General features: G+C 44.0%; 47 protein-coding genes and 3 tRNA genes. 28 read left to right on the forward strand and 22 right to left on the reverse strand.

Annotation, left to right across the window (positions count from 1 at the left end):
• Positions 1–162: DUF4281 domain-containing protein (locus IGQ44_04090; protein HIK37155.1), on the reverse strand; the 162-nt coding region annotated here is incomplete at its 3' end.
• A gap of 108 nt (positions 163–270) precedes the next feature.
• Positions 271–537, reverse strand: a complete 267-nt coding sequence (locus IGQ44_04095) for a hypothetical protein (protein ID HIK37156.1) — start codon at positions 535–537, stop codon at positions 271–273.
• A 1,274-nt stretch (positions 538–1,811) separates the two neighbouring features.
• Here IGQ44_04095 and IGQ44_04100 point away from each other — a divergent pair.
• Positions 1,812–2,081: a hypothetical protein gene (locus IGQ44_04100; protein HIK37157.1), complete on the forward strand. Its 270-nt coding sequence runs from the start codon at positions 1,812–1,814 to the stop codon at positions 2,079–2,081.
• A 1,156-nt stretch (positions 2,082–3,237) separates the two neighbouring features.
• Here IGQ44_04100 and IGQ44_04105 read toward each other — a convergent pair.
• The 5 genes from IGQ44_04105 to IGQ44_04125 form a co-directional block, all read right to left on the reverse strand.
• The gene (locus IGQ44_04105; GenBank protein HIK37158.1) at positions 3,238–3,405 is read right to left on the reverse strand and encodes a hypothetical protein; all 168 of its coding nucleotides are present in this window, start codon (positions 3,403–3,405) and stop codon (positions 3,238–3,240) included.
• Positions 3,393–3,572 (reverse strand): hypothetical protein, encoded by a 180-nt coding sequence (locus IGQ44_04110; GenBank protein HIK37159.1) that lies wholly within the window; start codon positions 3,570–3,572, stop codon positions 3,393–3,395. Before IGQ44_04110 ends, IGQ44_04105 begins: the two co-directional genes overlap by 13 nt.
• Before the next feature lie 19 nt (positions 3,573–3,591).
• On the reverse strand, positions 3,592–3,819 hold the full coding sequence (locus tag IGQ44_04115) for a hypothetical protein (GenBank protein ID HIK37160.1): 228 nt from the start codon (positions 3,817–3,819) through the stop codon (positions 3,592–3,594).
• Positions 3,820–4,282: 463 nt separating this feature from the next.
• A complete protein-coding gene (locus tag IGQ44_04120) occupies positions 4,283–4,657 on the reverse strand; it encodes a PAS domain-containing protein (protein ID HIK37161.1) in 375 nt (124 codons plus the stop codon).
• Between the two features lie 146 nt (positions 4,658–4,803).
• Positions 4,804–5,049: a hypothetical protein gene (locus IGQ44_04125; GenBank protein ID HIK37162.1), complete on the reverse strand. Its 246-nt coding sequence runs from the start codon at positions 5,047–5,049 to the stop codon at positions 4,804–4,806.
• Positions 5,050–5,390: 341 nt separating this feature from the next.
• On the opposite strand from IGQ44_04125, the gene IGQ44_04130 reads away from it, so the two are divergent.
• Positions 5,391–5,543 carry a hypothetical protein gene (locus tag IGQ44_04130; GenBank protein HIK37163.1) on the forward strand — a complete coding sequence of 51 codons (153 nt, stop codon included), beginning with the start codon at positions 5,391–5,393 and terminating at the stop codon, positions 5,541–5,543.
• Positions 5,544–5,661: 118 nt separating this feature from the next.
• On the opposite strand, the gene IGQ44_04135 is transcribed toward IGQ44_04130, so the two are convergent.
• The gene (locus IGQ44_04135; protein ID HIK37164.1) at positions 5,662–5,799 is read right to left on the reverse strand and encodes a hypothetical protein; all 138 of its coding nucleotides are present in this window, start codon (positions 5,797–5,799) and stop codon (positions 5,662–5,664) included.
• Between the two features lie 146 nt (positions 5,800–5,945).
• Here IGQ44_04135 and IGQ44_04140 point away from each other — a divergent pair, with 146 nt between their 5' ends.
• Positions 5,946–6,146, forward strand: coding sequence for a hypothetical protein (locus IGQ44_04140; GenBank protein HIK37165.1), 201 nt, complete (start codon positions 5,946–5,948; stop codon positions 6,144–6,146).
• Positions 6,147–6,750: 604 nt separating this feature from the next.
• On the opposite strand, the gene IGQ44_04145 is transcribed toward IGQ44_04140, so the two are convergent.
• On the reverse strand, positions 6,751–9,039 hold the full coding sequence (locus IGQ44_04145; GenBank protein ID HIK37166.1) for a bifunctional (p)ppGpp synthetase/guanosine-3',5'-bis(diphosphate) 3'-pyrophosphohydrolase: 2,289 nt from the start codon (positions 9,037–9,039) through the stop codon (positions 6,751–6,753).
• Positions 9,040–9,343: 304 nt separating this feature from the next.
• On the opposite strand from IGQ44_04145, the gene IGQ44_04150 reads away from it, so the two are divergent.
• Positions 9,344–9,670, forward strand: coding sequence for an FCD domain-containing protein (locus IGQ44_04150; protein HIK37167.1), 327 nt, complete (start codon positions 9,344–9,346; stop codon positions 9,668–9,670).
• A gap of 193 nt (positions 9,671–9,863) precedes the next feature.
• Here the strand turns inward: IGQ44_04150 and cax are convergent, their stop codons facing one another.
• A complete protein-coding gene (cax, locus tag IGQ44_04155; protein ID HIK37168.1) occupies positions 9,864–10,940 on the reverse strand; it encodes a calcium/proton exchanger in 1,077 nt (358 codons plus the stop codon).
• Between the two features lie 280 nt (positions 10,941–11,220).
• Here cax and IGQ44_04160 point away from each other — a divergent pair, with 280 nt between their 5' ends.
• Together IGQ44_04160 and argJ are read left to right on the forward strand one after the other, a co-directional pair.
• On the forward strand, positions 11,221–12,396 hold the full coding sequence (locus IGQ44_04160) for a hypothetical protein (GenBank protein ID HIK37169.1): 1,176 nt from the start codon (positions 11,221–11,223) through the stop codon (positions 12,394–12,396).
• Positions 12,397–12,438: 42 nt separating this feature from the next.
• A complete protein-coding gene (gene argJ / locus IGQ44_04165) occupies positions 12,439–13,680 on the forward strand; it encodes a bifunctional ornithine acetyltransferase/N-acetylglutamate synthase (GenBank protein ID HIK37170.1) in 1,242 nt (413 codons plus the stop codon).
• Between the two features lie 10 nt (positions 13,681–13,690).
• On the opposite strand, the gene IGQ44_04170 is transcribed toward argJ, so the two are convergent.
• Both IGQ44_04170 and IGQ44_04175 read right to left on the reverse strand, forming a co-directional pair.
• Complete coding sequence (locus IGQ44_04170; GenBank protein ID HIK37171.1) at positions 13,691–14,623, reverse strand: ribonuclease Z; 933 nt, start codon at positions 14,621–14,623, stop codon at positions 13,691–13,693.
• Between the two features lie 53 nt (positions 14,624–14,676).
• Positions 14,677–16,434, reverse strand: coding sequence for a Na+:solute symporter (locus tag IGQ44_04175; GenBank protein HIK37172.1), 1,758 nt, complete (start codon positions 16,432–16,434; stop codon positions 14,677–14,679).
• Positions 16,435–16,779: 345 nt separating this feature from the next.
• On the opposite strand from IGQ44_04175, the gene IGQ44_04180 reads away from it, so the two are divergent.
• Complete coding sequence (locus IGQ44_04180) at positions 16,780–18,390, forward strand: methionine--tRNA ligase (GenBank protein ID HIK37173.1); 1,611 nt, start codon at positions 16,780–16,782, stop codon at positions 18,388–18,390.
• A 102-nt stretch (positions 18,391–18,492) separates the two neighbouring features.
• Positions 18,493–19,104, forward strand: a complete 612-nt coding sequence (locus IGQ44_04185) for an NYN domain-containing protein (protein HIK37174.1) — start codon at positions 18,493–18,495, stop codon at positions 19,102–19,104.
• 1 nt (position 19,105) lies between these two features.
• Here the strand turns inward: IGQ44_04185 and IGQ44_04190 are convergent, their stop codons facing one another.
• Both IGQ44_04190 and ntcA read right to left on the reverse strand, forming a co-directional pair.
• Positions 19,106–20,602: a DUF3084 domain-containing protein gene (locus IGQ44_04190; protein HIK37175.1), complete on the reverse strand. Its 1,497-nt coding sequence runs from the start codon at positions 20,600–20,602 to the stop codon at positions 19,106–19,108.
• A 79-nt stretch (positions 20,603–20,681) separates the two neighbouring features.
• Entirely contained in the window at positions 20,682–21,359 is a 678-nt protein-coding gene (gene ntcA / locus IGQ44_04195; GenBank protein ID HIK37176.1) for a global nitrogen regulator NtcA, read from the reverse strand.
• Between the two features lie 123 nt (positions 21,360–21,482).
• Between ntcA and fabI the strand changes: the two genes are divergently transcribed.
• The 3 genes from fabI to IGQ44_04210 all read left to right on the forward strand — a co-directional run bounded on the left by fabI (position 21,483) and on the right by IGQ44_04210 (position 25,949).
• Positions 21,483–22,274 carry an enoyl-ACP reductase FabI gene (gene fabI / locus IGQ44_04200; protein HIK37177.1) on the forward strand — a complete coding sequence of 264 codons (792 nt, stop codon included), beginning with the start codon at positions 21,483–21,485 and terminating at the stop codon, positions 22,272–22,274.
• A 196-nt stretch (positions 22,275–22,470) separates the two neighbouring features.
• On the forward strand, positions 22,471–24,819 hold the full coding sequence (pcrA, locus tag IGQ44_04205; protein HIK37178.1) for a DNA helicase PcrA: 2,349 nt from the start codon (positions 22,471–22,473) through the stop codon (positions 24,817–24,819).
• Positions 24,820–24,944: 125 nt separating this feature from the next.
• Positions 24,945–25,949 carry a hypothetical protein gene (locus IGQ44_04210; GenBank protein HIK37179.1) on the forward strand — a complete coding sequence of 335 codons (1,005 nt, stop codon included), beginning with the start codon at positions 24,945–24,947 and terminating at the stop codon, positions 25,947–25,949.
• A gap of 4 nt (positions 25,950–25,953) precedes the next feature.
• On the opposite strand, the gene IGQ44_04215 is transcribed toward IGQ44_04210, so the two are convergent.
• Positions 25,954–27,471 (reverse strand): FAD-binding oxidoreductase, encoded by a 1,518-nt coding sequence (locus IGQ44_04215; GenBank protein HIK37180.1) that lies wholly within the window; start codon positions 27,469–27,471, stop codon positions 25,954–25,956.
• Positions 27,472–27,552: 81 nt separating this feature from the next.
• Between IGQ44_04215 and IGQ44_04220 the strand changes: the two genes are divergently transcribed.
• The gene (locus IGQ44_04220) at positions 27,553–28,659 is read left to right on the forward strand and encodes a pentapeptide repeat-containing protein (protein HIK37181.1); all 1,107 of its coding nucleotides are present in this window, start codon (positions 27,553–27,555) and stop codon (positions 28,657–28,659) included.
• A gap of 41 nt (positions 28,660–28,700) precedes the next feature.
• Positions 28,701–29,927: an MFS transporter gene (locus IGQ44_04225; GenBank protein HIK37182.1), complete on the forward strand. Its 1,227-nt coding sequence runs from the start codon at positions 28,701–28,703 to the stop codon at positions 29,925–29,927.
• On the opposite strand, the gene IGQ44_04230 is transcribed toward IGQ44_04225, so the two are convergent.
• Positions 29,883–31,226 (reverse strand): cytochrome c biogenesis protein, encoded by a 1,344-nt coding sequence (locus IGQ44_04230; protein ID HIK37183.1) that lies wholly within the window; start codon positions 31,224–31,226, stop codon positions 29,883–29,885. The two genes, IGQ44_04225 and IGQ44_04230, sit on opposite strands and share 45 nt — an antisense overlap.
• 194 nt (positions 31,227–31,420) lie before the next feature.
• Here IGQ44_04230 and hslO point away from each other — a divergent pair, with 194 nt between their 5' ends.
• The gene (gene hslO, locus IGQ44_04235) at positions 31,421–32,320 is read left to right on the forward strand and encodes an Hsp33 family molecular chaperone HslO (GenBank protein ID HIK37184.1); all 900 of its coding nucleotides are present in this window, start codon (positions 31,421–31,423) and stop codon (positions 32,318–32,320) included.
• Between the two features lie 3 nt (positions 32,321–32,323).
• On the opposite strand, the gene coaD is transcribed toward hslO, so the two are convergent.
• A complete protein-coding gene (gene coaD, locus IGQ44_04240) occupies positions 32,324–32,809 on the reverse strand; it encodes a pantetheine-phosphate adenylyltransferase (protein ID HIK37185.1) in 486 nt (161 codons plus the stop codon).
• A gap of 66 nt (positions 32,810–32,875) precedes the next feature.
• Positions 32,876–33,877: a LysR family transcriptional regulator gene (locus tag IGQ44_04245; protein ID HIK37186.1), complete on the reverse strand. Its 1,002-nt coding sequence runs from the start codon at positions 33,875–33,877 to the stop codon at positions 32,876–32,878.
• Positions 33,878–34,049: 172 nt separating this feature from the next.
• Between IGQ44_04245 and IGQ44_04250 the strand changes: the two genes are divergently transcribed.
• Both IGQ44_04250 and IGQ44_04255 read left to right on the forward strand, forming a co-directional pair.
• Positions 34,050–34,823: a hypothetical protein gene (locus IGQ44_04250; protein HIK37187.1), complete on the forward strand. Its 774-nt coding sequence runs from the start codon at positions 34,050–34,052 to the stop codon at positions 34,821–34,823.
• Between the two features lie 100 nt (positions 34,824–34,923).
• Positions 34,924–35,262, forward strand: a complete 339-nt coding sequence (locus IGQ44_04255) for a thioredoxin family protein (protein ID HIK37188.1) — start codon at positions 34,924–34,926, stop codon at positions 35,260–35,262.
• A 912-nt stretch (positions 35,263–36,174) separates the two neighbouring features.
• On the opposite strand, the gene IGQ44_04260 is transcribed toward IGQ44_04255, so the two are convergent.
• Positions 36,175–36,246, reverse strand: a tRNA-Gly gene (locus IGQ44_04260).
• A 189-nt stretch (positions 36,247–36,435) separates the two neighbouring features.
• Here IGQ44_04260 and IGQ44_04265 point away from each other — a divergent pair.
• The 7 genes from IGQ44_04265 to IGQ44_04295 all read left to right on the forward strand — a co-directional run bounded on the left by IGQ44_04265 (position 36,436) and on the right by IGQ44_04295 (position 45,068).
• Positions 36,436–37,917, forward strand: a complete 1,482-nt coding sequence (locus IGQ44_04265; protein HIK37189.1) for an AAA family ATPase — start codon at positions 36,436–36,438, stop codon at positions 37,915–37,917.
• Positions 37,918–38,134: 217 nt separating this feature from the next.
• Positions 38,135–38,992 (forward strand): hypothetical protein, encoded by an 858-nt coding sequence (locus IGQ44_04270; GenBank protein ID HIK37190.1) that lies wholly within the window; start codon positions 38,135–38,137, stop codon positions 38,990–38,992.
• A 16-nt stretch (positions 38,993–39,008) separates the two neighbouring features.
• Positions 39,009–39,545: a hypothetical protein gene (locus tag IGQ44_04275; protein ID HIK37191.1), complete on the forward strand. Its 537-nt coding sequence runs from the start codon at positions 39,009–39,011 to the stop codon at positions 39,543–39,545.
• Positions 39,478–40,536, forward strand: a complete 1,059-nt coding sequence (locus IGQ44_04280) for a hypothetical protein (protein ID HIK37192.1) — start codon at positions 39,478–39,480, stop codon at positions 40,534–40,536. Before IGQ44_04275 ends, IGQ44_04280 begins: the two co-directional genes overlap by 68 nt.
• 12 nt (positions 40,537–40,548) lie before the next feature.
• Positions 40,549–43,311 carry a hypothetical protein gene (locus IGQ44_04285; protein ID HIK37193.1) on the forward strand — a complete coding sequence of 921 codons (2,763 nt, stop codon included), beginning with the start codon at positions 40,549–40,551 and terminating at the stop codon, positions 43,309–43,311.
• Positions 43,312–43,361: 50 nt separating this feature from the next.
• On the forward strand, positions 43,362–44,231 hold the full coding sequence (lipA, locus tag IGQ44_04290) for a lipoyl synthase (protein ID HIK37194.1): 870 nt from the start codon (positions 43,362–43,364) through the stop codon (positions 44,229–44,231).
• Positions 44,232–44,360: 129 nt separating this feature from the next.
• Entirely contained in the window at positions 44,361–45,068 is a 708-nt protein-coding gene (locus IGQ44_04295; GenBank protein HIK37195.1) for a DUF928 domain-containing protein, read from the forward strand.
• On the opposite strand, the gene IGQ44_04300 is transcribed toward IGQ44_04295, so the two are convergent.
• Positions 45,023–46,171, reverse strand: a complete 1,149-nt coding sequence (locus tag IGQ44_04300) for an FAD-binding oxidoreductase (GenBank protein HIK37196.1) — start codon at positions 46,169–46,171, stop codon at positions 45,023–45,025. The two genes, IGQ44_04295 and IGQ44_04300, sit on opposite strands and share 46 nt — an antisense overlap.
• Before the next feature lie 100 nt (positions 46,172–46,271).
• Here IGQ44_04300 and IGQ44_04305 point away from each other — a divergent pair.
• Positions 46,272–46,359: transfer RNA gene (locus IGQ44_04305), tRNA-Ser, on the forward strand.
• A gap of 398 nt (positions 46,360–46,757) precedes the next feature.
• On the opposite strand, the gene IGQ44_04310 is transcribed toward IGQ44_04305, so the two are convergent.
• A tRNA-Val gene (locus IGQ44_04310) sits at positions 46,758–46,829 on the reverse strand.
• A 44-nt stretch (positions 46,830–46,873) separates the two neighbouring features.
• On the opposite strand from IGQ44_04310, the gene IGQ44_04315 reads away from it, so the two are divergent.
• Positions 46,874–47,419 (forward strand): metal-binding protein, encoded by a 546-nt coding sequence (locus IGQ44_04315; GenBank protein ID HIK37197.1) that lies wholly within the window; start codon positions 46,874–46,876, stop codon positions 47,417–47,419.
• A gap of 12 nt (positions 47,420–47,431) precedes the next feature.
• Here IGQ44_04315 and IGQ44_04320 read toward each other — a convergent pair whose 3' ends face one another.
• Positions 47,432–48,157, reverse strand: coding sequence for a sulfite exporter TauE/SafE family protein (locus IGQ44_04320; protein HIK37198.1), 726 nt, complete (start codon positions 48,155–48,157; stop codon positions 47,432–47,434).
• A gap of 66 nt (positions 48,158–48,223) precedes the next feature.
• On the opposite strand from IGQ44_04320, the gene IGQ44_04325 reads away from it, so the two are divergent.
• The 3 genes from IGQ44_04325 to IGQ44_04335 all read left to right on the forward strand — a co-directional run bounded on the left by IGQ44_04325 (position 48,224) and on the right by IGQ44_04335 (position 51,551).
• Positions 48,224–49,363 carry an S-layer homology domain-containing protein gene (locus IGQ44_04325; GenBank protein ID HIK37199.1) on the forward strand — a complete coding sequence of 380 codons (1,140 nt, stop codon included), beginning with the start codon at positions 48,224–48,226 and terminating at the stop codon, positions 49,361–49,363.
• A gap of 70 nt (positions 49,364–49,433) precedes the next feature.
• The gene (locus IGQ44_04330; GenBank protein ID HIK37200.1) at positions 49,434–50,603 is read left to right on the forward strand and encodes a 1-deoxy-D-xylulose-5-phosphate reductoisomerase; all 1,170 of its coding nucleotides are present in this window, start codon (positions 49,434–49,436) and stop codon (positions 50,601–50,603) included.
• 54 nt (positions 50,604–50,657) lie between these two features.
• Positions 50,658–51,551 carry a hypothetical protein gene (locus tag IGQ44_04335; GenBank protein HIK37201.1) on the forward strand — a complete coding sequence of 298 codons (894 nt, stop codon included), beginning with the start codon at positions 50,658–50,660 and terminating at the stop codon, positions 51,549–51,551.
• The last annotated feature ends 65 nt before the right edge of the window (positions 51,552–51,616 follow it).

A 51,616-nucleotide genomic window follows, 5' to 3' on the forward strand; every position in this document is an offset into this window, starting at 1 on the left:
ACTAATGGCAAACAGGTAAATGTAAAGCAAAATGAGAGGGATGAATGGCAGATAGGATTTCATGATTCTCTGAGTCAACCCCCACTGAGGCAAAAAAATCATAATCATCCAGAGGGGAATTACATATAAATTAGCCAAACTAAATAAAAGATTTAACTCCATTATTCACCTCATAGAATTGGCAATCAATTTGGGCGTCTTCGGCTGTCTTGTTTGATGGCAACAGACTGTGGTGGGAGTAGCAATACAATCAAAATACCCGTCGGCTGGTTAATGGTTAAAAAGTTGGCTGACTACAGCCAGTGAGTGGTGGCGGATGACTGTATGTAGTTGTTTAGGGAATATTTCTTGGCAGACACCACTTGTGATGAATGGAGGTGGAAAAGACATCTCCGGTTGTTTTATTTGGTAGCAGGCGGTGGGAAGGCCAATAAAATGAATTGTTAGACGACTAACGGGGAAATAGAAACTGGTTGGCGGCAGACTACTAGGCTGGTTAGTAGAGTTAAAGTGAGTGGTGGCGGCTATTATTCCCAAGGGTAAATAGATGCATATAGTTAGTCTTGGGGTTTTAGCTTGTTATATCACAAATCCGTCTCCGATACCATTAGCAAAAATAGGTTGTGATGGAGAGGCAAACAAATGAATGGCTAGAAAAAAGATGTATCTTTCAGTTAAATGTTAGTTTGGTTTACCCTAGTTGACTAGACACACATTTTGATTTGATGGGAGTGCCAAAAAAAATAAATAAATTACTACAAAGCAGGGAGGAAACAGGAATAGATATTGTCAGCTAGTGGTAGATTGTTATTGGCAGACAGAGATAATGGTAACGGGTGGGTAGGGGTAAGAAATAGCTAAACTTAGCTTCAGCTAGCCTGTCACAATAAGGGGAAAGGGATTGTGAGAAATGTGACGAGTTAACCACAACACACAAGCCAACACACAACAGGGGGGTAAAAACAGCAGGGTGATGGCATACTAACTTTCATGGTAATTGGCAGACATTGGCTGTGGAGAAATACATACCGGCTGGCTTGTTAACAGAAACCACTGGTGGCAGCTACACAGGTGTATGATTTTGTTGAATTGGGGTGGAATATTATTAATGTGGTTATTTGTGGGAATACTCTTGATAGACTGGGGTTGTGGCGGGGGTGTGAGGGAGTAAAGGCTGTATGGAATTGGCTTTAACAATATACCAGCGTAGATGTCAACAGGCAGACAACTGGGGGGTATATGTTTTAGTTGTTGGTAGAATGCCAGTTTTAGGCTTTGCTAAAGACAAGTTTTTAGGCAGACGCTATTGAGGCAAGTGAATTATTACACTACCAGCCGAAAAATATGATATGGGATGGTGGTAGACTGTCAGTAGATGATTGATAGACAGACACCAATGGTGGCTATGCCCACAAAAAGACAAGTGGGGGAAAATAGATACTGTTAGCCTTTGGCATAAATGGATGGCGGTGGGAATAATATCGGTAGGTAGGTAGCAGTGACGATGGAAGTTTTAGATTGGGGTGTTAATGGATTGTGAGGGGGATATCAACAACGGGCAAACCACTGGGGGGAAAATGTATATTGTTAAAGGAGGTGTCTAGTAAAAAAAAAGCTTTGGTGAAGATGCCAGTGAAATGGGAAACTAAAATACAATTGGGGAGAATGCATACTTACTAGCCTATGACATACTCTTGTTAGTATACAGAAGGGATTTAGAGAGCAAACAGATGAAATAAAATCAATTAAACTGGAAGAATGGGCATTAGGCATGGGAAGCTATTGGCAGACTTTTGTTGTTGTAATGGCTTGTGGCGGATTTTAGTGGTGGGTTACAAGAAGAGACATTGTTGACAGTGAATGGTGGTGGTGGCAGCCTTAGTGGAGAAAGGTGTTTTTGTTTTACTGATAGACAGGCGGAGGTAATGGCATTGTTAAAGGAAGTTAAGACAAGTAACGGGGGAATAGATATTTTCGTGATGGCAATAGGTAGTCATTGGGGTGTATTGTCAGCCACTGCTTGGCATGCAGGCATAGGTGGGAATGGATATGTCAGTAGTCTAGGGAAAGTAGATAGATAATAAGTAGACATGGCTGTTTTCAGCCACTGCCAAAGACTGTGGTGGGTGTAATAGTAATCCTAAGGGAATATATTTTGTTAGCTACCCGTTGACAGGCATTGTTTGTGGATAGCAATAGTAGTATTGAATAATAAATAGACGAGTTGAGGGGAAGTTGTGGTGGTGTTATTTAAGAGTCAGTGATATAACCTACAGTGGCGGGGGGTTGTGTTGAGGATACCAAGGGGTTGATGAGGGAGTGAAAAAAAAGACGCATTGTAGCTGTGTCGGATTGAAGAGATGGTTTTGTTGTGACATTTTGACAGGGGTAGTGGGGGGGAAAAAGGGTAAGCAGATGGATATGAAAAAGGGGGATTATCTTGGGAATACTGGTTTTGAAGATGCTTTAGAGAAACATAAGTTTAAACGGCAAATAGCCTTTTGATAGAGAGGTGTTTGAGAGGATAGCTAAGTGGTATTGGCATGGATAAGGGGTGTGGATGGGGAAGGGGAATTAAATGACTTCCTCCTTATGTCTTTTCGTATAAATCTGTGTTACATAATTTTATACAATAACGATTTCACTTTGGGGATTGGGTTTTTGATGTATTTACGACAAGAAAGGGAATTTATTTAGAAAAATTTATGTAGTATGCTGTACCTTAAAGATGGGAAAGGATTTGGAAATATAGTCATTAATGCTGGCATTCAAACATATTTCTCTGTCTTTTTTTCCCATGGCGTTGGCAGTGATGGCAATGATATATGGCTGGTGGAAAAGATTTTTACGAATATAAAGTGGCTTCTAAAATATCCATCAGTGGCATTTGTATGTCCATTAGGACTAATTGATACTGTTTTGTTTCCACGGCGGCAATAACTTCTAAACCGTATTATCACATATCTGCATTCAATCCCAGTTTTTGCAGAGTGGGTAAGGCTACCCTACTCATTGACATTGACTTTGTTGTCTTCTGCTGGGAGAATAAGACACTTAAGGATATTGGGTTTTAATAAGGAAGTCATCACTACTTTGGAAAAACAAGAGGTTAAAATAAAAAGTTAAACCCCCTCATTGATTTCACAAGACGTTTACTAGTAACTAAACCTAAACCTGTGCTTCCATATCTGCCAGAAGTAAAGGCATCCACCTGGTAGGAGGGTTGAAAAAGACGCTTCATTCTATTTCTGTTTCTACCACTGTTTCTACCACCTGCTTGCCATCTAGGGGTTGCATCCCCCTGAAAGTGACGAGGAAGTTGAGGATTATATTGATAGCCAAGCCGTATCTGTCTTTCTTGTGTCTGGAGGGTAAAAAACGGATGACGTCTTCTACTGTTTCCAATAAAGAGATTTTGCCTCTAATTTTAGTTTCCCTGATTCGACTTTGGAGTAGTCGAGGATGTCATTGATAATAACCAGTAGATTCTTGCCATACTGACAAATGGTTTTCACATAATCCTCTTGTTGGAAAGTGAGGAGTGTTTCCACTAATAGGTGTACTGGTTTCATGACTCATGATGGCAAGAAATTAACTTTTTGCCCTATTTGCTAATTGCATTTCTTTTTTTTTTGCTTTTTTTTTGCCTCTTCCAACTCCTGGTTTTGCAAGGCTAGTTGTTGTAGTTTTCTTTCCTCTTTGGATGGCAAATTTGTTCAGGCAATAGAAATTCCCAACTGTAATGCCACCGCTTTTAGTGATTCTATCTCTTCTCCTGTATAATTGTGGGTGTGTTGACAATAAATCAACGCGATACAACCATTAGCTATTCCCCGGTAAAAAGTACCACATATCAACAGGGATTTAAAATGCAAAAAATTAAGCCAATTCCGATTAGACAGCGACTGCAAGAAGGGATTGAATACCAGACTGTTTTCTATACAACAAGTCTTGCCCTACATATTCGGAAACACAAACTATTCTCTCTGGCATTCTATAACCCTTTTCTTTGGCACAGGCAAAGATGGGAGTTTTATGTACTGCTAGGATTTTTCCATATTCCCGGCAGCATTGGTGAATATTTCTTCTGGATTAACACTCTGAAGAGTTTTGTCTGTTATTTTCCTTAACAAAATACTTTTATTAAGTTGTTTTTGTAATTATTGGTCGGTGCGGATGTGCTAGTCTATATTAGTGCCAGAACCAATATAAACCATAAAATTGCCCGCAGCATCGTAGCGGGGAATATCCACTTCCAAAAGCCAATAGTGTCTGCCGAGGGTTATTGGAAACTTTTATGGCATGACTGCAGGTATAAATCCACATCACTGGGGTGGATGCGGTTTATCCAGCCGCCATTGGTTTCTTCTGTGGGGGTTTTGCCTATAAAATCCAACCGGGCTTTGTTAAGATAGATGCGGTTACTGTCTTTGTTAGCCAACCATATTAAAACCGGTGCGTTGTCTGCCATTGTCTGGAAACGTTTTCCACTCCCCTCTTTTAGTCTCTTGATAATGTCATTGGCAATGGCAAGGAATAACTGTTTCCCCCTTAAAACCAGTATTGACTGCCATCTCGACGACGATAGCTGGTTTGAAATGGGATAGTTTCCCTCCCCCTGAGAGAGGTTGTAACAGTTGACGAAAACTAGTCTCATGGAATTGGGGTTTTATACTAGGGAAGGTCATTGTCAAAAAGGTATCTAAATCATAACCCAAACGCTAGCGCACTATGATTAGTATACTGAAACTTCCAACCCTCGATGGATTTTTTCTTCCATCGCCACTTTCTTACTCATATCCCTCAAAATGCTGGGAATGGAAATGGAGAGGGAGGTGGGAAATTCACTGCCATTTTTACGACGTCTGTTGTCTGCCACGCGTCGACTTTGCCTTGATTTGCTTTTTCAAATTCTTCCACATGGCGACTATGTGCCTCAATATAACGTTCGGGGATTAATATGTCTAGGGATTTGCCAATTATTTCTTCTGCTTTGCAGCCAAATATCTTTTCGGAGCCCTTTAAAGAGTATAATTTCTTGTGCCTCATTGATGGAGATAATAACACCACTGGCCACTTCTAGAATTCCCGTCAAGTTTGTCTGAGTATGTTGTAGTCGGGCCTAAGTTCTTTTTGAATTCAATTAATTCTCCCCTATAACGCCAATTGGCGCTTTGTAATTTCTCGGTGCCTTGGGCTACTTTTTCTTCCAGTTTTTTTGATATTCCCGTAATTGTTATAACAAAAATAAAATGGTAGCCTGTTGAATGCCAATGGCTAATTGCACACATAGTTGTAATTCAATTTCTTCTTCCAGCCATTTGCGAGGTTTTTGACAATCATGGATAGTCAGCAATCTCCACAACCATCTGAAAACCGATGGGGAAATCTTGAAAACAATAGGAGATAGATTTGTCTACCACAACGTCTTGGACAATTTGTGGTTGCCGGCGGGAAGGGGTTTGCGGGTATTCATTTCCGATAGACAGACAATACTCACGGATGGCTTCTACGGCTATGTAGTGGTTAGCGATATCTTATAGACAGTAGACGATAACCCTATCGGCGGATAACAGCAGCAAGAATTCATCCACCGTGGTTTGAAGGATAGTATTTAAGTTTAGAGAATAACGAGTTTTTAGGACAAGGAAAGCGATTAGTTTACCTGGTGGCGGATTTGAGATTTTGTTTTTGTTGTGCCAACAGTTGTCGTAATAAAAAGGTTTTCTCGGTTTGTAAGACTTCCACCCATTTTTGCAACACTTGAATCATCCCCTTTCTGTAAATCTCCTGCTTCATCTGCCACCACCCACTGGAGGGCGGAATCCATTTTCGGACATAATGAGATTGGCATTCCAGAGGGTTTCTTTCAGGGTGGTTGTCATCACCTCTGCAGCAGTTGTTTGACTGAAATTGTATTGTAAACTATATCTCTTATAATGCCTATGGGGTTGGAAGTTTTTCTGTCCGTTTCTTCGCCCATTACGACACAACTGAAGCGATTTTTACCCAAAAGAAGTGACAATTTCTCTCAGCCTCTGATGGGGATAGCAGTGGACTACGTTTCGTCCCAGTTGAAGACTGCTTCTAGTAGTGAGGTGGTGATTCCCAACACTTCCTGCTTCTCATGGACAATGGGGAGATGACGGATTTGGTATTTCTTAAGAACATCATTTCCTCGGCGGGTAATTTAATTAATTCTTTCGTAATTACCCGGGCAACGGTTATTTTTTCTAGGGTTAACATTTTGGTGGAAAATCTAACTATGTCCCTTTCTGTTGCCAGGCCCACTAGCTGGTTTTAATTCATTACGAGGGCAAAACTTATTTCCTTTCCCCCCGTTTTTTGCTATCAAAATTCCATTGTTATTGGTCTGGATTTATAAGAGGAAAACCTGATTTTAAACTATTACTAAAACCTATGATAAAACGTTGCAAATTCTGTTATAATAACCATCATTTTGAGGCATATTTCTGATTTTAATATAGCCCTATTGCCTGATTTTTAAACCTCATTCAAACTGCCACAGTTGTGTAATTTTTTCTGTCTATTGTCGGCTAGATCCAGTTTTTTTCGACTTTCTTGGTAGTGAATGGAAAGATTAAGAAAAAAGATTATCGCCACGAGGCGTCAAATAATTCTCCCCCAGTGGTTATAACTCGGGGGTGTTTGTATGTGGTGAGAGGAAATCAAGATAGAGGGGCTTATTGAGTTTTAAATTGTACAACAATACCGTGCCCCTATTGGTAGTTATAATGCTTGATTTTCTCCTTTATTTACTTGAGTTACACGGCGCACATTCAATACATCAGAGATATTTTTGATTCTGGTAATAGCTTCTGTAAACTGTCTATAGTCTGTAACATCAATGGTGAGGGAGATAATGGCGGGTTTGCCGGCATGGGTTTTAACGGAGGCGTGGCTGACATTGATGTTTAAATCACTTAGCCTCCCTAGTATATCTCTGAGGATGCCCACCCTGTCAATGGTTTCAATTACTATGTCTACGGGGTAAGTTAGACTACGACGGGGGGTGTCGTTTTTATAACAATTCCAAGAAACGGGGATAAGTCTTTCAGGTGGTATGTTTTGAAGATTAGGACAATCCCGATGATGAATAGAAATACCGCGGGTATTGGTAACGACACCAATAATATTTTCTCCGGGTAGAGGTTTACAACAGCCAGCAATGTGATATAACAACCCTTCGATGCCAGAGATAGGGTATTTGCCATTATCTTCCTGGCGGTATTCCCTATTAGCAGTGCCAGTGAAGGAGGTGTCGGCAAGTAGTTGGGATTTATCCGACTGGGATTGTTTATTTTCTTCCCTGAGACGATTGATAACCTGAGTACAAGTTATCTCACCATAGCCCAAGGCTGCCAACAAGTCGTCTACCTTTTGAAAATTGAATTTTTGGGCTACCCGCTGCATTATATCAGATTTTAAAAGAGACTCTAGCCCCGCATTGCCCAATTCTCTTTCTAATAATTCCCGTCCTCGGTTAATATTTTCTTCCCGATGGTATTTTTTGAACCACTGACGTATACGGTTTCTGGCGGTGGGGGTGACAACAAAGTTTAGCCAATCGAGACTTGGATGACTGTTATTAGAGGTGATGATTTCTACTATATCCCCATTTTGCAACGGCTGATCCAGGGGTGACCATTTGCCATTGACCCTGGCACCCTTCATGTGGTTTCCTATTTCACTGTGGATATGATAGGCGAAATCTACTGGTGTTGCCCCTCTGGCCAAAGCAATTACATCCCCGTTGGGAGTGAAAACATAAACATCGTCGTCGAAGAGATTTTCTTTCAGGTTGTCCACGTATTCTTGTGCATCTTTTAAGTCTTTTTGCCAGTCCAATAGTTGTCGCAGCCAGGTAAATTTTTGATCTATTTGTGACCAGCGATTGGAATTAGAATTTCCTGCCTCTTTGTATTTCCAGTGGGCAGCAATTCCATATTCTGCTATGTAGTGCATTTCCAGGGTCCTAATTTGGATTTCTAGGGGACGTCCATTGGTGTTAAATACAGTGGTGTGGAGAGACTGGTATAAATTAGGTTTGGGCAAGCCGATGTAGTCTTTGAACCTACCAGGGATAGGACGAAAAGCGTCATGGACAACGGCTAGGGCGCGATAACACTCCTCTTTAGTATTAACAATAATTCTTACGGCGGCAATGTCATAAATCTGGTCAAATTCCTTATTCTGACGTACCATTTTCTGGTAGATGCTATAGAGGTGTTTTGGCCTTCCCTTTATTTCGATAGGGTTAATTCCAATTTGCTTCAAACGTTCGGCAATAATTCTGATCACCTGTTCGATTCTTGCTTCTCTCTCCGCTCTTTTTTCTGCTACTAAATGTTTGATGGTATTATAGGCTTCTGGCTCAAGATATTTGAAGGCTAAATCCTCTAGTTCCCACTTAAATTGCCATATACCTAAACGATTGGCTAAGGGGGCAAAAATATCTCTAGTTTCCTGGGCAATTTGACGTTGTTTTTCTGGAGGTAAAAAATCAAGAGTGCGCATGTTATGTAATCTGTCGGCCAACTTGACAAGAATGACTCTTATGTCTTGAGCCATAGCCATAAACATGCGGCGGAAATTTTCGGCCTGTCTCTCGGTTTTACTAGAAAAATTAAACTTAGATAATTTAGTTACCCCCTCTACTAAACGACGGACATTTTTGCCGAACATTTCCTCTATTTCTTCTAGGGTAGTGGGGGTATCTTCTACCACGTCATGCAACAAGCCTGCGGCAATCATTTCACTATCTCCCCCCAAATCTCTTAGTAATTCCGCAACGGCAATGGGGTGCGCAATGTATGGCTCACCGGATTTTCGGAATTGTCCCTCGTGGAGGGAATAGGCAAATTGGAAGGCACGACAAATGAGATTATTATCCTGGTTGTTTTGGTCTCCCAGCAGACACTCATTCAACCAGTCCGGGATTTTTACATTGTATTTAACGGCTGGGGTTGCCGTGTTGTCTTTTGTTGTTTGTTGGGTTGTTAGAGTGGTGGGACTCATAACTTTTCCTCTTTAGTTACTCAATTTTTTAGGTATAATTATTCGGTGACAGTAGGACTTTAAATCCCTTTGAAAATGGTGGCCAATAAGCCTAGTCCACCCGATTAACCCCCCTCGGTTTTGGGTGGTTTTGTTGGCAACTGTCGTCTTTTTTCGTCTTTTTTTTTGGAAACGCCAACATCCCCGATTACCTTCTTTTTTTTCCCGATAATCGGGTGGTTGTTTTCCTGTTAGTATTTTCCTACTTTAAGGGCTCATGCCCGAGTTAGATTAGTTTATTCAATTGTAGCTCAGTTTTGTATAAATGTTGCCTAAGTCACAGAGAGAAACAGTAGAGGAATGGCTGAAGTTGGCCCAACAGTTCCAGACAACCCTGAATGGCCGCCAGGAGAGAACAATGGTAATGAAGCAGTGGGAGGAACTAAAACAACAGTTCCATAGCCGAATTCTTCCCCTGACGGAAAATCCGCGTTTACTGGCCTGGGTAAGGGAAACTCATCGCCTTCTAAGAATCCTGGACACTCAGCTTCTCTTCTGGACCTCTGCCCGGGGGGAAGAGAGCCAACGACGTCATATGGCTATTTTTCAACAACTCCTCCAACAGCTTTTGACACTCACTCCCCCTCTGTAACTTTTTGTACTACTAAGCTCTCGGGCTACAAAAAGGAATTAAAGTGAAAAAATGGGAAAAATTTTCTGGGAAAAACTATTGACAAATCGAAAAAAAAAGGGTATTTTTTCTAATAGTAGCAAGGACAGTGGGGTATTCTGACCAAAATTGGCCAGTAGGTATAAATACACCCCCACTTTGGGGTTTGGGTAACTTAATAGGGGTGGAAGTAGAAGGCAAGGGCGATGATAGTATAAGTGGCTAATAGGAGTATCCCCTCCAGCCAGTTGCAATTGCCGTCGGCACTGATGGAATTGGCGATGAGGACAGCAACGGCCACCGCCACCAGTTCAAAGGGGTTGAAGTTCAAGTCCATGGGTTGTCCTATCAGCCAGCCGACGATTACTAGTACTGGCGCCACAAATAGGGCGATTTGCAGACTGGAGCCAACGGCTACGGAGACAGATAGGTCCATTTTGTCTTTGATGGCGACAGTAATGGCGGTAGCATGTTCAGCAGCGTTGCCGATAATGGGCAAAAAGATTACTCCTGTGAATAGGGGCGACAGTCCTAGACTTTCTGTGGCTGCTTCTAAGGAGTCTACCAGAAGTTCCGATTCTACTGCCACCCCGACTGTTACCAGGAAGAGGATAAGTGTCCAAAGTGCTAGACTTGGTTTTTTTTCTAACCCCTCCTCTTTCACTTCTATGTCCGCCTCCGCTACCTGGTATAGGTAGGAGTGGGTTTTCATGGAAAACAGTAGGCTTAACAGATAAACGGAAATTAGTACTATTGCCACCGCCACTGATAGGGCTTGCATGGTGGTGGGGGGGATGCCGTCGGAGGTGAAGGCTACGGCGGTGGGGAGGAGAATGGCAATTACTGCCAGAGTCATGGTGGAAGCGTTTAGACGTGCCACACTGGGTTGGAAATTTTGTTCCTTGTAACGGATTCCTCCCAAAAACATGGCAAATCCCATTACTAAAAGCAAATTTCCTATTATTGACCCAGTCAGTGTGGCTTTTACTACCTGTATCAATCCGCTTTTAAGGGCTACAATGGCCAATATCAGTTCTGTGGCATTGCCGAAGGTGGCGTTTAACAAACCGCCTATATTTGGCCCTGTTACCAGGGCTATATTTTCTGTTGCTTCCCCCATGTATGCTGCCAGGGGTATAATTGCCAGAGCTGCACTAAGAAAAACTATGGTTTCATTCCAGTGGAAATACTCGGCTGCGAGGGAGACGGGAATAAAGGCCAACAACAGGGCAAAAATTTGATTCTTATTCATACCTTTTACCTTTTCTGTCACCGGCATTGTAGCAGTTTTATGCCAATCTTACAATATCTCTTCTTGGCCAATATTGTTAACTCTATTTTCTGGTTATGCCAAGGCCTTTTTTTTTTACATTTTCCGGTGCAACTCTGAGAAGGTTTAGGATTTTTTTTCGAACCTATACAATTTCCAGTTATCCGCTGATGTAAGCCCTGCCTGGGGTTTTACTATAGGAAAATGGGAGGATTTGTTGCAGCATTTTTAGGGTATAATAATCGGGATAGTAGAGATAGGTATGCTAATGAAAATACTACTAATAAGTAACGGCCATGGCGAAGATTTAAACGCTAGTTTAATAGGGGAAAAGTTGCGCGTTTTAGACTCCAGAATCGAGATAGACGCGTTTCCCATTGTAGGAATTGGAGAGAGCTACATTAGGAGGAATATACCCATAGTTTCTCCCGTCAAAAAAATGCCTTCTGGTGGCTTTATTTATCTCAATCCTATTAATCTTTTCAAAGACTTGTCCGCCGGACTTATTCTCCTTACCCTAAAACAGTTAAATGCCCTATACGGAATTAGGGATAACTATGACTTTGTGGTATCAGTAGGGGATACTGTTTCTCTACTGTTTGCCTATATGAGTGGCAGAGGATTCGTGTCGTTTTTAGTATCATATTCCAGTCACTACGAGGGGAAATTGAGACTATCTCCTTTGGATAGATTCATCCTCAATTCTTGCCGTTGTTTCCAAGTATTTACCAGGGATAAGTTTACTGCAGAGGATTTGACTAGACAGGGCCTAAAAAAGGTTTTATACGAGGGTTATCCCATTCTGGATACAATCAGCCAAAAAACTAACCTAAAACACCCCTCTAAAAAGATGGTAGCCCTGCTGCCGGGTAGTCGTTTACCTGAGGCTTTAGATAATCTTGCTATCCAACTGAGGGTGTGTGAAATTTTAGTAGAAAGATATGGGGCAGCCTGGCAGTTTTGTGGAGCAATAGTGCCCAGCATAACTGATGGTTTGCTTTCTGAGTTAGCAGAGAGGATAAAATGGGAATACACTCCGGGTAAGTTAAGAAAAAAAGGGGTAGAAGTGGGAGTTTATTATGAGCTATTTGGGGATATAATTAGCCAGTGTGATGTGGCGATTGGCATGGCTGGAACTGCAGTGGAACAAGCAGTAGGAATGGGGAAGCCTGTGGTACAAATTCCCGGTAATGGTCCTCAGTTTACCTATCGTTTTGCCGAGGCTCAACAGCGTTTGTTGGGACTAAATGTATTGACGATAAAACCTTACTTAAGTTTAGAAAAAAGGTGTGAAGAAGCAGCGGAAAAGATAAGCTCTATAGTTAATGATGAGGTATTTTTGAAGAAATGTGCGGAAAATGGCAAGGAGAGAATTGGGGAAGCGGGAGGTTCAACAAGAATAGCAAAAAGAATTTTAGCTTTGCTCAATAACAGTTGAATACTATAATAATTTATCCATTTAGCAAGAGGGAGAACAAATATGTTCGAATGGAGGGTAATTGAAGGAGGGATAACAGCCCCAAAGGGGTTTAAATCATCAGGGATAGCAGCAGGTTTGAAAGCCTCGGGGTTGCCAGATTTGGCCCTAATTTGGTCAGAAACTGAGGCTATTGCCGCGGGGGTTTTTACCACCTCTGCCGTAAGGGCAGCCTGTGTAGATTATTGTCGCCAAAAATTACAAAAAAAGGCCACCGCTAGGGCAATTTTATGTAACTCTGGACAGGCAAATGCGGCAACGGGAAAACAGGGATGGGAAGACGCCCTAACATGTGCCTCGGCTTTGGCTCAAACTCTTAGAATTGATGCTGACAGCATCCTGTTAGCCTCTACAGGGGTGATTGGCGAGAGAATCAAAATGGATGCCCTCCTACGGGCTATACCACGTCTGGTGGCGGAGTTATCAGAAAATGGCAGTGAGGCGACGGCAAGGGCGATTATGACTACTGATTTAGTACCTAAGTCTATTGCCCTGGAAACCACCATCGACAACCGCCCAGTGCGTATCGGCGGCATTGCCAAGGGCTCGGGGATGATTCACCCCAATATGGCCACCATGTTAGCATTTATCACCTGTGATGGGCTAGTGTCTACTCAACTGTGGCAGAAAATGCTAAAACACGCAGTGGAGCTTAGTTTCAATCAAATTACAGTGGACGGGGACACTAGCACCAATGATACCGTAATTGCCTTGGCCAATGGACAGTCTCGCACCCCCACCATCACCCAATTGGACGAAAATGGCCTCAAATTACAGGCTTTGCTGACCGAAGTATGTCAGTATTTAGCAAAAGCTATAGCAAGAGACGGAGAGGGGGCAACCTGTCTTATTGAGGTGGAGGTGAGTGGCGCGCCAGATGACGCCGCCGCCAGACAAATTGCCCGCACCATTGTGGGCTCAAACCTAGTAAAGTCGGCCGTTTTCGGTCGTGATCCCAACTGGGGCAGAATCGCCGCCGCTGCCGGCAGGGCCGGTGTTCCCTTTAATCAGGAAGACTTGAAGATACAACTAGGTGACATAGTTCTTATGGAGAAAGGGCAACCTCTAAATTTTGACCGCCTCTCTGCTAGTGGGTATCTCCAACAGGCTGCCAGGGGGGAATATCTCAAAACTGATACTGTCCTTATCCGTGTATCCGTAGGTAATGGAACTGGAGTAGGCAAGGCCTGGGGTTGTGACCTTAGTTATGATTACGTAAGGATAAATGCGGAATACACTACCTAACTCATACCATCTAGCGACGACGGGGGATGTCATAGCGGAAAAAGTCATAGGCAGCAAGGGTGGCGGGAAAAATAGCCCTAGCCTCCGCTACTAAATCTTTCATTTGGATAGGGTTGCCAGGGGCATAACGGGGGCTAAAATGGGTTATAATTAGTTGTCTCACCCCAGCCGCCAATGCCACCTGTGCTGCCATGGTGGTGGTAGAATGTAGTTTTTCGAAGGCCATGGGGGCGTCTTGGTGAGCAAAGGTAGCCTCATGGACCAGCAAGTCCGCATCTCTAGCCAATTCTACCGCATTATCACAGTAGATGGTATCGGTGCAGTAGACGAACTTACGTCCTATTTCTTTAGGGCCACAAAAGTCCTTGCCTACAAACACCCTACCGTCTTCTAACACAATGGTTTCCCCAGCCTTTAGTCTACCATACAAGGGCCCTGGGGGGATGCCTGCCTTTTTCGCCTTTTCCACATTAAAGGGGCCAGGACGGTCTTTTTCTGCTACCCTATAACCATAGGTGGTAACTCGGTGTTTTAGGGGGAGACAGGTGACGGTGTATTCTGCATCTTCGTAGATGAGCCCTGGTTCTACGGTGTAGATTGTAACACCATAAGGAAAAGAGGTGTAAGAGTACTTCATACAGGCTTTTAGATAGGGCTCAATGCCGGGGGGGCCGTATATTTCGATTTTTTCCGCATGAGCCCCTAACCCACAACTAGCTAGTAGCCCCATTAAACCAAAAATATGGTCCCCATGCATGTGGGTAATGAAAATTTTTTTTATTTGCGATATTCTTAGGTCGCTACGGAGGAATTGATGTTGGGTGCCTTCTCCACAGTCAAATAACCAGATTTCTCCTCTTTGCAGTAATCTCAGGGCCACTGCAGACACATTCCTAGTTTTAGTGGGCACCCCCGAACTGGTGCCTAAGAAAGTCACTTCCACTATTTTGTACTACTAATATACCTAAGAATTAGACTTATTAGCCTATAATACCACTACTCCAGGCCAGGACGTTTTTTGGGGAGAGGGTGGAGCCGTTCTAGTTTTCGCAACCACAGACCGCTAGCTACTGCTACAATGAGAGATAACCAGCCTGTGAGGGGTTTTAGCAGTAAAAAGCCTCCTAAGGCGAACATACTGCCAAAAAGCAAAAACAGGGAGGCGATTACCTTCATCAGGTCCAGTGTCAGGTTTTGCAGAGGTGTTACGCCAGTGGCTAGCTGTTGTTTTCGCCAGCCTATTCCGGCAGGGCGCACTCGCAGGTAGAATTGGTTGAGGGTTTCTTCTGACTCGGGGGGTGTAAGATACATAGCCGTAATCCAGACAACGGCGGTAAGGAGGGAAATAGTAATCAGTCTCCAGCCAAAGTCTGTGGGGAAAAGATTGAGATTAGGGATGGAACTCAGTAGGCCTATAATAAAACCAGCCACCATGGCTGCTAATTCTGCGGCGGCGTTTATCCGCCACCAGTACCATCTCAGAATCAATACTAGTCCCGGGCCTGTACCAATGGCTATTACGAGTCGAAACACGGTGGCTACGTCTTGGGCAAAAAAGGCGGCTAAAGCCCCAAGAAACGTCACAATTACCGAGGCAATTCTCCCTACTAATACTAATTCTGCTTGGGAGGCTTGTGGGGAAATAAAGCGACGGTATAAATCATTGGTAAGATAAGATGCACCCCAGTTGATGGAGGTGGAAACTGTACTCATAAAGGCTGCCATTAGGGAGGCTACCACCAGCCCCAAAAGAAGGGGTGGCAGAAATTCTATCATCAACAGGGGATAGGCCAATTCTGGATCTTCTAGGTTAGGATAGACAACAATGGCCACTAAAGCCACTATAATCCATGGCCAGGTGCGGATTACATAGTTGAGGATATTGAAACACCAAGCAGCCTTTTCTGCCTCCTTCTCACTCCTCACAGACACCAGCCTTTGGATGAATTCCCCCCCTCCATCACTACGACGAAAACTCCACCATTGTACCAGTAGATAGGCAGCAAAAGTGCTTAAACTGATGCCAGCATTGTCTTTCAGGGGGAGGAAGGATAAAACGTCTATCTTGCTGTGGGCAGTTACAGCGGGGATTAACTGGTGGATACCGCCCACATGGTTGATGGCAAAAATAGCCACCACCATTGCACCCAATAAGGCTAGGAAAAATTGAAAAAAGTCAGTGACTACTACCCCCCACAGGCCGGAAAAACTGGAGTAGCCCAGCACTATAATACTAATTGCCACCACCGTCCACAATTTGCCATTGTCTCCTAACTGTAGTCCTAGACTTTCCCACAACTGGAGGGCAGCTATTACCTTCACCATGGCTAACATGGCATAGCCTATCCCAATACAGTTGATGGGCACAGCAAATAGAAAGGCTTTTGTAGCGCGTAAAATTGCGGCCATTTTACCCCCATAGCGGATTTCTGTCAATTCCGCATCTGTTAAAACCTCGGCCCTTCGCCACAGTCGCGCGAAAATATAGGTCATTACCACGTGGGTTATGGCAAAACTCCACCACTCCCAGTTGCCGGCTATTCCCCTCTTAGCTACTATGCCGCAGATGTATAGAGGAGTGTCAATGGAAAAAGTGGTAGCTGCCATACTAGTGCCGGCTAACCACCAGGGAAGGGAGCGTCCTGACACGAAAAAATCTTCTATACTTTTACTGGCACGTTTTGCTAACTTTATCCCCAGCCACAGGGTTATTACTAGATAGCAGATAACAACAATCCAGTCTATAATTTGCATGGATAAGATGCTTTTGTTTTCCTTTCCCTTGTCTACGATTATGGTGCTCTAATGGACTAATTTTCGACCTCTTTTTGTTAAAATGCTATCAGATGTCCTTTTATTGTCTATGGTTTGCGCTTCTTTGTCAATGATGGACTGAGCTACTTATAAAAGCCTATTGGTTTGGGGCGAGAAAACTGTCTACCCCTGCCTGGCCCCCTTGTGTCCCACTGAAATGGACTATCCTAAAGGTAAAAAAAGTCTAAAGGAAGGGAAGAGAAATAGTCCACAGAGCATAGATTAGATTATAAAAAACTAAAGACAGTCTCTAATTCACTCAGGTTAACAACTGAAATTTTATAGATGAATAATTTAACTCAAACTCCTAGGAAAAATTCTTTTAGCCTCACCACTCCCCTATACTACGTCAACGGTTTGCCCCATATCGGTAGTGCCTACACTACTATGGTGGCAGATGCCATTGCCCGTTGGCACCGTCTCCAAGGGCAAGACGTATTATTTGTAACCGGAAGTGACGAACACGGTCAGAAAATCCAACGCACTGCCGAGTCTTTGGGGGTGCCCCCCCAAGAACATTGCGATCGCATTGTGGCTAAATTCCGAGAATTGTGGGAAAAACTAGATATACAGTATGATCGTTTTAGTCGCACCACCGCCGCTAAACACGAGGCTATAGTAAGGGAGTTTTTCCAAAGAGTAAAGGCTAATGGTGATATATATCTTGCCCAACAAAAGGGGTGGTATTGTGTGGCATGTGAGGAGTTTAAGGAGGAAAAAGACATCACCGAAGACGGCTATTGTCTCATCCACCCCAACCAAAAAGTGGAATGGCGAGACGAGGAAAACTATTTCTTCCGTCTGTCTCGCTACCAGGAAGCCTTGGAAAGACTCTACGAAGAAAACCCCCAGTTTATCCAGCCAGAAAGCAGACGCAATGAGGTAATCAACTTTGTTAAACAGGGATTAAAAGATTTTTCCATCTCCCGTATAAACGTTTCCTGGGGTTTCCCTGTGCCAGACAATCCTACCCATACCATTTACGTCTGGTTTGATGCCCTATTAGGCTATGTTACAGCCCTTTTGGACGAATCTGACGAGCCCACCCTCGCCAATGCTACCAAAAAATGGTACCCCTTTGACCTCCACCTCATCGGCAAGGATATTCTCCGTTTTCATGCCGTATACTGGCCCGCTATGCTCATGTCCGCCAATTTACCACTGCCTAGACAGGTATTTGGTCATGGTTTCTTGACAAAGGACGGCAAAAAAATGGGCAAAAGTGTCGGCAACACCCTCGATCCCTTTGAGTTGGTGGCCAAGTACGGGACAGATGCCGTTAGGTATTATTTTCTCAAAGAAATCGAATTAGGGGAAGATGGTGACTTCAACGAGGTGAGATTTGTCAATACCGTTAATGCCGATTTGGCTGACGACTTAGGCAATCTCCTCAATCGTAGTCTTGGTATGTTGAATAAGTACTGCAAACAAGGAGTGCCTACCATCACCGGCAAGGACATACCCAACGACAACGAGGTTAAAAGCATAGTTGTCCTTCTGACAGACAAGATAGTTTCTGCCTACCAAAACTATCAATTATCTTTTGTGTGTAAAGAAATTTTAAATCTCATTAAAACCTGTAACCGTTATATTGATGAAAAAAAACCATGGAGTCTGTTTAAACAAGGTGAACAGGAGGAGGTGGAAAAAATCCTCTATGTAGTCTTAGAATCTGTACGTTTTGCCGCCTTTCACCTAGCTCCAGTCATCCCCAACATCAGCAACAAAATTTATCGACAACTGGGTTATTCTCTTGATTTCCATCAAAAGGACCTAGGAAAAAAAATAAATCTATCTTCCCACTCCCAATGGGGAGTCCTACCCTTAAATAGGGATTTACCCAAGGCAGAACCAGTTTTTGCTAAGGTTTCCTTGCCTGAAAATCCTACTAATTAAAGTAACCTTAATTCTATTTGGAGGTTTCGCAGGGAGAAAATATTGGCTGAGAGAGATATCTTTTACAAAAAAACAAGAAAAAAAAAAAATAAGGATCTAAAAATGTGGGATAATTTTGATAACGATCCCGTATTTCCTCCAGATCCGGTTTTGGAGAATCGGGGGAGGGTGGCCATTTTCATTGATGGGTCAAACCTCTTCTATGCCGCACTCCAATTGGGAGTAGAAATTGACTATACTAAGTTATTATATCGTCTTACAGCAGGAGCTAAATTACTACGTGCCTTCTTCTATACAGGGGTGGATCGTACCAATGAAAAACAACAAGGATTTCTCTTATGGATGCGGCGCAATGGCTACCGTGTCATCGCCAAGGATTTGGTACAATTGCCAGATGGGACTAAAAAGGCCAACTTAGACGTGGAAATCGCAGTAGACTTAATGGCCTTGGTGGACTACTATGATACGGCAGTCTTAGTCAGTGGCGATGGGGATTTGGCCTACGCCGTGGATGCCGTCAGTTACAGAGGTGCGCGGGTGGAAGTGGTTAGCCTCCGCTCTATGACTAGTGATAATCTAATTAATGTGGCTGATCGTTACATCGACCTGGAACAAATCCGGGATGACATCAAAAAAACCCGTAAAGGTGGCCCTCCCGACACCTTTTCCCCCTACCATCTCATCGAAGGCAGAGATCCGGATATCTATGAATAAACTACATTCGTATTATCTCTTGACCACCAGCAAAGGCCACCAGGTTAATTTGTAAAGGGCCCGAAGCGTAGGTATTTTTGGCGGCCATAGTCCTAATTTCTTCTATGGGTTGTGGGGATGAGCGCACTTTTTGGATAAAATCGACTAAGGATACAATAGAGCCATCCCCCACTATTATTTCCCCTAAAATCCCCTCTCTTCTGGCCCTGAATTGACTGACGGAAATCAAAAAATCTAATTTCTCCTGCAACTCCCCGTTTTTTAAGTCTTTTTCTTCAATGCTAATAGAGGCAATGGGCTGATTTTGTTTGTACACTAGTACATTGGGGGTGACGTCGGCGAAAACTCTAATTTTTTCTTCCCCCACCACATAATTTCCCGCCGATATTATCCTAATCAAATATTGTCCTGGTGTCGCTATTTGCTCTTTTATTTGTTCCACCTGTGCCCTGGTAATTGTCACATATCTTTCCCTGGGAGGCTGATTGCCATTGCCATAGCCTAGCATTCTCATCACCCCTCTATTTGCCTCGTTCAGAATCACATCTATTAGAGTTGTCAGATCACTGTTTTCCCTTGTGTCTACCATGGTAATATTCAACACTTGCCCCTTAAGGATTGCTATTGGCCTTTCCCTCAATTCTTGATAGGTTTGATAGTACTGTTCCAAAATTTCCACCTCTTTTCTGTAAAAGGCTAGTTCCTTTTCTAGATTCTCTAGTTCTTTTTCCTTGACAGCTAAAAGCTTCTCATTCTCGTTAATTATTTTATCTATACTCGCTATTTTAGCATCTTTTTCCCTGATTTCTAACTCCAGTCTCCCCCTAATATTTTCCAGTTGCTTTAATTCCTTCGATAGCCGTTTTAGTTTGTACTCTTGTTGTCTTAGTGCTCTCTCCTTCTCCTCTATTTTCGCCTGTTGGAATAGCACCCTGCTCTCCTTCTTTTTCAGCTCATTGTTTTGTCTATCAATTAATATCTCCAGTTCCTCTTTTTGTTTTTTTAGCTTCTCTTGCTCACCAATAAGACGCTGTTTGTCTTTGAGAATACTGTCAATCTCTCTCTTGAGTTTTTTACTAGTATTCCTGTATTGGCTGATGGCATTTAAAGCTAAATTTACCTCCTTCTCTTTTGAGGCTAACTGTCGGGAGACTTTTTCCTGTTTTTTTTCGGCTTCCAACAGCTGGGATTCCACTCTATTTTTTTCCCGGATAACCCTGTCCAACTCTTTAGAAATTTGCCGCCGCTTCTTGAGAATTTCATCCAGTTCAAAAACCCCCTGACGAAGAGAGCCACTAAGTCCAAATAATAGTAAAAGGGTGGTGGCAGAAATACAAACACCAGTAACAATAGTGACTAAAGTGGCAGTTTGTCTGGGGCGAAGATTAAAAATGGTGAGTCTGGCCTTCCCCACTTTTGTGCCAATTCTATCCCCTAAAGCGGCAATTAATCCTCCCAGTACTAAAATGGCAATGATTAGAATATAAGCGCTAGTCATCTAGTTGTAAACAACTCCCCGATACCATAATTTGATAAAGTAAAACTGTAAGAGGATGTGGGGAGAAAAAAGGAGGAAACTAGGCAAATTGTTGGCTCAAAGAAACAGGATCATGTACTGTAATTTTCTTCTTGTTAATGGAAATTAGATTCTGTTGTCTTAACTCCCCCAATAAACGGGTAACAGTAACGCGAGTAGAACCAATGGCCTCAGCAATAGCCTGATGGGATAACTTAAGATCGATTGTAACACCATCAGGACCCGGAACACCAAAATCCCTACAGAGAATCAACAGAAAACTCACCAGCCTAGACGCCATGTCGCGGTGGGCCAGGGTTTCTATCATCATTTCCGTTTGTAGTATTCTAGACGAAAGGCCTTGTAACATCAAACGGGATAACTCCGGATTTTCAGCCAAAGCCCGTTGAAATTGCTCCACCGGCACTGACAACAATTCTACCGGCGTAAAGGCCACCGCGTGATAAAAACGATCTGATTTTTGACCTGTAACAAGAGATAATACCCCAAAAATACTGTTCTCCCGCAACAAGGCAACGGTAATCTCCTCACCAGCCTCGTAAAGGCGAGACAGTTTTACCGCGCCCTTGAGTAAAAAGTATACCCTTTCCGCTGGATCACCCGGGAAGAAAATCGTTTTTCCCCTCTCATACTTTTCCACTACGGGAGTATTATGAGGTGCACCAATTTGACGAAAAACTGAAGCCAAAGATTTTTCAGAGGAAAACGCAGATTGCATAGGGGCAATAAACAGTAAAACTCTATTTATACAGGAAAATGACCAATAGTTGTTTCTATAAGTGGATCAGTTTAGCGGATAATTATCATCACAATACAGAAAACTTGTGAGACAATCAAGAATATGTTGGACCTCACTGGAAAAAATGCCCTAATCACCGGTATAGCTAACAACAAATCCATTGCCTGGGGGATAGCACAACAGCTACACAAAGCAGGTGCTAACATAGGTGTCACCTACTTGCCTGATGAGAAAGGACGTTTGGAAAAGAAGGTGGGAGAATTAGTGCAACCTCTCAATCCCAGTCTTTTTCTACCCTGCAACGTCCAAGACGACGCCCAGATAGATGCCACCTTCGCCGCCGTTAGGGAAAAATGGGGTCATATAGATATTTTAATTCACTCCCTGGCCTTTGCCCACAAGGAAGACCTATCAGGGGATTTTAGCAAAGTTTCCCGCACTGGTTTCCAAGTAGCCCTAGATGTAAGCACCTATTCTCTCATTCGTCTGGCACAAGCCGCTAAACCCCTTTTCCGTCCAGGTGGCAGTATTGTTACCCTCACCTATCTAGGCGGTGTTAGAGTTATCCCCAACTATAATATCATGGGAGTGGCCAAGGCGGCCCTGGAAATGAGTGTGCGTTATCTGGCAGCCGAATTTGGGCCACAAAACGTCAGAGTTAATGCCATTTCCGCCGGCCCTATTCGCACCCTTGCCTCCTCCGCCGTTGGTGGCATACTAGACATGATCCACCATGTAGAAAAAGTCGCACCCCTTCGTCGCACCGTTACTCAAATTGAAGTCGGTAATGCTGCCGCTTTCTTGTGTAGTGACCTGGCTAGTGGTATCACCGGACAGATTATCTACGTGGATGCCGGTTATGAGATTATGGGTATGACACCCCCCTCGTCTTAACTTCTACCCCTGCTAGATTCCCCCGGGAAGGGGGGCAATTTTTCCCGTTTGGTAATTTTCCACACAAATAGGCTCATTTACTCTTGTTTTTTTCTTTCAAAATCCCCCTTAATTTGTTATAATTGCTATCCTAAGGTAGGTGACTATTTGACGACTTTGTCGTAATTAAACCCCTAACACTGGAACACAAAACAACATGGAATCTGAGCTGGGTTTCCTGGGACATCTTAATCCATCCCAAAAAAAGGCAGTAGAACATTTTTGTGGACCATTGCTAGTAGTAGCAGGAGCCGGCTCTGGCAAAACTAGAGCCCTTACCTATAGGATAGCCAATCTCATTTTAAAACATAAGGTTGAACCAGAAAAAATTCTGGCTGTCACTTTTACTAATAAGGCAGCCAGGGAAATGAAGGAGAGAATCGAGAGGATTTTTGCTGAAAAAATAGCCCAAGAAAAATATGGCAATAGGTGGGAGCTTTTGGGGGAATTAGAACAAAAAACTATCCTGTCTCGAGTATACAACCGGCTAACTAAAGATTTGTGGATTGGCACCTTCCATAGTATTTGTGCAAGGATACTACGGCTTGATATAAACGAGTACAAGGACGAAAGGGGCAGGGTTTGGAATAAAAACTTCACTATCCTCGACGAGGAAGATTCCCAAAAACTACTAAACCAAATTGTTACTAAAAAACTAAATCTGGATGAAAAAAAATTTGATCCACGTACTGTCCGTTATCAGATAAGCAAAGCTAAAAACCTAGGGTTATCTCCAAGAGAGTACCTGAAAGAATATCCAGAATACAAGGGAAGGGTAATAGCAGAGGTATATGAAAATTATCAGGATGAGTTGGCTAAAAATAATGCCCTGGATTTCGACGACCTAATTCTAGTAACTGTAAAACTATTTCAGCAAAATGAGTCCATTTTAGGCTATTGGCATCAACAATTTAGACACATACTAGTAGACGAATATCAGGATACTAACAGAATTCAGTATGAGTTAATTAGGCTTCTGGTTACCAATAACGAGTCCAATAAAAACAACTGGAATTGGGAAAATCGCTCACTATTCGTGGTAGGAGATGCAGATCAGTCTATCTATTCCTTCCGCATGGCAGACTTTAAAATACTGCTTTCATTCCAAGAAGACTTTGGGGATAATCTCCCAGATGATGAAACAAAAACAATGATAAAATTGGAGGAAAATTACCGCTCCAGAGAAAATATACTCCAGGCGGCAAACGTGTTAATTGAACACAACAAACAGCGAATAGACAAAGTGTTAAAACCCACCAGAGGCGCGGGAGAAGACATCTATCTTTATGAGGCAGAAAACGAGAAGGATGAGGCAATATTCGTCTCCAGACAGATTCAACAACTGGTAAGAGAAAATGAAGAGTTGAATTGGGGAGACTTTGCTATTCTCTACAGAATAAACTCCCAGAGTAGAGCCTTTGAAGAGGAGTTAATAAAAAGAAATATACCCTACCAGGTTGTGGGGGGATTAAAATTCTACGAGAGAATGGAAATCAAGGATGCATTAGCCTATCTAAAAGTAATTGTCAACCCGGCAGATAGTATTAGTCTTCTGCGGATAATCAACAAACCAAAAAGAGGAATTGGTGACACCACTATCGATAACCTCCTAACAGCATCCAGGGAGTTGGGTATCCCCCTTTGGGAAATCATCACTGACACTACTACGGTTAACAATATAGCCGGCAGAGCAGCCAAAAGCATATTGGCCTTCACCCAATTGATCACCTCCTGTCAGGAAATGTTGGCAGATGGCGTGCCGGCAGTGGAAATACTACACTATGTCCTAACAGAATCCGGTTACTATCGGGATTTACAAGAAAAAAACACCGATGAGGCAGAAAACCGACTACAAAACCTACAAGAATTGGCAGCGGCTATGTCACAATTTGCCGCAGAGAATGAAGATTCCAGTCTACAAGCCTTCTTGAATAACGCCTCTTTAGCCGGCGATTTAGATAAACCACAAGACGGCAAGGCAGTATCCCTGATGACTCTCCATGCCGCCAAAGGGCTCGAATTCCCCATCGTCTTTTTGGTAGGATTAGAACAGGGATTATTCCCCCATCATCGTAGTTTAAAAGATCCCCTTTCCCTAGAAGAAGAAAGAAGACTGTGCTACGTAGGTATTACAAGAGCCAAAGAACAGTTGTTTTTAAGCTATGCTAGACAGAGAAATTCCTGGGGTAGCGTCGACAACTGTATGCCTTCCCAATTTTTAGATGAGTTACCGCCGGATTTGATAATCAAAGACATACCCAATATTCTCCGATACACCCCCCCCACTGTGACATCCCCAAAGAAAACGGAATTTCCCATCACTTGGCAAAAGGGAGATAGGGTTTTCCATCCCACCCTCGGCGAGGGGATTGTAACACATTTGTTAGATCTGGGAAATAAGAATACCCTGGTAGTACAGTTTCCCTCCGGCAGGAAAATTATCAACCCCAATCACAGCAAGTTAGAAAAAATACCCTCCGGGGGGATTGTGGGGGATAGGATTTAGGGGGTAGGATGTAAGGGGTGGGGGGCCTATGATATTATAGGATATGATTATAAGCCCGTATCATGTTATCCGTATGATGTTATAATGTCTGCCGGGGGGTAGACTGGCAAAAAATCCAGAAAGCAATGAAATCCAACTCGCAATCCCAACAAGCCAAGACTTTGGTAAAACCATGGTGGAATCGCCCTCTATTTGGTAGTGTCAGTCTGGTGGAGAGGATTTGGGGTTTTTTCCACCGCCAGCCGTTGCCTGAATTAGCATTGTCTCTCCATGATACCGAGTTGCAGGCTCTGGCGGATATTGAACCTAGCATCAGGATGTTGGACAATGAACAGTATACCCCCGAATTTCTCTTCTACATGCGGATTAGACGTAAGATAGAGTCTAACCTAGACGATTATAAAGGACTAAAAAACTTTGTTAATATTTTTAGCTTTATCCTAAAACACCTCAATCACTTTCGCACAATCAGACGAGTTGAATTAGATTTTCAGGGGAAAACACAAACAGAGTTGTACAATTTTATTGGAGAACAATTGGACATTGTAGCCGATCCCGCTTTGTTTCGTCAAGTGGCTTTGCCGGAGATAGAAAAATTACTAGATATTATCCGCAATGAGCCCACCAAAAATGCCCTTTTGGCTTACAAAATTGCCCTAGAAAAAATCACCGAGGAGCCAATAGGTTTACATCTTTTATCTCTTTTCAAGGAGTACAATTGGCCTGATTTTTCCATCTTTGCTACCCTAGGTGAAATTCTTAACAGGCTGAAAAAACAGGATTTACAGAATCTTAAAGCCCTGGTGTTAGTGGCCAAAGTGTATTATGAACAACTAGCTAAAATTGGTCAGATAATTGGAATACCTTCGGATGATAGTCAGGTAATTATCTATGCGAAAATAATCCAGTATATCGCCTTGTCTAACCGTTATGAAAATCTAGTTTATCGCTTTGAACAATTGTTGGAAGGTTTGAGGAAATGGAAAAGACACTACGACACTCTTCTGGAAATTAGAGGGGAATACCCTTCACATAAGTACAAACTCCCCCCCTCTTTCTCCCAACCCATCCCCGGCGAGAATATCTACATAAAATACCAAGAGTTTGTCACGGCATACAAGCCAATATAACACCTCAAGCCATACCTGAGCCATACTGCCACATGTCTAGATAACGCTGCCAGTAATATCTGGCGTGGGGAGGTAGGTATGTTGTCAAAGGTTTTAGGGATAAAGCAAGGGGATACAAGCCGGTATAAATGCCCAAGTTAAGGTAATGTTTTAGCCAGTCTAACAGTGTAGGAAAATCCGGCAGTAGAGGCAAAACGAGACGAATATCTACCTGGGGCAAGGTTTTGGTTAAACCGGCAAACTGTATCACATCTTGTAAAAAGGGTTTTAATACCTCTTCTCCCATGTTATCCATTACCTGAAATACTGCACTCATTAACTGGTTGATTTCATTGCCAGAAACTTGTTTGTTGTCGGCTACCATCATGGTTTTTTGAAATAGCCAAGTCACAGAAAGGTTGGGTTGATAAGGTTGGATTAAGGCTAAATCCTGGCGAGAAAGATAATCCCCTTGCAAAGCCTCATCAATGGCAGCAGTTAGACGGGGAAGATGACGCAACATGGCGGCAAAACCCCCAAAACTCACCGGCGACTGCATGCCACTACTATCCCCCACTGCTATTATCCTATCCCATGGCATTTGTAAAGGACTTTGGTAGTAGGCAGGGAAGAAACCAAACAAAAATCTTTTAAATTCAATTTCCTCTAAGGCGACATTCTGATACTCCGGCAATAGACGAAGATACTCCCCCATTAACTCTCTGAGACTTATTCTTTCCGGTTTGGCATCGGTGTAGGTAAATAAGTATGTAGTACGTCCATCCTTTGCCGGAAACGCCTCCCAAAAATACTGGTATTGGTTAATAATCGGCGTGAAGGTATAAATCAAGTCGCCAGTATCATTTTCCCTAAACCCCTTTCCACAACTGCCTACTACCAGACATACTCCCCCTGGTTTTTGATTTTTCCTCACTTGTTTTACTATAGGGGAGAAATGTCCCATACAGTCAATTAACAGTCTACAGGTGAGGGTTTGGCCATTGGTTTTTACTCTCACTCCCTTTTTCCCGATTATGGCATCTTCAAAGCTGCTATTTTCCACAACAACTCCCCCCAATTGCCTAAATCTTTCCTGAGTCTTTGCTATTAATATTCTTGGGCTTACTCCTATGTTTAAAACATCTCTTACCCACAGTTGGTAACCCCTATAAAAGCCGATTCTCGCCGGATTATACTCGGTGAAAATTGCCTCTTGTAAAGAGCTTTCGGGGAGAATATCCAAATTTAACAGAGTGTTTAACTCTTTTCTAGAAATGTTCCATTCTTGTTCCCTCCCTTGTAATATACCCTTCTCTAAAACCGCCACCCTATGCCCTCTCATCTGCAAAGCAGTAGCCAGAAAAATGCCCAAATTACCCCCACAAATGATTACATCATAATCGTTATCTTCTGGGAGAATATCTCCGGTATTAACTACTTGTTTTGGTTGAGAATTGTCCCTCCTAAATTCCTCCCAAAGGCAATCTGCGATAGATAGTGCTTTTTCTGTTTCTTCGGGGAGTTTTATATTTTTAAATGACATACACACTGACACTCCAATTACAATCTAGCAAGGAAAATTTAGTATATTAGTTGTATAGGATAGCGAATTACAAAAACTTCTATGAGTGAAATGGAGTCTCTGAGAAAGGAAGCATTGTCGTTGAACACACTACCCCAGGAAATTATATCCAAACCCCAGACGCCAAAGGAGATTGTTTGCCAACTGCTTCAAAAAAACCCCAATCTGATTGTCGGTGTTGGGGATGAAGTCATAGAAGAAATATTAACCCATTGTGATTGTCTCCCCCAAGAGATTTTCCCTGTACTATTCAAGTATAAACCGGTCTTGATATTAAAGGCCGAGAGGGTGAGGATATGGAATAATCTAAAGAGGAGGAAAAGAAGACTGAAAATAAATCTTTCTGGTGTCTTGTTGGAGTATAAAAATCTGGCTGGTGTCGACTTGAGGGATGTCAACCTGACAGATGCGGTTTTGCGGGGTGTTAGTCTCAAAAAGGCAGATTTAAGAGGCGCCAATCTTACTGATGCAGATTTAACTGGTGCTTCCCTTGCTGGAGTTAAACTGACTAATGCCCGTTACTCTTATAAGACACAATGGCCGGCCGATTTTAATTATACAACATGTGGTGCCATAGGACCCTATGCCTGTCTGAGGGGGGTAAACCTCAGGGGAAGGGATTTGACAACAGTAGACTTGTGGAGGGCGGATTTAACTGGTGCTTGCCTCATTGGTGCTGATTTAAGTTATGCTAATCTGAGCGAGGCTATCCTCACTGGTGCTATCCTTGACGGAGCCTCTTTACAGGGGGCCAATTTACGCTATGCTAATTGTGAGCGTGCCAGTTTTAAGGGGGCTAATTTACAACAAGCCGACTTAGAGCATTGTAACCTAAAAAATGCCGATTTTAGTCAGGCCGACCTGTCAAAAATTCGTGCTAGGGATAGTGATTGGCGGGGTGGTTGTCTGCGAAATGCCAATTTGGAAGAGGCAGATTTGACCAATGCTAGATTACAGGGAGCACATATAATAAATACTTGTTTTTGGGATGCGGATTTGTGGGATGCCGACTTCAAGGATGCAATTTTGCGGGGTGTTTCCTTCCGTGGGGCTAAACTAGAATATGCTGATTTTACAGGTGCTTATTGTTATGACACCAGTTTTGAGGATGCCACTTTAAGACATACTCTTCTCCCCGACGACTTTTAGATGTTATTCTATGTTTGGCATAACTCTTTTTCTTTCCCTACATGAAAAAAAACTCCCTAGATAGACAATTTTGGTTTTTCTCCTTGGGCAGACTCCTATTACAATTTGGCTCTGGTTTTACTCTTTTTTATTCTTCTTTATACTTTGTAAATGAATTGAATTTCTCCCCCACTTCTGTCGGAATAGTTTTGGCAAGTAGTTCAATCACCGGAGTGTTGGGACGATTTCTTGGGGGAATTTGGAGCGATTCTGCCAAATGGGGAAGAAAAAAAACTATACTATTATCCGCCCTAGTATCCGCTGCGGCAGATGTGGTATTTATATTGACAAATAGCTATTTATTACTGTTATTAGGTAACTTGTTGATAGGATTAGGAATTGGTTTATATTGGCCCCCTGCTGAGGCAATTGTGGTAGACTTAATCCCCGAGAATAAACGAAATTTTGCCTTTGCCTTAACCCGTTTTAGTGACAATCTCGGTTTAGGATTGGGGGTAGCCATGGGAGGGTATTTAATTTCCCTCACCGGCGACTATCGTCTTTTGTTTATCATAAATGCCATTTTTTTTGTGATATTTTATTTACTAGTCAAATTCACCATAAGAGAAACCTATTGTGGTGTAGGGGGGGTAGAAAGAGTTAATCCCTGGCTGGGGTGGCAACAGGCTTTACGAGACAAAAAATTGTGGCTATTTTGTTTTGCCAATATCCTGTTTACCAGTTATGTGTCCCAAATACAGTCCATTCTACCCCTTTATTTTGCCAATTTCGTGTTAGATGAAGCCTTTTCCATCACCAGTCTCAGTAGCATCTTCACCCTTCATATGGCGTTTGCTACCCTATGGCAATTACCAGTAGTAAAAATCCTTAACCGTTTTACTCCCCTTCAGGGATTAATGCTATCCTCTGTTACCTGGGCCATCAGTTTCTTGTTAGTATGGACCACAGCCAATGTGAAAACTAATGCCTTGTATTGGGGAGTTACATCAGTAATACTCAGTTCTTTAGCCCTTACCCTATACAATCCAGCCGCTTCTGCCTTTATTGTAGACTTAGCACCAGTTTCCTTTCGTGGTGTCTATTTTGCCATTCATTCGGAATGTTGGGCAATTGGTTACTTAATCGGTCCTCCCTTAGGGGGTTGGATGTTAGACTTAGGTTATAATCATGTCCATGACTTTTGGCTTTTCCTCAGTCTAACCGCCATTCCCATCACCTTCATCCTATATATTCTCCACAGAAAGTGTAGCCATTCTGCCAACAGATAAATCCCCAACTATCTTGTTGATTTCTATTTCGAAAGCTACTTGAGCCCTGTTAGTTTTTCCTCCAAAATAAACAATATCATCCTGGTGAAAACCCCATATTTGTGAAAAGGATACATAACTCATCACCACACCTGCCATCAGAATTGCAAACCCGAGATAAACAATTGGCACTCCAGGATCCGACTTAATTTGTAGGCCTGTAGCCCCAATTATATCTACTATTTTGAGGGTGATACCATCTACCCGTGTAGGGGTATTTAAACGAGTTACTTGGAGTAAACTGCCATCCATTCCATAAAGAAATACTGTGCCCTGTAAGTCTCTAACAATGAGGGAAATTCCCTTACTCAAGTCTGGGGAGGTAGGAATCCAAGTGCCCCAAATTTTACCACCATTTTCTGTTGTCAATTCTGCCATAGGCAGTTGTAGAATGGGACTGTTGTTGAGCTGAAATTTTACCCCAGCAATAGTCCAACTGGTTTGATAAAATGTGATGCCATTATAGCGAAGTGGGTGGTTGACGTAGATAGTTTTTTCAGGCAAAACACTTCCATCTTTAGTGATAATAGAGAGTCGAGAGTAGAATTGGTCAACACTGCCATCAGGCCTATAGTCAATCCAAAACTTGTTTACTTTTACCTGGAAAGACTTGGCTTTGTCAAGATTGGCAAATCGGCCGACATAAAGTAAGTTATTGATAGTAAAAGTCTGGCCACTTGCAATTATTTCTTGTGCCAAAAAACCGGTGAATGCCCCCCACATTGCCCCCATTAGGATAATGATAATGCCCAGATGTACCACGATAGGGCCAATCCTACCTACTAGTCCTTTTTGGGCATAGATACAATGGTCATTTCTGTAAATCCTATAGCCATTTTGGCGGAGTACAGATTCCACTTCTCTCAAAGAAACGCCCCGTAGCTGAAAGGAAAATGCCAGTTTATTAAACTGTCGGGGGTTGTCATAATATTGCCACATTCTAGCAGCTTTTAATGCTGGTAATTGTCTTTTAAAAGTACAGGCAGTTAAACTTGTACCAAACAGAAACAAAAGGGTCAAATACCACCAGGTGGTATAGACATGATCCAATCCTAAAAATATCAACAATTTCCAGGTGAGAAAACCAAAAAGTGCCGGTTTTTCTGGGTAACTTTGCCGGTAGAAATCTAGGGGCTGATTTTGCTCAATTATAGTGCCAGTTATGCTAAAAACTGCTATCAACAACAACAACAATATTGCCAGACGCAAATCGGCAATTACAGTAACAAAACGGCGAGATAATAACCTAAAAATGGCCATAACCACAAAGTGCAAAAAACCAACTGTACGGGTTTATCATTATAAACCCCACGTAGGGACATATTGCCACAAGGTACAGACTCATAATTATAAACCCCTACTCCCCACATCCTACCCCCTAACCCCTATCCCTGCCAATGAGTGATGCTAAGTACTAATATAGAGAAGTATTGTTGAGAAATGTAAAGAAAAGTATGGCAGATCACCTAATCCGGGCAACAGCGGCGGATGGCGGCATTCGAGCTGTAGGAGTCATAACGACAAAAGCTGTACAAGAAGCTAAAGAAAGACACCAACTGTCCTATGTGGCCACAGCAGCTTTGGGAAGGGCAATGTCTTCAGGCTTATTGTTGGTGTCCAACATGAAAAAGGAGGGTTCTCGTGTTAACATAAAAATAAAAGGGAGTGGCCCCCTTGGGGGTTTACTGGTGGACGCCCGTTTAGATGGCACGGTGAGAGGCTATGTGGGCAACCCCAGGGTAGAACTGCCTCCCAATGAGGAGGGAAAGTTGGATGTTGGTGCGGCGGTAGGCAGACAGGGGTACTTGTATGTGGTTAGAGACATGGGCTACGGTTATCCTTATTCTAGCACGGTTCAATTGGTATCTGGGGAGATAGGGGAGGATATTGCTCATTATCTAGCCACCTCTGAACAAACGCCCTCTGCCCTGATGGTGGGGGTGTTTGCCGATAAGAAGGGGGTAACTGTTTCTGGTGGCCTTCTATTACAGATTCTACCAAAAGCCGCAGAAGAACCCCAACTAGCAGAAACTCTCGAATCCCGTATTAGCCAATTGGGTAGTTTTACCTCTTTGTTGCGACAAGGGAAAACCCTGACAGATATTTTTGAGGATTTACTGGGAGATTTAGGTTTATATATTTTCCCAGAAATCCAGATGGTGCGTTTCCATTGTAACTGTTCCCTTGAACGAGTTCTAGGGGCTTTAAAAATGTTGGGGATAGATGAGTTGGAGGATATGATTGTCAAAGATGGTGGCGCGGAGGCTACCTGTCAATTTTGTGGCAAAACCTATTGGGCTAATGTGGAGCATTTACACGGTTTGATAGAGGAGCTGAAGGCAGAAAACTACTAAAAATCACTGGGTCTTTTTCCCCAGTTTTTTGTATATTTCTGATGCTATATTTGGGGGAACAAGATGGTCAATGTCTCCCCCAAATCTGGCTATTTCTTTTACCACGCTACTACTGATAAAGCTCAACTCGGTATTGGTGGCTAAAAAAACGGTTTCTATTGAACTTTCAAGGGTTTTGTTGATATGGGCCATTTGTAATTCGTGCTCAAAATCCGACATTACCCTTAAGCCTCTCAGTAAAACTCTGGCTTTTCTTTTCCTAGCATACTCCACGGTTAAACCCTGGAAACTATCCACCTCCACATTGGGAATCTCCTTTGTACATTCTCTGATTTGATTTAACCTTTCCTCCACGGAAAAAAGGGGCTGTTTGTCGGGGTTTCTCAACACAGCCACGATGACCTTTTCAAAGAGGGTACTACTACGTTTAATTAAGTCCAAATGCCCCAAGGTAATGGGATCAAAACTGCCAGGATATATCGCAATCATGAGGTAAAATAGGGAGAGAGGAATGGCCCAAACAATAAGAGAGTGGGAAGAGAAAAATGGAAGTTTTTAGTTGTCCTTGATTTCTACTTGTTTATCTAGAAACTGCTTGTTATTCTTGGAAAGTTTTTCTAATTCGGGTAAAAATCGCTCACTGGCAAATTGAGGCAAAATCTCCTTAATAAATGCCTCGGCAGCCTTAGAGCGATAACGGTTGGAATTGACAATAACCGAGAGAATTCTCTTAATTTCTACATCTTGAATGTGGACACGACGAAGTATTCCCATTTTTAACTCTTTTTCGATGGCGGTGATGGAAACAAAGGCAGCACCTAAGCCGGATTGTACGGCATTTTTGATGGCCTCGATGGAATTTAACTCCATCCCCACTTTTAACTCATTGGTGTTGATTTGACAACGACTGAGGATTTGATCGATCACCTTTCTAATGGTAGACTGAGAGTCCAAGGTGATGTACTGCAGATTATACAAATCCTCCTTGGAGATGGTTTCCTTCTCTGCTAGGGGGTGATTAGGGGGTAAAATCAAGGCCAACTCGTCTTCTGCATAGGGAATTATCTGCAATACATCTTGGAGTTCGGAAGGCACTTCACCCCCAATAATGGCCAAGTCTACCTGCCCATTAGCCACCGCCCAAGAGGTGCGACGGGTGGAATGGACTTGTAGTTGTACTGAAACATAGGGATATTTCTGATGGAAAAGGCCAATCATGCGTGGGAGAAGATAGGTGCCGGTAGTCTGGGATGCACCCACTATGAGAGTGCCACCCTGGAGATTCTGTAAGTCTTCTAAGGCGCGACAAGTCTCCTGACACAGGGTGATGATTTTCTCACCATATGCCAAGAGAAGACTGCCGGCTTCGGTTAATTGGGCCTTCCTCCCTCCTCTGTCAAAAAGGGGCACAGCCAGTTGTTTTTCTAAATTTTGTATCTGTAGGCTAATGGCAGGTTGGGAAACAAATAGACTGTCAGCCGCCTTCTTGAAACTGCCTTCCTCGGCGATAGCCTTTAAAATCCTGAGTTGATCTAGAGAGAAAGGAATTTCTGACATGTGTTTATTCTTCAAGGGATAATAACACTACTGGGCTAACGGGTAAGAAGGATAATAGGGGTTTAAATTGCTAAAAGACTAGGCAGTCTTTAGTTTCAATGTGCAATCATAATATACAATGGGGACTTCAGATAAGAATTAATTATATATCTAATCTTTCAGTATGGCCCTTATGTTGGACTTTTTCCCACAAGAGTTGTTTTTTTTTAACCATAACCACCTTTTCTCCTTCCCACTGCCACAATGGTTAACTGTCAGTCATTTTATCATGCTTGCCCTGATTTTGACTTTTGCCCTTGTTCACAGTGGTTTAGCGGCATTGAGGATGTGGGGGGAGAGGATAATAGGCGCGAGACTGTATCGTCTGTTGTTTGCTGCCTTGAGTATTCCCATGGCGACAATTTTGATTATTTATTTTGTCAACCACCGTTATGATGGCTTACTGTTGTGGCAACTGCAGGGTATTAGGGGGATTAGGGAATTGGTTTGGATTCTTTCTGCCATTTCCTTTCTGTTTCTTTACCCTGCCACCTTTAATCTTCTGGAGATTGCTGCCGTTGCTAAACCTGAAGTTCATTTGTATGAAACTGGCATTATCAGAATTACCCGTCATCCGCAACTGTTTGGGCAGACAATTTGGTGTTTTGCCCACACTCTCTGGATTGGCACCACTTTTACCCTTTTTACTTCTCTTGCCCTAATAGCCTATCACCTCTTTGCTGTTTGGCATGGAGACTATCGCCTGACGAGACGTTACGGTGAGGCCTTTTTAAAAATTAAACACAACACTTCTGTAATACCCTTCCTGGCGGTATTGGATGGGAGACAAAAGCTAGAAATAAGAGAATTTCTCCGCCCTGCCTACTTGGGAGTCGTATTATTTGTCATACTATTCTGGCAACTTCATCCCTGGTTAATGACTGCCACTGGCAAGGTAGGTATTTGAGTCTTATTTTTACTATCTGGTGATATTTTCCTGTAAGCTATTTATCAATCCAGTTTTCTAGAAATATCACTTAAAAACTATTTTGTCAAAAAGCAATAATATGACTCCCGTTAATCAAAAGAATTTTAATCAACAGGTTTTACAGTCTTCCAAAATTGTTTTAGTAAATTTTTGGGCTCCTTGGTGTGGTTTATGTCTTATGCTAAACCCCATTTTGGCTCAAATAGAATCTCGCTGGCGAGAAGAATTAAAGGTTGTTAGCATAAATGCGGACGAAAATTTACAACTTGCCAACCGTCACCGTCTTAGGAATTTACCCACACTAATTTTATACAACCGTGGGGAGATAATTCATCGTTTCGAGGGCTTTCACAGTCGTGAAGATTTATACCAAACTGTCGACCAAATCGTTTCTAGTTTGGTTCTTGAATCCGCCTGACATATAGTCAAATCATCTCCCGGTTTTACATAACTTATCCTGGCAATATGCCGTTTTTTTTTTTGTAATTTACTTTCTAACATCAGAAATTGCCACTGCCCATAATTGCAACCTTTCTGGAGAAATATTTTTTTGCCAATACTAGTAATGTTGAGCTCTTTAAATGAGGACATTATTTAACTTTTCCACCAAGAGAAATAACTCCTCGTGAGAATAGCGGTGTTGTAAGCCTATTTGTTTGGTGATGGATTAATCCATCTGCAGGGATGAGGTGTTTAAAATGCCGACACAATCACACAACTTCGCTGCCTTATCTATTAGCGGTAAGAAGAATTATCACACCCTGTTGTTTTAGGATTAAAATTTACTGCCGAATTTCATAGCGAAAAGACAAATCCAGACTGTTGCTGGGTCCATCTAGAAATTGGAGAAAAGTTATGGATTAAGGCCATACCAATATATAATCTTTCCTGCATGCAGCCCCTGAGACGACCTGCCAGTTTATTCCTTAGTTACCACAGGAAAGTACTTCCAAACAGGGACGAATGTGTGCATTCAAATAATGCCAGATGTTGCTATCGTGTAAGGTATTTGTGTATAAAATTGTCCGGATTGCAGCCCCTAATAAATACTCAGTTTTCTTATGGATTTTACTGTGGTTAATTATCACCAATTCCGAGTCGTAATCCAAAAGCTTTTTCTAGCCGTTGTTGGCAGTTAGACCATATAATGTCTCTCCTCCATCCACCCTATTTTCCCCCTATTTTTTGTTCAGATTGACGACATCTAACATGATAGGGGCTGGCAGAAATAAAAATAATCCCCCGGTGCCTTGACATGACAGAACAATTGTAACAGGAGGGTGTAGGGGAATATCCTATGCCCTGCTGAGGAGTATAAGAGTGCAAAAGAAGCGGATGACCGGATTCGAACCGGCGACGTTCAGCTTGGGAAGCTGACATTCTACCACTGAATTACATCCGCATCCCGTTGCTAAGGGCGGGTTCAACCCTTCTCTCTGGTGGTATATGATAACAAATTTTCGCCAAAAAGACAATTCTCTTTTGCTTCTCTTTGTTGCCCCTCTCTAGGGCTTAGAAGATGTCTATTGCCGGGAAGAAGGTGTTAAAATCGGGTTTCAAAGCTGATACCATGCCGTGGAAAGAGAAAACCATGACTGAGTTTGGTAAGGAATTCTCCTTGTTGTTGAGGGCCTGTTATCCTCTGATTTATATTCCCAGTTATGAGGAGGAGAGGGTAGAAAAGGCCATTGCCGCTGTAGCACAGGAATTGGGTAACCGTCAGGTGTATACCTGGGATTTTGTAGATGGGTATCAGGATAATCCCAACAATGCCAATTTTGCCCGACGTAACCCCCTACAAGCATTGGAATTCGTGGAGAAGGTAAAGGGGGGAGGGGTTTTTATCCTAAGAGACTTCCACCGTTTTTTGGAGGATATCTCCATTTCTCGCAAGTTACGCAATCTTTCTCGCCTGCTTAAGTCCCAGCCTAAGAACATTGTAGTGATAGCCCCGGAAGTAAACATACCCACCGAGTTACAAGAAGCCTTCACAGTGGTAGAATTCGCCTTGCCCACACCAGAGGAAATCAAGGCGGAGATTATACGGCTAACAGCGGCTATTGGGCAGTCTGTCAATGAACAGTTTTTAGCAGAATTGGTGCGTTCGGCACAAGGGTTATCCATGGAAAGAATAAGGAGAGTCTTGACAAAGGCAATTGCCCAAAATGGGGAAATTCTGCCGGAGGATGTGGAATTAATCCTAGAGGAGAAGAAACAGTCTATCCGTCAGACTCAAATCCTCGACTACTATCATACCAAGGAACAAATCTCCGATATTGGGGGTTTGGATAATCTCAAGGAGTGGTTGTTACGAAGAGGAGGGGCATTTAGTGAAGCCGCACGCGCCTATGGGTTACCTTATCCTCGAGGCTTGTTACTGGTAGGCATCCAAGGCACTGGTAAATCCCTTACTGCCAAAGCCATTGCCCACCATTGGCATTTACCCCTTTTGCGACTAGACGTGGGGAGACTGTTTGGCGGCTTGGTGGGGGAATCAGAGTCTCGCACCCGTCAGATGATTCAAATTGCCGAAGCTTTGTCTCCCTGTGTGTTGTGGATAGACGAGATTGACAAAGGCTTTGCCGGTGTGGAAGGCAAAGGCGACTCCGGCACAGCTGCTAGGGTTTTTGGTACTTTTATAACATGGCTGGCAGAAAAACAAAGCCCAGTATTTGTTGTCGCCACTGCCAACAACGTGGAAAATCTTCCCCCCGAGATTCTAAGAAAAGGAAGATTTGACGAAATCTTCTTTGTCGGCTTACCCACCCAGGCAGAAAGGGAAGCTATTTTCACAGTCCATTTGAACCGACTACGCCCCCATAGTATCCATAACTATGATATAAAACGGCTGGCATATGAGACCCCTGAATTTTCCGGTGCAGAAATTGAACAAACTATTATCGAAGCCATGCATCTAGCCTTCAGTCAAAACCGCGACTTTACCACCGAAGATATATTAACGGCCGCCAGTGAAATTGTACCCCTTGCCCGCACCGCCAGACAACAAATCGAATCCCTCCAGAGATGGGCTGCCGAGGGTAAAGTGCGCCTTGCTTCCCGTCGCAGCACCTAATTGGAACTTACTGTAAACTTTTACTTTTCTCTCTTCCCCATTTTTCCAGAAAACTCCAGAAGAGTTTGAGTAGTTTCTTCACATAAAATTCACATAATGCCCCTGAAAAATTTACTGAAACTTTAAATTTAATACGTATTAACCCCGAAAGCCTAAACAAAAAAAAAACGTAAAATGGTAGAAACAAGCCTATTTTTTGCCCGGAGAGACAGGGAAAATGGGAGGTAGGGGCATAGCTATAAAAGAACTAAAAAATATGGGTTCTAATAATATACCTAAACGGCAGGAACAAGAAGAAGGTTTTACCATCGTAGAAATTGCAGCTACAGTGGTGATACTGGGGATAGCAATGGCTCTGGCGGCAACCATACCCAGGATAGTACTATTTGACCCTTTGAATGAGGCCTATTCCCAGACAAAGGCCATAATACGACAGGTGAGGGCACGGGCCATTCAGACCAACAAGGTGGCAACCCTACGACTGTTTGAGCCCCCAGGCCCTGACGACATGGAGGATCATTGGCGCTGGGTTATGGAAATAGACGAAGGGAGAAACTGTAGAGAGGCAACGGCTCTAACCGGTACCTTTCTGACTCAAAATGTGACCGCAAGCTGGACAAGACTGCCAGTCGAGTCCACACAGGGTTTTATGCCAGGGGATAGGATAGTAATAGGCTGGAGCGATCCTGACCCTAGTAACCCCCCACCCCAAAGTAACTTGAATGAAGTGATAGGTATATCCACCACTGCCAATGAACTTATCCTAGGGAGGCCTGTGGGAAGACTGTGGGAGAATGGTACTCTGGTGCAAAGGTGGAATTTTGACCCGGGCTTGCAAAGATGGGAAACCCTTTTGCCCAAGGGGTTGGACGTTAAAATATTTAACCACAATTACAGCTTTTCTAGTTATTGGTGGCAATTTTGTGCTGACCCCCGGGGAATACTCTACATATACCACTCCGGGCCGGGACAGCCCAATTTTGAGGCGGCCAACAATACAGTGATAATACGTCTAACGAATAAGGCTGGAGAAAGAAGGGAAATTAGAGTTTTGAGGGGAGGAGTAATGGAGTAGAGGAAAGTTAAAAGCCATGAAGATACAGATACTAAAGAGAGAAAAACTTTGGTGGTGGCTGCCACTACAACAAGGTGGGGAAAAGGGGGCAACCTTGTTAGAGGTGGTGGTGGCTATTTTGGTGATCGGCTTGGCACTGATGCTAAACGGTATGTTTCTGGTGGCCATGAAGATCCAAAACAAGAAAGAAGGGGAGTTGAAAACCGCCGCCGTAAGCCTCGCTGCCAACGTGATAGAACAGACTAGGCAAATTACCGCGGACAACGTCACGGGCCTTTCACCCACTGGACTCAGTCCCACTCTGGTCAATGCCACCCGCGCCGGAGGCTACTCCCTCCAGGTGTATCGATATGTTTGCACTGAAAACCCAACTCTACAAGAACAAACAACTACTGCTGGCAGAACTATCCGAGTGACCAGCTGTAGCACGGCGGCCAATGACCAGGAAAGACATGTTGTCGTGGAGGTAAGGAGAGAGAGGGAAAATGAAGCCATCTATACTGTTCAAACTACTTTTACAAACATACGCATATCCCAGGGAAGCAACCCATAAGGGAGCCAACCATAAGGGGGATGAAAAGGGCTTTACCCTCCTGGAGGCCCTGGTGGCCTCCATCATGGGGGCCATTGTTGTGGTTTTGGGGTTGGAGGGGTACATGCAGATACGTCGGCTGATAGCAGAAGAACACATAACCAACGACGTCCAGCAACGCCTCCGCATCGCCATGATTAACCTTGGCCAGGACATTCAACAGGCCGGTGAACTTTTACCTGATGCCGGAACCCTCAACGCCATAGAAATCGGTGGCACCAATAACACCCTCCTGGTAGTCCGCAAGGGTATCCCCGGTGTTAACCCACAGATGATTCAGTCTTGTGTTGCATTAAATGCTAACACCTTCAATATGCTTCTGGTGGCACATGAGACCGGGTGTTCTTATAGAAGCCCGGGAGAAATAGACAGAAATAACAATACTATTCCCGATGTTTTGGAAACATGGGAGGCCGTAAGACGAGGTAGACCCGAGGGAAAATGGCGGATTTACATCCTGGATAGGAATAACAACAGGGATCAGTTTTTTGTTTATGCCAGAAGCAACCAATCTACAGCAGCAAGTGTACACCCGGGGGGAACTTCTAACTCTCTCCCGAGGATTTGGTTTGAAGGACAGTGGCAAAATGACTACGCCCAAAATAATACATGGGTGTATGCCATTGAAGAGAGAAGATACCGTCTGAGGGGGAACAGTACGGACGGCTTTAACCTGGAGTTGATTGTCAATGGGGACAACAACAACCCCTTCACCCTGGTGGAAAGGATTAGAAACATTAATGTCACCGCCAATCCCCCCGCTAACGGCACCAATGTAAGAACAAATTGTGACAGGACCTCCTTCACCGTCACCATAGAGGCCCTCCCCCCCAGGGATGTCTACCCACAGGTGCTTTTGGGCTGGAATGACACCAGGAGGAGGGAAAAATTCACCCTCCAACAGACCTTTGTGCCCCGTAACTATGACAGGTGTTGGTTTGTAATGAGATAGGAGGTGAGTAGGATGAAGTACTTATATTACATATTAAAACATATTAACCGAGTTACAAACAACAGGCCGGAAGACACGGAGGAAGAGGGGGGCTACGTGTTGGTGTTGGCGTTGGCCCTTGTGGTGGGACTGTCAACGTTAGTAGCTCAATATGCCAGACTCACCAGACTAGAACAACTAAGTGCTACGGCCTCCTCCATAGATGCCAATACGGCTTTGTATGTGGCCGAGGCAGTGGCTAATGAGAGGGCGGCACAACTAAGACGAATCTACCAGTTGCAGAATACCCCGACGGGGACTCCCCCCGAGTCCATTTCTAACTGTCTCCAAAATACAACAACAGGAAGGGGCACTGGAGACTTTGCCTGTCAGACAAAACTATTCCCACCCCCAGCCCCAGGGAGAAGTGGCTATATCGGTGTTAGTTATGTAGTGCCGGGTTCATCACGAACAATAACTGTGCCCGCAGGACAGGCCTTCGCCGGTACCACCGCCCTGGAGTACACCCATTCAGTATATGCATTAGCCTACAAGGAGGTAGATGCAGGCACCAAACAGCTAGGGAACAACACCAAGGCCAGTGCCGTACTTCAAATGGACGTCAGAACCAGACTGGTGCCCATGTTCCAGTTTGCCGCCTTCTACAGGGAGGATCTGGAAATCCTACCTGGGCCTCAAATGGTATTAAACGGCCCCGTCCACACCAACGGTGATTTGTATCTGGGATCTGGCAATTTGCTCCGCATCCGGGGATTGGTCTCCACTCTAAGAGACATCTACAACAGGAGGAAAAATGATGGCAGCACTTATGCCGAGGGCAGAGTTCAAATTGATAACAGTGCGGGCACTGCCATTAATCTTCTCAGTGGCGGCACCGGCAGCACTAACCCAACCACTAACCCTATGGATCCAGATAGGGTCAGACAGACATGGGGCGGACGAGTAAGGGTGAGGATGCAAGAGCCAATACAAGTGCCCACAGCCACTGGGATCTTCGACAAAGCCAATGGGGACTACTGGAAAAATGCCGACCTTCGGATTATTTTTACCCCCCGATCCACCGCCAACAACAACTATCGCCGAATTACAAACAACAATTTCCCCTTCGACATAACTGTAATTAAGCGCAATCCTGATGGCAGCGTTAACAGCACCTACAGCCTGACCAACGAACAGAAAATGAGTCTGCTACAACCGGTTTTGGTGGGTGCAGACTTGGCTAACATACCCGCAAATGTGACCGTTGGTAGTACCAATGTTACTAATCCTTTCCACATCTGTACACCGGTAAGAGTGGAGAATTCTAACAGGACCGTATCACCGGCACTCAGACTGGGGAATACAACCTACAGCCAGTTAGGACAATGGTACCAGGCACTGAATGTAACACAAAAGAATGCCGTGAGAACAGTGGCTCAGGATTGGCTGCTCAAGGAGATCCACCATGCCAATTCCAATGTGGCAATCCGCTACTCCCTTCTGGACATTCCCGTTAAAGATGTTAAAAGCCAAGACGGCAACCTCTATAACAACTTTGCCACCAACCCCTCTAACAGTTTGAACAACAATCCGACACTAGTGGGGGCCTTTCCAGACTCCCAAGATAGACAGGGTGCCATAAACGCCATTGAGAACATGACTGCCCAAGAGATAGCAGGGCTGGCGCAATACCAGGGCACGGGCAGTGGAAGTGAAGTGCCTGGCACCAGACGCTGTTTTGCCCCCGCTCCCATTACAGATGTAGGAAGAGATGCCGCAAACCATGACACCCCCTATCGTTTCTACAATCACAGGGAAGAAAAAGATCTACGGCTGCTGCAGCTCAACTTAGAAAGCCTTGTAGTCTGGAATCGCGACGGCGTGTACCGAGACCCGGGTGGCGGCGGCGGGGGTGGCAATAATACTCATCTCGTCTCCGCCAATCAATTACTTTTCGACAGAGCCCCCGCTGACAACAATGCCCCTGGGCACTCCTTCCAACGCCTGGGTTTGGCAGCCAGAGACACCTCCCACGGCGGGCTGGTATTCTACGCCACTATGGGCAACAGCACCACTTGGACACCCCGTCAGAGCCCTTTTGGATTCGCCATTGTAAACGGGGAACAATTGCCTGGCCTAGGCACCACTCAAACTTACCCAGATCCCACCGGCCTTACCTTCGTCTCCGACCAGGCGTTATATGTACAAGGTGACTATAATGTAAATACAAGGGATTATCACACAGGGGCAAGCGAAAATTTGTCCAGCCCTCGAGGGGAGAATGAGTTCGTCACCCGGCCAGCTAACAAACAACCTGCTGCCTTCCTGGTGGACACCTTTACACCCCTTTCTAACGCCTGTATAAACAGTGACAGAACTGTTTTCCATGCACAACTGCCTGTGTCAAGCATCCCCTCAAACGATAGAGCGATCAGTTGTTCTGGCCATAGGGACCAATTGCCTAAACATACGGAATTTAATGCTGCCCTTTTAGCTGGCACAGATATTACTAATGCCCCCGGATATGGTTACAATGGTGGTCTGGAAAACTACCCCCGCTTCTTGGAGGACTGGACCGGGCGGGAGTGGCGTTATCGTGGTTCTTTTGTGAGCCTTGGCATCCCTATAAATGTCAGTGGCGCTTGGGGGAAAGCTAATGTTTATAGTCCTCCCCTTCGCCCCTGGGACTATGACCAAGACTTCAATGACGCCAGAAATCTGCCCCCCATGACACCACAGTTCGTCTACCTGATACAAGAAGCCTTTATCCGTAGTTACAGTCAACCGGGACAATAGGAGAAGAAAAAGGTATGATAGTCAACGGTGGTTAGAGAAGTGGGAAAAAAGTGACAGTAAAACCCGACTGGTTAAGAGTAAAGGCTCCACAAGTCCAAAGGGTGGGCACGGTAAAGGGCATCCTCCGGGATTTAAGCCTAAACACCGTGTGTGAGGAGGCCTCTTGTCCCAATATTGGTGAGTGTTTCCATGCCGGCACTGCTACTTTCCTTATTATGGGGCCAGCCTGCACCCGTGCCTGCCCCTACTGCGACATAGACTTCGATAAAACCCCCCGGGGATTAGACCCAACTGAACCCCTCCGTCTAGCCGAGGCCGTCCGTCGTCTCCGCCTCAGCCACGTAGTTGTCACCTCCGTCAACCGGGACGATCTCCCCGATGGCGGCGCCAGTCAATTCGTCGCCTGTGTCCGAGAAATCCGTAGAGCATCACCGAATACAACAATAGAACTACTAATACCAGATCTTTGTGGGAATTGGGAGGCCCTTAAGTTAATCCTAGAGGCACAGCCGGAAGTCCTCAATCACAACACTGAGACTGTCCCTAGATTGTACCGGCGAGTTCGTCCTCAGGGAGACTACAAGCGTAGTATGGAATTGTTGGCCAGAGTCAGGGAAATGGCGCCCAAAACCTATACCAAGTCCGGGATTATGGTGGGTTTAGGGGAAACAGACGAGGAGGTTAAACAGGTGATGCGGGATTTGCGTCAGGTAGACTGTGACATTCTTACCATCGGCCAGTATCTACAACCCTCCCCAAAACATCTCCCTGTGCAACAGTTTGTCCACCCCTCCCAGTTTGCCGCCTGGAAGGAATACGGGGAATCCCTCGGCTTCTTGCAAGTGGTTTCTAGCCCCCTCACCCGTAGCTCCTACCACGCCGAAGAGGTTCGACGTCTTATGACTCTTTATCCCCGATAGTCCTTATCCCCGCTAATTCTATTCTCAGCTCATTCTGTTAAGAAATGTTTAATGGCACTCATATGAGGGAACAAAAGGAGTAGGATAGTATCGGAGGTGCTGGAACTTGGCAAACCCAAAGGGAAAATCATGAGCAAACGTGCATCTGTGATGCGATTGTTGGCATTGGCCGGGTTGGTTTTCAGTGCCTCCTTTATGACGGCAGAGGCGGTGGAGTTTCCCAATGCCCCTAAAAGACAGCCCCCCAGAAGCACGGCCGCCGGGGGAAGAAGGGGAGGGGCGAGTCTCTGTATCCAGGGGACATTGCCTATGAAGGCATTAACCCCCGCCGACGACAATTATTTTACCACCATCTCCTCCCAGACCCCCTTTTTCGTCTACATCCCCAAAACCCAGGCCAAATTGGCCAGATTTGCCCTCAAAGACAGCACTGGCAATCAGATTGACTATCAGGAGATTCCTATACAACAGGGGGACTATATCCTCAGAATCAATCCCAGTCAAGATACAATACTGGATGTGGGGCAAAGTTATAACTGGGAAATTTCCCTGGTATGCCCCCCCGAAGTCCCAAACAGGGGCAGTGGTAATACTGTCAAGGGCACTGTAGAAAGGGTTTCCCCCGGCGGGCAACTTTTAGAAACCCTAATGGGAGAAACAGACACGGTAAAAAAGGCGCAGATTTACGCTAATGCCAACCTTTGGGGGGATACCATCGTATTGGTGGCCCAGGCGAAAAAATCCCAGCCCCGAGAATGGGTGGAATTGTTGAATTCTGTAGGTTTGCAGGCTTACGCCAACAAGCCGATAATCTCATCCTCCCCGGTGACAAGATAATGGGCGAAATGACGTGCTAGCGGGGGTGCAAATACAAAAGGGCTAGTAAACCCGGAAAATACTGACAGCCCCTCCCTCTCTGGTATTTCCTTTACCAAAAATGGCGCCTCTTTTGAAAAAGCCACCTGGCAATTGTACCAGTTCCCCGGCAATTGGGCAAGGGGTGGTAGTATTTTACCAATGGCTTCTCTTAGTCTTTTCTCACTGGTTTTGGCGTCAATCTTCGGGTTGAGGTTGGGTATAATCTGACTAATCTGCCCCAGGCAACAACTACCATCTTTGAACTGAATAGCCCCTGCCTCTAACACATCTCCGTATATTGTATCACTCTGGGACTCCCATATAGCTTCCCGGGCCACTTTTTTCTCCGTGTCAAGGCGATTAGTAGTTGCTGGCATTACCAAGGTAGAAAGTTTGATGTCGCTGGGATGGGTTTTAACGACCTGTGCTTGACTAAAATACAATGGTAAATCTACCCCATTCTCTTGGAATATTCTACGGGAAAACGCTCCCGCACAAACCACTACTTTCTCTGCTAAATAGCTGTTATTTTTGCCACTTACCCCCTCTATTTTTCCCTTATTTCTCCTCAAGGACAGTCCCTCGTCTATTATTATTTTGCCCCCTAATTTTTCCAATTTTCTCCTATAAGCACTTAATAATTTTGAAGGGTTAACATGCCCCTGAGGAAATTTTAAACTGCCGGCAATTGCCTCCGGATTTATTAGGGGCTCAAGGGAAATAGTCTCAGCAACGTCTAAAAATTCCGGCTTGATATAAAACTGTTTATACTCCTCAAAAGTCCTCTCGACATCTTGGTTTTTATCAATAGTAAATAGCAATGTTATATCCCTAAACTCTACATCTTCATCCAGTTGTTCATGGAGATTGCGATAAATTTCAATGGCCTCCTCGCATAGTTTTATGGTAAGCTCATCAGTACCACACCAGTAAGCAATACCCCCATAACTCAAAACAGTAGCATTGACAGGATTATATGTTTTTTCTAATAACAAAACCCTCGCATTTTGTTGGGCTAATTCCACCGCCAGGGCACAACCAGTTAGGCCTGCCCCAATAACAATTATGTCGTATTTATCCATACACTTGTCCAAGGGCTCATAATTCTAAACACTGAAATCATTCTATTATCCCATTGACCCCTTGAAATTCATCCCTGGGGCTAATTATAATTAACAATGTGGAGAGATGGCAGAGTGGTTGATTGCGGCAGTCTCGAAAACTGCTAGAGACTTTATGTCTCTCGTGGGTTCAAATCCCACTCTCTCCGGTTTGGCTAAACCCCCTCTCACCTTTTGCTACCCTGTACGGGCAGTCTGTCGGCGTTGCTTTGCTTGACTTGGGTGTCCCTAATGCTCCCTTAACGCCCGTATTATTGGTATCTTTTATCAAATGGAGCACTGTCAAAACCCCACCATTAAAGGCCTGAACCCTGTCCGCTTTAACAGCAAATAATATCATTTAGCCCCCTCGCCCCCGACACACCACCCTAACCCTAGGGCCATCTGTCCGTCAACCCCACAGGAAGCCTCTCTGCCACCCTCTTTAAAAATTTTCTTTTAAAAACTCCCTACTTTTTCACCAACAGGGCATCCAACCCCGAGGCTTATCGTACAGGACCCGCCGGGGTTAATTATTGGAAACGAGCCTCCCCGGCACAATAAAAGATGGGCGATAGTAGATTCGAACTACTGGCATCCTGCTTGTAAGGCAGGCGCTCTACCGCTGAGCTAATCGCCCTGACTCACGGTATGATATTATAGCAAAAAGAAAAAAGGATTGCAATGCCGTCGGGGAAAATTCACGACAGAATTACCTGGATATGTTTGCCTCCCGTGGTGGCGGGGGGGTTAGTGGTGACAAGGGATATAATTTTGACGCTGTGTAGTAGTGTGGCTTTTGTCTTTAGCGGGTTGATGTTTGGGCCGGATTTAGACATTTATTCGTTACAATTCAAACGCTGGGGTTTTCTGAGGTTTATTTGGCTTCCCTATCAGAAACTATTAAGACATAGATCCTTTCTCTCCCATGGTATCCTAATAGGGACAATGGGCAGGGTAGTATATTTCGTCTCAGTAGTCTTGGCAATGGTGGTGTTGTGGGGAATAATCGGGAAACTGATTCTCGGTGTATCTTGGGATTGGCGGGAGTGGATAGTTGCCGGTTATACGGAAGTAAAGGAGAATTATTGGCAGGAGACAATGGCAGTTTTTTTGGGGCTAGAATTAGGTGCAATGAGTCACTATCTAGCAGATATAGGGGAGAATTGGCGGCAGAGTCATATTCAACTAAAGGCGAGAAGAAAAAAAAGACGGGGTAGGAAGAAATAGTGGTTTTTAAAGTTAAAGACGGGAAATAAGAGAGTAAACCCCAAAGACAACTAGGATTATGCCACTGAGAGGGTTTAGCCACCGGGTGACGGTTTTGAGAGATATTAGACTCTTAATAATACCAGTAAAAGTGCCGGCCACAACCAGAGGAGACACATAACCCAAAGCATAACTGCCTAGAAAAAGACTACTGAGGATAAGATTGCCACTACTGCTGACATATGCTAGAAGTGTTATTAGAACCGGAGTACTACAAGGAGAAGCAATAAAACCGAAACTGACACCAAGAAGATAAGATTGTAGGCTTTTGGGAAAGCTTTTGTTGGAGGGTAGGGGGATATTCCACTGAGGTATTGGCAAAGGGATGACTTCCAGAAGATTTAAACCCATAACCATGGCGATGATACTAACTATGAGAGGTAAACCCTTGCCAACCTGTCCATATACCTTACCAAACAAGGCGGCGAAAATCCCCAAGGCGGAAAGGGTGGTGGCTAAGCCGGCGGCAAAGAAGATTGACTGAAAAAAGGCAGATAACCTCCCCCCCCTCTCATACCCGCCAATGTAGGCAATTGTCAGGGGTAGCATTGACAACATGCAGGGAGTTAGACTAGTAATCAGTCCTGTAAAGTAAATTATTGCTAAACTGACAGGGGAGACTTGTTGTAGTTGTGAGGAAACTATACTGTCTGCTATCTGTTGTAGTCGATATAGCAATAGAGAAACTTCTGCTAGCATCACCCATAAGAGTATATTCTCCTCTCTTAGGATAGAATAAAAGGGTTTTCCACTGTCAGACAGACAATGTCTAGAATTATCCTCTGCCTATACCTGCTAATTTCCCTAGCTTTGTCAGGTTGTAGGGGAAATAAGGCTTTGGAGTCTCGTTTTGCCGCCAATCCCGGATTAATTCCTGCTAAAAACACTGAAAACGAAATAATACTCCCCTTTAACTTCCCCATTTACCCATCCATAACTTTAAACACAGTGGCAGGAAACAAAATCATGGGAGTAACTCCAGATGCAACTAATATAATTTTGGGTTACTACGAGAGGGAATTGAAAAGGAGAGATTGGATAATAGAAGAAAAAACGGAAAATACCATCAAGGCTAGGGATGAAAAACAGAAAGTGGGAGTAGTTTTGACTGCCATTGCCAGGGGTGGAAACACAGAATTTACCCTCACCTATCAGACTAATCAGAATAATCAAACCAATCAAACCACTCAAACCAGTCAGAATAATCAGAATAATCAGACTAGTAGCGAAACCAGCAACAGTGGTAACAATTCAATAAACAACATCCCCACTGTTAAAGACAACAATCCCCCAAAACTAGATGCAGCCTTGGAGGAATTGGTGAGACTACAGATTATCAGGGATTCTCAGGTAAATCCGTATAAAATAATTACTAGGAGAGAGTATGCCCGTTGGTTGGTGACAGTAAACAATCTTTTATTCAAAAACAGTAACGGTAAGATTATTCGTCTTGCCAATAGTAACAGCAAACCGGTTTTTAACGATGTCACCCAGGAAGATCCAGACTTTGGTATTATTCAGGGATTAGCAGAGGCAGGGATAATTCCTTCCTCTTTAACCCACCAGGATGGCAAGTATTTGAATTTCTACCCAGACAAACCCCTAACCAGAGAAGACTTAATCGCCTGGAAGACGCCACTGGATTTTCGTCAGAGTTTGCCTAACGTAACACTGGATGCCATTAAAAACACATGGGGGTTTAAGGATGCAGAAAAGATAAATCCACAACTATGGCCCCTATTATATCTGGACTGGCAAAATGGGGAATTGTCTAATGTAAGAAAAGCCTTTGGCTATATTACCATCTTCCAGCCACAAAAACCAGTAACTGTAGAGGAGGCGGCAAGGGTATTAAGTAGTTTTGGCATTCAGACAGACGTGGCCTACCTAAAAAATGTACCATAAGGAGGCAACAACCAACCATCTGTTCAGTTAAGATATTGACAATTACTATACTAAAATAAGATACAGATATATGAAACCTATTACTATATTAGGTTCTACCGGTTCTATTGGCACTCAAACTTTAGACATTGTAAGAAACTACCCCTCAAAATTCAGGGTAGTAGGATTAGCGGCTGGTAATAATGTTAGCCTGTTAGCGGAACAGATAAAAGAGTTTAAACCAGAAATAGTAGCTATTCGCAATCCTGAGAAATTATGGGAGTTGAAAGAAGCAATTGCCGGGGTATCACCACAACCCATACTGTTGGCTGGGAAGGCAGCCATTGAGGAGGTGGCCGCCTATGGGGATGCGGAAACAGTGGTAACCGGGATTGTGGGTTGTGCGGGATTACTGCCTACCATTGCCGCCATCAAAGCCAAGAAGGATATCGCCCTGGCTAACAAGGAAACCCTGATTGCCGGAGCCCCAGTTGTGCTACCATTGGTTAGAGAGCATGGGGTAAAATTACTGCCCGCAGATTCCGAACACTCTGCCATTTTCCAATGCTTACAAGGTGTGCCCCCTGGAGGATTAAAAAGGATAATTCTGACTGCATCGGGGGGTGCCTTTCGTGATTTGCCAGTGGAGGCACTCAGGCATGTTACCGTAGCCGATGCCTTAAAACACCCTAACTGGTCCATGGGACAAAAAATCACCATCGATTCTGCTACTCTGATGAATAAGGGATTGGAGGTTATCGAGGCCCACTTTTTGTTTTCCCTAGACTACGACCATATTGATATTCTAATCCATCCCCAGAGTATTGTTCATTCTTTAATCGAATTACAAGATACTTCCGTATTAGCACAACTGGGATGGGCGGATATGCGTCTACCACTGTTGTATGCGTTATCATACCCTAAAAGAATAGCCACCGATTGGAAGCCCCTAGACTTAGTGGCGGTTGGAAGTCTTACCTTTCGTGCACCCGATCATCAGAAGTATCCATGTATGAAATTAGCATACGCAGCAGGAAGGGCGGGAGGGTGTATGCCGGCTGTGTTGAATGCGGCAAATGAGGAGGCGGTAGCATTGTTTTTGCGGGAAAGGATAGGTTTTTTAGATATCCCCCGGCTAATAGAGGAAGCCTGTGAAAATTTCGTTGGGCAGAATAAGTCCAATCCTAGTCTAGAAGAAATTTTGTGGGCCGACCGGTGGGCAAGAAGATTTGTAGAACAGCAGGTTTCTGTTTCTGCCTAAAATAGGGGAATGGGGGTATTATTGCCCCATTTCCCTACAGCTGGTAAATTGGTTATGACATGGGATTTTTCGCCTCAATTTCTCATCCAGGGAATAGAGCGGGATTGTGCTAGATTCTACCTACAAGACTATTATGAGAATCGGACCCAGGTGGTAGCTGGTGTCGCCGATGGGGGTTATAATGGGGGGAACATAGAGGGAATACCCGTTTTCGACCTAGTAACAGAGGCCCTAGCCAGTCATCCCGAGATTGTGACTAGTATTATTTGCAGTCATCCCTATCGGGTGTTGGATGCCACCAGAGAAGCCATTGAAAGTGGTATAAGTCAGATTGTCATTCACTCAGAAGGGATACCTCCCTTAGACTTGCTGAAGATATATCAGACGGGAGAGAAAAGGGGTGTAAGGATAGTAGGTGTTTCTGGGGGAGGGATTTTAATACCTGGTTGTTTTTATTGTGGCATGAATTATGCTAGTTTCTTTTCTAAAGGCAATGTTGCTATAATAAACTACTGTGAGCAAATAGTTGCTGCTGAGATTGCCTACTGTTTGAGGGAGGCTGGGTTGGGGGTGTCCCTGGCAGTTAGTTTTGGGGAGGGGGGGTTAGCCTTTGAGAATTCCCATATTTGGTTTGAATGGTGTGAGGCTCATAAGGACACCCATTTAGTTATTGTAAGTATAAAAGGGTTAGTGGGAGAACAAGTAAAACAATTAGCCACCTTACTGCAGAAAACCAACAAGCCTAAGATAGTTTATTGTTTTGATGTCAGAGGAGTACAACAGAGACTACAATACAAGAATAAAGGGAAAGTGGTTTGCGATCAGATAGAATTGCATCTTCATCTCCAAAACTCCTGGCAATCTATAATTGAGGAGTTAAGGGATGAGAGGACTGTGATTGTTGACAATCTGCTTGTTATCCCACAATTGTGTAAAAGAGGGTTATAATAGCCTTCCCTCGGTTTATGGTTATACCGGGGGGGTTGACGACATGCCCAGTGTGTAGGATGATG

Source organism: Geminocystis sp. M7585_C2015_104 (genome assembly GCA_015295805.1).
GTDB lineage: Bacteria > Cyanobacteriota > Cyanobacteriia > Cyanobacteriales > Cyanobacteriaceae > DVEF01.

Excerpts from the sequence above, each read along its gene's own strand:
- IGQ44_04125 (HIK37162.1), bottom strand. The coding sequence starts at position 5,049 with ATGAGGCACAAGAAATTATACTCTTTAAAGGGCTCCGAAAAGATATTT.
- IGQ44_04270 (HIK37190.1), top strand. The coding sequence starts at position 38,135 with ATGGGAGGTAGGGGCATAGCTATAAAAGAACTAAAAAATATGGGTTCT.
- IGQ44_04160 (HIK37169.1), top strand. The coding sequence starts at position 11,221 with ATGCTAATGAAAATACTACTAATAAGTAACGGCCATGGCGAAGATTTA.
- IGQ44_04325 (HIK37199.1), top strand. The coding sequence starts at position 48,224 with ATGTCTAGAATTATCCTCTGCCTATACCTGCTAATTTCCCTAGCTTTG.
- argJ (HIK37170.1), top strand. The coding sequence starts at position 12,439 with ATGTTCGAATGGAGGGTAATTGAAGGAGGGATAACAGCCCCAAAGGGG.
- IGQ44_04295 (HIK37195.1), top strand. The coding sequence starts at position 44,361 with ATGAGCAAACGTGCATCTGTGATGCGATTGTTGGCATTGGCCGGGTTG.
- IGQ44_04220 (HIK37181.1), top strand. The coding sequence starts at position 27,553 with ATGAGTGAAATGGAGTCTCTGAGAAAGGAAGCATTGTCGTTGAACACA.
- IGQ44_04265 (HIK37189.1), top strand. The coding sequence starts at position 36,436 with ATGACTGAGTTTGGTAAGGAATTCTCCTTGTTGTTGAGGGCCTGTTAT.
- coaD (HIK37185.1), bottom strand. The coding sequence starts at position 32,809 with ATGATTGCGATATATCCTGGCAGTTTTGATCCCATTACCTTGGGGCAT.
- IGQ44_04140 (HIK37165.1), top strand. The coding sequence starts at position 5,946 with ATGGGGTTGGAAGTTTTTCTGTCCGTTTCTTCGCCCATTACGACACAA.
- IGQ44_04315 (HIK37197.1), top strand. The coding sequence starts at position 46,874 with ATGCCGTCGGGGAAAATTCACGACAGAATTACCTGGATATGTTTGCCT.
- IGQ44_04190 (HIK37175.1), bottom strand. The coding sequence starts at position 20,602 with ATGACTAGCGCTTATATTCTAATCATTGCCATTTTAGTACTGGGAGGA.
- IGQ44_04300 (HIK37196.1), bottom strand. The coding sequence starts at position 46,171 with ATGGATAAATACGACATAATTGTTATTGGGGCAGGCCTAACTGGTTGT.
- IGQ44_04335 (HIK37201.1), top strand. The coding sequence starts at position 50,658 with ATGACATGGGATTTTTCGCCTCAATTTCTCATCCAGGGAATAGAGCGG.
- hslO (HIK37184.1), top strand. The coding sequence starts at position 31,421 with ATGGCAGATCACCTAATCCGGGCAACAGCGGCGGATGGCGGCATTCGA.
- IGQ44_04185 (HIK37174.1), top strand. The coding sequence starts at position 18,493 with ATGTGGGATAATTTTGATAACGATCCCGTATTTCCTCCAGATCCGGTT.
- IGQ44_04120 (HIK37161.1), bottom strand. The coding sequence starts at position 4,657 with ATGAGACTAGTTTTCGTCAACTGTTACAACCTCTCTCAGGGGGAGGGA.
- pcrA (HIK37178.1), top strand. The coding sequence starts at position 22,471 with ATGGAATCTGAGCTGGGTTTCCTGGGACATCTTAATCCATCCCAAAAA.
- IGQ44_04245 (HIK37186.1), bottom strand. The coding sequence starts at position 33,877 with ATGTCAGAAATTCCTTTCTCTCTAGATCAACTCAGGATTTTAAAGGCT.
- IGQ44_04255 (HIK37188.1), top strand. The coding sequence starts at position 34,924 with ATGACTCCCGTTAATCAAAAGAATTTTAATCAACAGGTTTTACAGTCT.
- IGQ44_04225 (HIK37182.1), top strand. The coding sequence starts at position 28,701 with ATGAAAAAAAACTCCCTAGATAGACAATTTTGGTTTTTCTCCTTGGGC.
- IGQ44_04285 (HIK37193.1), top strand. The coding sequence starts at position 40,549 with ATGAAGTACTTATATTACATATTAAAACATATTAACCGAGTTACAAAC.
- cax (HIK37168.1), bottom strand. The coding sequence starts at position 10,940 with ATGAATAAGAATCAAATTTTTGCCCTGTTGTTGGCCTTTATTCCCGTC.
- IGQ44_04215 (HIK37180.1), bottom strand. The coding sequence starts at position 27,471 with ATGTCATTTAAAAATATAAAACTCCCCGAAGAAACAGAAAAAGCACTA.
- ntcA (HIK37176.1), bottom strand. The coding sequence starts at position 21,359 with ATGCAATCTGCGTTTTCCTCTGAAAAATCTTTGGCTTCAGTTTTTCGT.
- fabI (HIK37177.1), top strand. The coding sequence starts at position 21,483 with ATGTTGGACCTCACTGGAAAAAATGCCCTAATCACCGGTATAGCTAAC.
- IGQ44_04250 (HIK37187.1), top strand. The coding sequence starts at position 34,050 with ATGTTGGACTTTTTCCCACAAGAGTTGTTTTTTTTTAACCATAACCAC.
- IGQ44_04180 (HIK37173.1), top strand. The coding sequence starts at position 16,780 with ATGAATAATTTAACTCAAACTCCTAGGAAAAATTCTTTTAGCCTCACC.
- IGQ44_04275 (HIK37191.1), top strand. The coding sequence starts at position 39,009 with ATGAAGATACAGATACTAAAGAGAGAAAAACTTTGGTGGTGGCTGCCA.
- IGQ44_04320 (HIK37198.1), bottom strand. The coding sequence starts at position 48,157 with ATGCTAGCAGAAGTTTCTCTATTGCTATATCGACTACAACAGATAGCA.
- IGQ44_04210 (HIK37179.1), top strand. The coding sequence starts at position 24,945 with ATGAAATCCAACTCGCAATCCCAACAAGCCAAGACTTTGGTAAAACCA.
- IGQ44_04175 (HIK37172.1), bottom strand. The coding sequence starts at position 16,434 with ATGCAAATTATAGACTGGATTGTTGTTATCTGCTATCTAGTAATAACC.
- IGQ44_04145 (HIK37166.1), bottom strand. The coding sequence starts at position 9,039 with ATGAGTCCCACCACTCTAACAACCCAACAAACAACAAAAGACAACACG.
- IGQ44_04330 (HIK37200.1), top strand. The coding sequence starts at position 49,434 with ATGAAACCTATTACTATATTAGGTTCTACCGGTTCTATTGGCACTCAA.
- IGQ44_04230 (HIK37183.1), bottom strand. The coding sequence starts at position 31,226 with ATGGCCATTTTTAGGTTATTATCTCGCCGTTTTGTTACTGTAATTGCC.
- IGQ44_04150 (HIK37167.1), top strand. The coding sequence starts at position 9,344 with ATGTTGCCTAAGTCACAGAGAGAAACAGTAGAGGAATGGCTGAAGTTG.
- IGQ44_04135 (HIK37164.1), bottom strand. The coding sequence starts at position 5,799 with ATGAAGCAGGAGATTTACAGAAAGGGGATGATTCAAGTGTTGCAAAAA.
- IGQ44_04110 (HIK37159.1), bottom strand. The coding sequence starts at position 3,572 with ATGAAACCAGTACACCTATTAGTGGAAACACTCCTCACTTTCCAACAA.
- IGQ44_04280 (HIK37192.1), top strand. The coding sequence starts at position 39,478 with ATGAAGCCATCTATACTGTTCAAACTACTTTTACAAACATACGCATAT.